The following is a 57,671-nucleotide window of genomic DNA, read 5'->3' as shown; positions in this document are numbered from 1 at the left end:
TGTTTCCAAGCCCCTCTATCAGGCTCGTGAAGGCCGCATATAAGCACCGTTTTTCGGCCTTTGGAACTCCCCGCCTGCCGAACGCAAGGTAAGTAGAAAAAAATTCCAACGTATGCGGTTCCGGTAGTTCAAAACTCGCAATTCTGATATATCACGCGAATGTCAAACCCTGTCTTTTTGCGTGATCGGCAAAAAGAATCCAATCCGGCATCGATCGCTTCCGCCGTCCCGGTCGATCGCGCGGGCAGCGACGCCGGCCCACGAGCCGGTTGCCGCGGCGTCATGGCTTGCACGCTTGCGGATTGTCACCATACATAACAACAAAGCCCGGAAGCCTGCGCGACTGCCCTGATCGGGAATGCCGCTGCCGACGGGCCAAGGGAGGAGCGAGGGTGGCCAAGCACTCGAAGACGACCACGCCGAAAGCCGCTGGAAAGACCGGCGCTGGAAGGACCGGCAAAGCCGCGGCGGCGAAGCCGGGGAAAGCCGGCGCGAAGCCGGAGGCGGCGGAAACGGCGGAGGCGAAGCCGAAGGGCGAGGCGGCGGCGCGCAAGCCAGCCGCCCGGCAGGTCGCACAGGCCGGCAAGACCTCGAAGGACCGGCAACGCGCATCGTCATCCGGCAAGACCGCCGCGATCGGAAAGACGAAGGCAGGCGCAGCGGAAACTGCCCCTTCGCCGAAGAAGGTCGCGCCGAAATCCCTGCCCAAGGCGATCGCCGATCTCGCATCCGGGCAGCCGCAAATGCCCTGGCTTGCCAGCTATCCCGGCAACATGGCGCAAGAGATCGGCCCGCTGCCCAACCAGTCCATCGGCGAGCTTCTGGTTTCATCCTGCCGTCACTATGCGGCCAACCCGGCCTTCACCTGCATGGGCAAGACGCTCAGCTTCGCCGAGGTGGAGCGGCTTTCCGCGATGTTCGGCGCATGGCTTCAGGCACGGGGCCTGAAGAAGGGCGCGCGCGTCGCGCTGATGATGCCGAACGTGCTGCAATATCCGATCGCCATGATGGCCGTGCTTCGGGCCGGCTATGTCGTCGTCAACGTCAACCCGCTCTACACGCCGCGCGAACTCGAGCACCAGCTGACCGATTCCGGCGCGGAAGCGATCGTCATCCTGGAGAATTTCGCCGCCACCCTGCAGGCCGTCGTGGCGCGCACGCAGGTCAGGACCGTCGTCGTCGCCTCGATGGGGGAGATGCTGGGCGGCGCGAAGGGCATGGTCGTCGATTTCGTCGTGCGCCGGGTCAAGAAACTGGTGCCGGCCTGGTCCCTGCCCGGCCATGTGCGGTTTTCCGCCGCCCTGAAGCAGGGCGCGCGGCTGGCGCTCAAGCCTGTCGAGGTCAGGCCCGACGATGTCGCTTTCCTGCAATATACGGGCGGCACGACCGGCATCTCCAAGGGCGCCACGCTGCTGCACCGCAACGTGCTGGCCAATGTCGTACAGCTTGCGCTGTGGGTCGAGGACGCCTTCACCGTCAAGCCGAAGCCGGCGCATCTCACCTATATCTGCGCGCTGCCGCTCTACCATATCTTCGCGCTGACAGTGAACGCGCTGATGGGCATGCAGCAGGGCGCCTGCAACGTCCTCATTCCCAACCCGCGCGATATTCCGGGCTTCGTGAAGGAACTGTCCAAACAGCCGTTCCATGTCCTGCCCGGCCTCAACACGCTGTTCAACGCGCTGCTCAACAATGACGATTTCCGCAAGCTGGACTTTTCCTCCCTGACGCTCAGCCTGGCCGGCGGCATGGCGGTGCAGAAGGCCGTGGCCGACCGCTGGAAGGCAGCGACCGGCAGCCACATCACCGAGGGCTACGGCCTGTCGGAGACTTCTCCGGTGGCGACCGCCAACAAATGCAGCGCCGGCGACTACACCGGCACGATCGGCCTGCCGATCCCCTCGACCGAAATCTCCATCCGCGACGACGACGGCGAGGTCGTGCCGCTCGGCGAGGTCGGCGAAATCTGCATCCGCGGGCCGCAGGTGATGGCCGGTTACTGGAATCGGCCCGACGAGACCGCGAAGGTCATGACCAAGGACGGCTACTTCAAGTCCGGCGACATGGGCTTCATGGACCTCAACGGCTACACCAAGATCGTCGACCGCAAGAAGGACATGATCCTGGTTTCCGGCTTCAACGTCTATCCGAACGAGCTGGAGGACGTGGTGGCGCGCCATCCCGGCGTGCTGGAGGTGGCCGCGATCGGCGTGCCGGACGAACGGTCCGGCGAGGTGCCGAAACTGTTCGTGGTGAAAAAGGACCCGGCGCTGACGGCGGAGATGCTCACCGCCTACTGCAAGGAAAACCTGACCGGCTACAAGCGCCCGAAATATATCGAGTTCCGCACCGAGCTGCCGAAGACCCCGGTGGGGAAGATTCTCAGACGAGAATTGCGGGGATAGGAGCGGCGCGGCCTCCCCTTGAGGTGCGAGCCATCGCCTTCGAAACCTTCAACTGTCGCTCACCGCCATCCTTCGACTGCCGCTCACCCCACCCCTGTCCTTGCCTGGGCGAGCCACGCGTCTCGCCCGTCCTGCGGACCCCCACAAGGGGGAGGGAGACGCCGACATCCTCGTTTCGTGCAAATTGGCAATAACGGCGCATCGTGGAGCCGACACCGAGTCCCCCTCCCCCTTGTGGGGAGGGGTTAGGGGTGGGGGTGCAACCCCATATGCAATTGCCCATATCAGCGGAGGAAGCGCCGATCCCAACGTCCCGTTGATGGCTAAAACCCCGGCTTCGCCAGCCGTCTCGCGTGGTCGCGCAGATCGGCGGGCCAGGCCTCGCTCAGTTCCAGGAAACGGTTACGGTCGCCGGCATAGAGCGCGCGGCTCGCTTCCTCGTAGCCCGGCTGGTTGCCCAGCATCGCTCCCATGAACCGGTCCGCCGCCTCGCGCGCCTTGCGCGCCGTAGCGGCACCGTCGCCCGCACCGCGCGCCGCGTCGACCAGCCTGCGCAGCGTCACCGACGCACCGCCCGGCTGTTCCCCCAGCCACTCCCAATGGCGCGGCAGCAGCGTGATCTCCCGTGCCACGACGCCGAGCTTCGGCCGGCCCGGCGACCGCCTGGCAGAAAGCGTTTCGGGCTCAGGCTTTTCGTCTATGGACGTCAGTCGCCCACGAATATCCGCTTCGCTACCGCTGAGGTCGAAATCGACCTGCCGCCCGGTGCGGTCATCGAAGACGAGCAGCGCGGCATCGCCGTTCATGGCGGCGGCTGCCCTGACGGCCAAAGCGACTTCGATCACCGGACCGGCAGCGAGCAGTCTTTGGCCGGCAAAGGCAGTGACGGTGCATGGTGTGACTGTATTCGACATGAATATATTTTATCCGGGTATTATTGCCGCGTCAACAGCGCCGGATCGACGGCCAGTCGATGCCAACAGAAAGTCCTATACCTCCACGACCTCCACGCCTCCCCGATACCTGGCCTGCTCGAATTCGTCGTCCTCGTACCCACCTCGAGGACCATGCCGGAATGGCTCGGCCGCATGAGGCGGTGCACAGAGGCCGTCATTCCGTGGCCGCGCAGCGGAATGACGCAGATGGAGGAGGTTGCACGATCTCTCCACACCCTCACTACCTCTCCCGATACTTGGCCCGAACAGGAGGACCCCTCGTCATCCTCGGACCTGCCCCGAGGATCCATGCCGGAACGGTTTTCGCGAAATGAGGCGGTGCAGAAGGTGCTTCATTCTACACCGCGCTGGCCCTCACCAATGGTCAGGCATGGATCCCCGGGTCGCGCCCTTCGCTGCGCTCGGGCTTGCCCGAGGATGACGAAGAGCGAGAGCGTCGGCGAAAAAATCTCTCCACACCTCTCCTGCCTCTTCCATACTTGGTCCGCCGAACAGGAGGCCGGAATGGAGGACTGGGGAACAGACGGAGGCTATGATGTGCTGGGGCGCATCGTGGCGCTGCTGTTTTCCCTCGCCGATCTGGCCGACATCGCCGCCGGCCTTCCCGCTCCTCGCCGCCGGTATCTGCTCGGTGTTCTGAGTGTCGCTGAGGCAGCGGCGCATGATTTTCTCATCGGCCCCGGCCCGCCGGTCTCGGCCGGCGGGCAGGACACGGCCGAAGACGCCTTGCGCCTCGCAGCTCGTCTGCGCGCGTTGGCGCTGCTGCTCATGGCCCTGCTGATGCAGGCGGTCACGCTGCCCAACGCGACCCATCCGTTTGTCGTTCGGAAGACGCCTGCCTTGCACGCAGGCCGTCCGGCATCGTCGGCAGCGCTCGATACCTCATAAGGCAGCGCCAGCGATAAACCCGGCGTCATCCCGAAAGCCGATCGAAGCGCAGCGCAGGTCGGCTATCCGGAATCCAGTCCGGAACATCAAAGTCACGGAATGGATCCCGGCCCGCGGTCGCAAGCTCCCTTGGCCGGGATGACGATGGCGCTTTGCGTCCCGACCTTCTCGTCTCTGCGCAGGGGAGACATTCCTTGATCAATGGCCAGGGCGGAATTTCCGCAGCGTGGCGAGGATGAGATGTGGGCGCAAGAGCCCATCTCCGCGCCGACGTCAAGAGGAGGCCACACTCTACGGCCAGGTACCCCTTCGTCAGGCCTGCCGCCTGCCGTCCTCACCGCAAGCTGCAGGGAAACGCTGGCGCCGCTTACTTGCCTTCGAGATAGGCCGGCAGGTCCGCGATGGAGTCCAGAACCACGTCGGCCATCGGCGCCAGCGTGTCGCGGGTGCCGGTGCCGGAAAGAACGCCGACGGCAAGCCCGCAGCCGCCGGCGCGCGCCATTTCGAGGTCGTGGCGATTGTCGCCGACCATGGCGATCTCCGAAGGTTTCAGCCCGGTCAGGTCACAGAAGGCGAGCACCGTGTCGGGCGCGGGCTTGGGATTGGCGACGGCATCGTAGCCGTAGGCGGCGTCGAAAAGCTGCGCCACGCCGAGCGCCAGCAGCGTCTTTTCGCAGCCTGCGGTCGAATCGTTGGTGGCGACGCCGAGGCGGTAAGGCCTTGCGTGGAGCGCGGCCAGCGCCTGCGCCATGCCCGGCAGCGCCACCGCCATCTGCGATCCCTGGATGGCTGTCATCTCGTTGTAATGGCGCAGCGCCTCGAGCCGGTCTTCGGCCGACAAGCCCGGAAACCACAATTCGACGACCTCCCGGTTGGTGCCGGCGGCGAAGACCGAATCGGCCTTGAAGCGCTTCGCCGCGAAATCGTAGCCGGCTATGTCGAGAAAGCGGTCGGCACCGGCGCGGTCGCCCTCGGCCGCTTCCATCGCCATCAGGTCCGCGACCGCGAACCAGGTGGCATTGAAATCGACAAGCGTTCCGTCCTTGTCGAACAGGATTCCCTTGATCGCCAACGAGCCCTACTCCCCGCGCAGCTTGTGGATGTGTTCCACCAGACCGGCGGTCGAGGCATCCCTGCCTGCGGCACTCTCCTTGCCTTCCACGACAGGCAGCAGGCTGGTCGCCAGTTCCTTGCCGAGTTCGACGCCCCACTGGTCGAAGGAGTTGATGTCGTAGAGAACGCCTTCGACGAAGACGCGGTGCTCGTAGAGCGCGATCAGACGGCCGAGCATGCGCGGGTCGAGTTCGCGGTAGACGAGGGTTATCGAAGGCCTGTTGCCGGCAAAGACACGCTGCGGCGCGATGCGGTCGACGAAATCCGGCTTCTGGCCCTTGGCCAGCATCTGCGCGCGGGCCTCCTCCAGCGTGCGGCCCTTCATCAGCGCCTCGGATTGCGCCAGGCAATTGGCCAGCAGCAGGTCGTGATGATGCTTCAGGTCAGGTTCGTGGCCGATCGCGGCGACCATGAACTCGACCGGAATGGTGTCGGTGCCCTGATGGAGAAGCTGGAAGAAGGCGTGCTGGCCGTTGGTGCCGGGCTCGCCCCAGACCAGCGGCCCGGTTGGGGTCGTCACGGGCTTGGAATCCACGGTGACGCTCTTGCCGTTCGATTCCATATCGAGCTGCTGCAGATAGGCCGGCAGGCGCGACAGGCGCTGGTCGTAGGGGATGATCGCGCGGGCCGGATAGGCGCACACGACGCGGTGCCAGAAGCCGACGAGGCCGAGCAGCATCGGCAGGTTCTTTTCCAGCGGCGTGTGCAAAAAATGCTCGTCCATCTCGTGGCCGCCGGCCAGGAATTCGCGGAAATTCTTTGTCCCCACTGCGATCATCACCGGCAGGCCGATCGCGCCCCAGACCGAATAGCGGCCGCCGACCCAATCCCAGAAGCCGAACACCCGGTCCTTCTGGATGCCGAACTTGGCGACGAGGTCGAGCGCTGTGGAGACGGCGGCGAAGTGATGCGCCACCGCGTCCTTGCCGAGCTTCGCCTCGACCCAGCGGCGGGCCGTCTCGGCATTGGTCATGGTCTCGACGGTGGTGAAGGTCTTCGACGCGATGATGAACAGCGTCGTCTCGGGATCGAGCCCCTTCAGCGTGTCGTGCATGTGCGCGCCGTCGATGTTCGACACGTAGTGCGAGCGCGGGCCGTCATGGTAGGGCGCCAGCGCCAGCGTCGCCATGACCGGGCCGAGGTCGGAGCCGCCGATGCCGATATTGACCACGTCGGTGATTGTCTTGCCCGTCGCGCCCGCAGCCTTGCCGGAGCGGACCGCGTCGGCGAAGGCGGCCATCGCGTCGAGGACCGAGCGGACGTCCTTCTGGATGTCCTGCCCGTCGACATGCAGCCCCTTGCCGTCGAGGTTGCGCAGGGCGGTGTGCAGCACCGCGCGGTCCTCGGTGATGTTGATGTGCCTGCCGGCGAACATGGCCGCGCGCTTTTCCTCGACGCCGGCGGCGGCCGCCAGTTCGCCCAGCATGGTCATCGCCTTCTGGTCGACGGCGCATTTCGAATAGTCCAGCAGGAGATCGCCGTCGTTCACCGAGAAGCGGCCGAAGCGGCCCGGATCGGCGGCGAAGACCGCGCGCATGTCGGTGGGCAGCGCATCCCGGTGCGCCTTGAGGGCGGTAAGCTGCTTGGCGAAGGCGGTGCGGTCCACGTCAGGCTCCTGGTGCATTGAACAAACCAGCTTGGCGCCTGCCTTTGGCAGAAGCCGAAGCGCGCGGACTATCGTCCTTAAGCGCGGCCGTTTCAACCGTTCTTCGCGAGCGCCCGGATGGGCGATGGATCACTGGCATAAATCGGATAAATCAGAAAAATTGATTGGCGCAACCCCTTATGCCAGGCTTAGTCTCCGCTGGTCCACAAAGCCGGAAAAGACTGACCGATCCAGGAGGAATTTTATGCCACAGCGCAATGACACGGCCATATGGTCGGGCCTGTTCCGCATTTCTCCGGAGTCCGGGCAGACCCTTCAGGCGCAGATCCGCCAGGCGATCGTCGCCGCGATCCTCGACCGGCAGATCGCCGCCTCGATGCCGCTGCCGTCCTGCCGCATCCTCGCCGAGAAGCTCGGCGTGGCGCGCGGCACGGTGGTTCTCGCCTTCCAGCAGCTCGTGGACCAGGGCTTCCTCATCGCCAAGGAGCGGCGCGGCCACTTCGTCAATCCCGAAGTGCTGACCACGCCGGCCAAGCCGCAGAAGACGCCCGAGCAGTCGAATGAGATCGACTGGAAGAAGCGCCGCCAGATCGTCGCCAGCGACATGCCGCCACCGGCCAAGCACGACAACTGGATCAAGTCGTCCTATCCCTTCGTCTACGGCCAATTCGACCCGGCGCTGTTTCCAACCGCCGAATGGCGCGAGTGCAACCGCATGGCGCTGGCGGTGCTGGAGATCCGCAACTGGGCGTCCGACATGGTCGACCGCGACGACCCGCTGCTGATCGAGCAGATCCAGGCACGGCTGCTGCCGCGGCGCGGCATCTTCGCCAATCCCGACGAGATCATCGTCACGCTCGGCGCGCAGAACGCGCTCTACATGCTCGCCACGCTCTTGATGACCAAGGGTTCGAAGGTGGCAATGGAGGACCCCGGCTATCCGGACGCGCGCTCGATCTTCAAGCTCGCGGGCGCCAACGTCCAGCCGGTGCCGGTGGACCAGTCCGGCATCGTCACGTCGGCGATTTCCAACGACGCCGATTTCGTCTTCGTCACGCCAAGCCACCATTGCCCGACCATGGTGCCGCTGTCGGCCGAGCGGCGGCAGGACCTTTTGTCGCGCGCCAACCAGCACAACCAGATCATCATCGAGGACGGCTACGACAGCCAGTTGCTGGACGAGGCACCGCAGCAGGCGCTCAAGAGCGTCGACCGATCCGGCCGCGTCATCTATGTCGGCTCGATGTCGAAGACGCTGGCTCCGGGCCTGAGGCTCGGCTACATCGTCGCCTCCGCCGACCTGATCGCTGAACTGAGGGCGCTGCGCCGCTTCATGCTGCGGCATCCCCCGGCCAACAACCAGCGCGCGGTGGCGCTGTTCCTGTCGCTCGGCCATCACGAGGCGCTGGTCAGGCGCCTGTCGGCGGCCTTCGAGGAAAGGCGCAAGCGTCTTGTCCACGCGATCGACGCGTTCCTGCCGGAATGGCGCTCGACCGACTCGGCCGGCGGCACCTCGCTGTGGCTGGAAGGTCCGCGCGGCACGGATTCGCGCGAGCTCGCCTCGGTGGCGGCAAGCCGCAGCGTCATCATCGAGCCGGGCGACCGCTTCTTCGACCGCTCGGACAGGCCGACGCGCTTCATGCGGCTCGGCATCTCCTCGATCGCGCTGCAGCATATCGAGCCCGGCATCCGCGAACTGGCGACGGCGGCGGGACGCAGGCCCGCGGCGGCTTGAGCTCCTTCCTTCTCCCGGTTCACGGAGAGAAAGTGGCCTAAGGGCCGGATGAGGGGTGGAGCCAGCCCAGCAAGTTCATGCCGCCCCTCACCTGCCTGCCGGCATCCTCTCCGCGCGGACGGGAGGGTGGTCGCATATGAAAGTTTCATCGAAGGCAGATGGCAGGAACCCCACCCCTAACCCCTCCCCTCAAGGGGAAGGGGGACGCCGACGCGCCCGTTTCCTCCTGGACGTTAGCGGGTTGTGGCGGCACCGCAAAGTTCCCCTCCCTATTGAAGGGAGGGGTTAGGGATGGGGGTACGACGCCATATGCGATGGCCCTGCCTTAAACAGGGCGAGCAAAGCCTTTGTCTGGCCCATCCGCAGTGATTTCGCTGGCTCATGGTCTGTGCCAATGACAGCGTCATAGTCACGTGTCAGGGAACGAAGCGGAACGACGCTGGACCAACCGGCCCGTGACTGGCTTCGCCGCAATGGTGGAGTGCCTGACATGTCGGTTGTCGTTGAATCGCAAGGCGTTGCGGCCGAGGAGCAGCGCTCCCGCCGCTCGGGCGGACGTGAGGCGCGCCGCGCCATGCGGGCTGCGCCTCTGGCCGATGACATAAGGCCAGTGCGCGCCGGGCTCGAAGGCGGGCGCTACGCTCCTTTGAGCCGGAACGACCTCGAACGCATCCACGAGGCGGTGCTGACGCTGCTGGAGACGGTCGGTTTCGCCAACGCCATTCCCTCCTGCATCGAGGCGCTGACAGGGGTCGGCGCGACGCTTGGGCCGGACGGCCGCATCCGTTTTCCACGCAACCTCGTGCTCGACACGATCAAACGGGCCGCGCGCAACTTCACGCTGTGCGGCCAGGACCCCAGGCACGACATGGTGATCCAGGGCAAGCGCGTGCACTACGGCACGGCGGGCGCGGCGGTGCATCTGGTCGACGTCGAGAAGCGCGAATACCGAGAGAGCCTGTTGCAGGACATCTACGACGCCGCCCGCATCGTCGACGGGCTGGACAACATCCATTTCTTCCAGCGGCCGATGGTGCCGCGCGACATTCCCGACCCGCTGGAGATGGATTTCAACACGCTCTACGCCTGCGTGTCGGGCACCTCCAAGCATGTCGGCACCTCCTTCACCGTGCGCGAGAACGTCGCGCCTGCGCTGGAGATGCTCTACGCCATCGCCGGCGGCGAGGAGAATTTCCGGGCGCGCCCCTTCGTTTCCAACTCCAACTGCTTCGTCGTGCCGCCGATGAAGTTCGCCGAGGATGCCTGCGGCGTGCTGGAGGCCTGCGTGGCAGGCGGCATCCCGATCCTGCTGCTCTCGGCCGGCCAGGCCGGCGCGACCGCACCTGCGGCGATCGCCGGCGCGGTGGTACAGGCGGTAGCGGAAGTGCTGGCGGGCCTCGTTTACGTGAACGCCATAAAGCCGGGCCATCCGGCGATCTTCGGCACATGGCCGTTCGTTTCCGACCTCAGGACCGGCGCGATGTCGGGCGGCTCGGCCGAGCAGGCGCTGCTCACGGCGGCTTGCGCGCAGATGGCACAGTTCTACGACCTTCCCGGCGGCTCGGCCGCGGGCATGGCCGATTCCAAGCTGCCCGATATCCAGTCCGGCTTCGAGAAGGGCATCACCGACGTGATGGCGGGCCTGTCGGGCCTGAACCTCGTCTATGAATCGGCCGGCATGCACGCCTCGCTGCTCGGCTTCTGCCTGGAGAGCCTGATCATCGACAACGACATGCTGGGCATGTGCCAGCGCTGCGTGCGCGGCATCGAGGTGACGGACGCGGCGCTGTCGATCGACACGATCGCCGACGTCTGCCTCAACGGGCCGGGCCACTATCTCGGCCACGAGCAGACGCTGAGATTGATGCAGACGGAGTATTTCTATCCCGCCGTCGGCGACCGCTTCTCGCCCAAGGAATGGAACGAGAAGGGCAAGCCCGACATATTGCAGCGGGCCATCGCCGAGAAGAAGCGCGTGCTTGCCGAGCGCTTTCCCCGCCACATATCGCGCCCGGTGGACGACAGGCTGCGCGCCCGCTTTGACGATCTCATCAAGCTGCCGCGCAGCGGCATGGGCGGGTAATTTTCCCTCCTTGAGAAGAGGGTGGCCCGCGCAGCGGGCCGGGAGGGGTAACCTCAACCGTTCCAACGCAAAGAAAAGTCGACGCGTTGCACCGGCACCCCCACCCTGTCCCCTCCCCTCAAGGGGGAGGGAGACGCCGACCTTGCCGTTTCGCCCAAGATCGCCAGCGTTGGCGCGGCGTGGCGCGGTCGCAAAGTTCCCTCCCCCTTGCGGGGAGGGGTTAGGGTGGGGTGCTGCACCCTATGCGATTGCCGGCCCTTGAGGGGGAGCGATGATACTCAGTGATTGTCGCGCGGAACACCCATCGTGTGAGCCACGTCCTGGTATTTCACGGCTGGCTTCAGCACCATGCCTTGGTCGAACTGGTCGACGATGGCGCGCTGGATTTCCTGCCAGGGCGTCTGGTGCTCCGGATACCGATAGCCGCCGGCGGCTTGCAGTTCGGAGCGGCGCCTGGTCAGTTCGTCCTCGGAGATCAGAATGTCGGCGGTGCCCTTGCGCAGGTCGATGCGCACGCGGTCGCCGGTCCTGAGCAGCGCGAGCCCGCCACCGGCCGCGGCTTCCGGCGAGGCGTTGAGGATCGACGGCGTGCCGGACGTGCCGGACTGGCGGCCGTCGCCGATGCAGGGCAGCGAGTGGATGCCTTTCTTGATGAGATAAGCCGGCGGCTGCATGTTGACCACCTCCGCGCCGCCCGGATAGCCGACGGGACCTGCGCCGCGCATGAACAGGATCGTGTGTTCGTCGATCGCCTCGGCCGGATCGTCGATGCGCGCGTGATAATCCTCCGGCCCGTCGAACACGGCGGCCTTGCCTTCGAAGGCGTCGGGATCGTCGGGGTTCGACAAATAGCGGTCACGGAATTCCGGCGAGATGACGCTGGTCTTCATGATGGCGCTGTCGAACAGATTGCCCTTCAGGTTGATGAAGCCGGCCTCCTTCTTGAGCGGGTCGGCGACGGTGCGGATGACGTCTTCGTCCATGATCTGCGCAGCCGCGCAGTTCTCGCCCATGGAGCGTCCATTCGCCGTCACCGCCTCCGGGTGCGGCAGAAGACCCGCCTTCATCAGCTCGGCGACCACGGCCGGCACGCCGCCGGCATGATGATAGTCCTCGCCGAGATATTCGCCGGCCGGCTGGAGGTTGACCAGCAGCGGGATCCTGTGGCCGACGGCCTGCCAGTCGTCGTTGTCGAGTTTTACCCCGAGGTGACGGGCAATGGCGTTCAGATGGATCGGCGCGTTGGTCGAGCCGCCGATGGCCGAGTTGACGACGATGGCGTTCTCGAAGGCTTCGCGCGTCATGATGTCGGAGGGCTTCAGGTCCTCGCGCACCATGTCGACGATGCGCTTGCCGGTGTCGTAGGCGATCTGGCCGCGCTCGCGGTAGGGCGCGGGAATGGCGGCGGAGCCCGGAAGCTGCATGCCGAGCGCTTCGGCCAGCGAATTCATGGTGGTGGCCGTGCCCATCGTGTTGCAATAGCCGGTGGACGGCGCGGAGGACGCCACGATGTCCATGAACTCGTCGTAGTCGATCTCGCCGGCCGACAGGCGCTGGCGCGATTCCCACACGATGGTGCCGGACCCGGTGCGCTTGCCCTTGTGCCAGCCGTTCAGCATCGGGCCGACCGACAGCGCGATCGCCGGAATGTTGACCGTCGCCGCCGCCATCAGCATGGCCGGCGTGGTCTTGTCGCAGCCGATCGTCAGCACCACGCCGTCGAGCGGATAGCCGTAGAGCACCTCCACCAGCGACAGATAGGCGAGATTGCGATCGAGCGAGGCGGTGGGGCGCTTGCCGGTTTCCTGGATGGGATGGCAGGGGAACTCGAAAGGCACGCCGCCGGCCGCCTCGATGCCGGCGCGGATGCGCTTGGCCAGTTCCAGATGATGGCGGTTGCAGGGCGACAGGTCCGAGCCGGTCTGGGCGATGCCGATCAGCGGCTTGCCGGATTGCAGTTCCTCGCGCGTCAGGCCGAAATTCAGGTAGCGCTCCAGATAGAGCGCCGTCATGCCCGGATTGTCCGGATTGTCGAACCACTCCTGCGACCGGAGCTTCTTCGGGGTGGGGGCGCCTGCCATGAAGGAATTCCTTATTTGTATGACAAATGAATATGGCAACGTGTTTCGCCAGACAAGAGGCAAGGCGTCGCATACCCGGACTTTGGTGCGATGGACAGTAGACCGGTCCGTGAGCTACCCGTATCTGCGATAGACGCTTTCCCAGGGAGGGATCAATGGCTTTGGTGATCGAAGGCGAGGAGCGCATCACGGCACCCGTCGAAAAGGTCTGGGCGGCGCTCAACGACCCCGAAATCCTCAAGGACGCCATTCCCGGCTGCCAGAGCCTTGACATGAAGTCGCCGACCGAGATGGCCGCGACCGTGGTGCTCAAGATCGGACCGATCAAGGCCACCTTCAACGGCGAGGTGACCCTGAAAAACCTGAAGCCGCCGCATTCCTACACCATCCAGGGCGAAGGCAAGGGCGGCATCGCCGGCTTCGCCAAGGGCGGCGCCGACGTCACGCTGACGCCGGACGGCGATGACGCGACGATTCTGAAATACGAGGCCAAGGCCGATGTCGGCGGCAAGATCGCCCAGCTCGGCAGCCGGCTGATCACCTCGACCTCGAAGAAGCTGGCCGGACAGTTCTTCTCGACCTTCGGGGAGAAGGTGGGAGGGTAGGACCGGCAATCGGCAATCGGCAATCGGCAATCGGCAATCGGCAATCGGCAATCGGCAATCGGCAATCGGCAATCGGAACCGACGCCCGATTGGATTGCGATGGTCAAGCCATCGCCTCTCCGATTACCGACCTGCCCATTACCGACTGTCTGATTCACTCGAACACGATCGCCGGGTCCGCGCCTTCCGCCGCCACCTTCTCTTCTTCCAGCCGTTCCCAGACCTTCGTGGCTATATCGCGATAGATCTTCGCTTCCGGCCCGTCCGGTTTCGCGGCCACCACCGGCCTGCCGTCGTCCGAGCTTTCGCGGATGCCCATTTCCAGCGGCACCTCGCCGAGGAAGACGACGCCGAGCCGTTCGGCTTCCTTCCTCGCGCCGCCGTGGCCGAAGATGTCGTAGCGCTTGCCGGTGTCGGGGGCGACGAAATAGCTCATGTTCTCGACGATGCCGAGCAGCGGCACATCGACCTTCCTGAACATGTTCAGGCCCTTGCGGGCATCGATCAGGGCCAGGTCCTGCGGCGTCGAGACGATGACGGCGCCGGCCAGCGGCACCTGCTGGGCCATGGTGAGCTGCGCGTCGCCGGTGCCGGGCGGCATGTCGACGACAAGCACGTCGAGCTCACCCCATTCCACCTCGCGCAGCATCTGGGTGAGCGCCGATATGACCATCGGCCCGCGCCAGATCATCGGCGTTTCCTCTTCGACCAGGAAGCCTATGGACATGACCTTGAGGCCGAAGTTCTGCATCGGCTGGAGGATCCGGCCGTCCTTCGTCTCCGGCCGGCCGCGGATGCCGAGAAGCCGGGGCATCGACGGGCCATAGATGTCGGCGTCGAGCACGCCGACCTTTTTTCCCAGCGCGGCGAGTCCGAGAGCAAGATTGATGGCGGTGGTGGACTTGCCGACGCCGCCCTTGCCGCTCGCAACCGCGATGATGGCCTCGACGCCCGGCACGCCGCGTTTGGCGGTGGAATGCGACGGTGCCGCAGGCGCCGGCCTCGCCTGCTGCGCGGCAGGGCGGGCCGGTGGGGAGGGCTGCGCGGCCGCAGGCCGCCGCGGCGGCGCGCCTTCCATGCCGCCGCCCTTCTTCTCGGCGGTCAGCGCCACCATCGCCCCGGCAACGTCCGGCATCGCCTTCACCGCGCGCTCGGCGGCGGCGCGCAGCGGCTCCAGTTCCTGCGCGCGCGCCGCCGGAACGGTGATGGAGAAGAAGACCTTGTTATCGGCGATGAAAATGTCCGACACCAAGCCGAGATCGACTATGTTGCCGGAGAAATCGGGACCGTTGACCGTCTTCAGACGCTCGATGACAGCTTCCTTGGTGACGGGCATGAGCATTCCTCAGGCTGGCCGGCAATTGGCCGGCGGGCGTTCTCGAATTGATGAGTCACATAATCCGCTTTGGCCGGGACGCAAGCGCCAGCAAAGACATTCACCCTGCCAGACGCGTCATCCAATAGGTCAGCGCAGCGATGGCGGCGGTGGCCGGCAGGGTGACGACCCAGGCGACGACGATGTTGCCGGCGATACCCCAGCGCACGGCGGAAACGCGGCGCGCCGCGCCGACGCCGATGATCGCTCCGGTGATGGTGTGGGTGGTGGAGACGGGAATGCCGAGCCAGGTGGCGCCGAACAGCGTCAGCGCGCCGCCGGTCTCGGCGCAAAAACCCTGCATCGGGTTCAGCCGGGTGATCTTCGATCCCATCGTATGCACGATGCGCCAGCCGCCGAGCAGCGTGCCCAGCGCCAGCGCCGACTGGCACGACAGCACCACCCACAGCGGCACGTAGAATTTGTCGCCCAGCATGCCCTGCGAATAGAGCAGCACCGCGATGATGCCCATGGTCTTTTGCGCGTCGTTGCCGCCGTGGCCGAGCGAGTAGAGCGAGGCGGAGAAGAATTGCGCCACCCGGAAGGTGCGATCCACCGCAAACGGCGTCTGCCGCACGAACATCCACGATACGGCGAGGATCAGCAGAAGCGCCAGAAAGAAGCCGGCGGCAGGCGAGAGCACGATGGCCGCCACCGTCTTGGACAGGCCCGCCCAGACGATCGCGCCGGTTCCGGCCTTGGCGACGCCGGCGCCGACGAGGCCGCCGATCAGGGCATGCGAAGACGAGGAGGGAATGCCCGCCCACCACGTCACGATGTTCCAGACAATCGCACCGACGAGGGCCGAGAACACGACGGCAGGCGTCACCGTGTCGGCGTGGATGATGCCGGTGCCCAGCGTGTTGGCGACATGCAGGCCGAAGAACAGGAAGGCGATGAAATTGAAGAAGGCGGCCCAGAACACGGCGTAGTGCGGCCTCAGCACCCGCGTCGAGACGATGGTGGCGATGGAGTTTGCGGCGTCGTGCAGGCCGTTCAGGAAATCGAAGAACAGCGCCACCGCAATCAGGCCGGCGAGCAGCGGAAAGGCGAGCGCGGCGTCCATGCGTCAGACGTTCTCGATGACGATGCCGGAAATCTCGTTGGCGACGTCCTCGAAACGGTCGACCACCTTCTCCAACTGGCCGTAGATTTCGGAACCGATCAGGTAGGCCATCGCGTCGCCGCCGCTGCCGTGCCGCCGGAACAGGTCCTTCAGGCCCTGCTCGTGCAGATCGTCGGAACGCCCCTCGACTTCGGTGACCTTCTCCGCGATGGCTGCGAGCTGCGCCGCGTTGGCGCTCACCTTCGACAGCAGCGGGATCGCCTCGGCGACGAGATGCGCCGCCTCGACGATCGTCGTGCCCATGTCGCGCATCAGCGGATCGAACGCGGTCTTCTCGAACAGCCGGACCGTCTTTACGGTCTTGTGCATCATGTCGATGGCGTCGTCCATCGACTGGATCAGGTCCTTGATGTCGCCGCGATCGAAGGGCGTGATGAAGGAGCGGCGTACAGCCAGCAGCACTTCGGCTGTGATGGCGTCCGCCTCGTCCTCCAGCTCGACGATGCGGCGGCAATTGTTCTCGACGTCGTCGCCGGCCAGCAGCCGCTCCAGCGCCTCGGCCCCGCCGACGACCGTACGGACATGACGGTCGAAGAGATCGAAGAAGCGATCCTCGCGCGGCAAGAGCTTGCGAAACCATCCCAGCATGTCAGCGTCCCCTGCTGTCGATCATGTCCCATAGCGCGGACGCGACCTGCCGAAAACCTTGGCCATCGCGAAAGATGGGGACGAGCACCGGGGAGGTGGCAGAGTGGCGGCCTCAGTCATGATGACGGTGCTTTCCGCCGCGGTGCGAAGCGCTCTACAGTGGGTGGCATGATCGACAAGCTGGAATTCTTCATAGCGCTCGCCCGGGAAGAGCATTTCGGCCGGGCCGCCGAACTGTGCGGCGTCACCCAGCCGACGCTTTCGGCCGGCATCAAGCAACTCGAGGACCAGCTCGGCGTCATGCTGGTCAAACGCGGCTCGCGCTTTCAAGGACTGACGCCGGAAGGCGTGCAGGTGCTGACATGGGCGCGCCGCATCGTCGGCGACACGCGTACGATGAAGGAGGAGATGCGGGCCGCCCGCCACGGCCTGTCGGGGCATATCCGCATCGCCGCGATCCCTACGGCGCTTGCCATGATCGCCCGGTTGACCACCCCGTTCCGCGAGAAGCATCCGGGCGTCACCTTCTCTATACTATCGAGAACCTCTATCGAGGTGCTCACGCTGCTCGGCAATTTCGAGATCGACGCCGGCATCACCTATCTCGACAACGAGCCGCTCGGGCGGGTGACCAGCGTGCCGCTCTATGACGAGCGCTACCAGCTCATCACCGCGCTGGGAACGCCCTATTCCGACCGCGACCATGTGACCTGGGCAGAGGTCAGCCGGCTGCCGCTGTGCCTGCTGACGCCGGACATGCAGAACCGCCGCATCATCGACCAGCACCTTGGAGAAGCCGGCGTGGAAGTGCGGCCGACGCTAGAATCGAACTCCATGATCGTGCTGTTCTCGCACATCAGGACCGGAAAATGGTCCTCGATCATGCCGCTCAACCTCACGGAAACATTCGGCTTTTCCGAGCCGATCCGCGCCATTCCCATCGTCGAGCCCGACGCCAGCCACGCCGTCGGGCTGGTCGCGGCGCCGCGCGTGCCGCACACGCCGCTGGTTTCGGCGCTTCTGGACGAGGCGATGACGCTGGCAAGCGATTTCCGCTCCGGCAAGCTGGTCTAAAAAGGCAAGAACGGCTGTTTGATAGGAAATTTCTATCAAACAACGGAACGGCTTTATTGATTTCGGCGGTTTCCTCTGTTTTCCTAGGCACTTAGCGGAGATACCGCCACGACAGGGAGGGCGCTGCATGGCCATGCAGCCTGCAAGTACCGAGATCGCGACGAGGACGGCCTCGATCGTCGAGGAATTCAGATCGCTCGAAGGACCGCTGCTGCCGATCCTGCACGGCGTCCAGCACGCGTTCGGCCATGTGCCGCAGGAAGCGCTGCCCGTGATCGCCGACGCGCTCAACATCTCGCGCGCCGAGGTCCACGGCGTCGTCACCTTCTACCATGACTACCGCAAGGAACCGGCCGGCCGGCACGTCTTGAAGCTTTGCCAGGCGGAAGCCTGCCAGTCGATGGGCTCGGACGCGATCGCGGCGCGGGTGAAACAGTTGCTCGGCATCGATTTCCACCAGACGACGAAGGACGGCTCGGTGACGCTGGAGCCGGTCTATTGCCTCGGCCTGTGCGCCTGTTCGCCCTCGGCGATGCTGGACGGAGAGGTGATCGGACGGCTGGACGACGAGGCAATCGACGAGATCGTCGAGGCGGTGCGCGCATGATCCCGCGTATCTTCATTCCCGACGATTCAGGCGCCGTCGCGCTCGGCGCGGACAAGGTGGCGAAGGCGATCGCCGCCGAACTCAAGGCGCGCGGCATCGAAGCCAAGATCGTGCGCAACGGCTCGCGCGGCGCCTATTTCCTCGAACCCCTGGTCGAAGTGGCGTGCGACAAGGGGCGCATCGCCTACGGGCCGGTCAAGCCATCCGACGTGAAGGGACTGTTCGACAGCGGCTTCCTGACCGGAGGCCACCACAAGCGCTGGCTGGGCGACCCGGCCAAGATTCCCTTCATCGCAAAGCAGACGCGGCTGACCTTCGCGCGCTGCGGCATCATCGATCCGCTGTCGCTCGAAGCCTATGAGCGGCACGGCGGTCTGAAGGGCCTGCGCAAGGCGGTGACGATGGACCCCGCCGCCATCGTCGGCCAAGTGACCGAATCCGGCCTGCGCGGGCGCGGCGGCGCCGGCTTCCCCACCGGCATCAAGTGGAAGACCGTGCTCGATACGGCGGCCGACCAGAAATACATCGTCTGCAACGCAGACGAGGGCGACTCGGCGACCTTCGCCGACCGCATGATCATGGAAGGCGACCCCTTCGTGCTGATCGAAGGCATGGCGATCGCAGGCATCGCGACGGGTGCCACCAAGGGCTACATCTATATCCGCTCCGAATATCCGCATGCCGTCGCCAAGATGAACAAGGCCGTGGGGATCGCCCGCAAGGCCGGTGTCCTCGGCGCCAAGGTGCTGGGCTCGGCACATGCCTTCGACATGGAGGTGCGCGTCGGCGCCGGCGCCTATGTCTGCGGCGAGGAAACCTCGCTGCTCAACTCGCTGGAAGGCAAGCGCGGCGTGGTGCGCGCCAAGCCGCCGCTGCCGGCGATCCAGGGGTTCCTCGGCCGGCCGACCGTCATCAACAACGTGATTTCGCTGGCGTCCGTGCCGATCATCATGGACAAGGGCGCGGAGTATTACCGCGACTTCGGCATGGGCCGCTCGCGCGGCACGATCCCGATCCAGATCGCCGGCAACGTCAAGCACGGCGGCCTGTTCGAGACCGCCTTCGGCTTGACGCTGGGCGAGATCGTCGACGACATCGGCGGCGGCACGCATAGCGGCCGGCCGGTGAAGGCCGTCCAGGTCGGCGGCCCGCTCGGAGCCTACTTCCCCCGCGGCCTGTTCGACACGCCGTTCGACTACGAGGAATTCGCCAAGCGCGACGGGCTGATCGGCCACGCCGGCATCACCGTCTTCGACGACAGCGCCGACATGCTCAAGCAGGCGCGCTTCGCCATGGAATTCTGCGCCGTCGAAAGCTGCGGCAAGTGCACGCCCTGCCGCCTCGGCTCGCAGCGCGGCATGGAAGTGCTGGACAGGGTGGCCGCCGGCGTCGAGCCGGAGAGCAACCTCGCCCTGGTCGCGGACCTGTGCAATACTATGAAATTCGGGTCGTTGTGCGCATTGGGCGGTTTCACCCCCTATCCGGTGATGAGCGCCCTGACCCACTTCCCCGAAGACTTCAAGCCGGCGCCCATGCGCGTGGCAGCGGAATAGGAGCGGACTGATGAACGTCAAGGCCGACATTTCCTCGCTCATCACCGAAATCGACTACGGCACGCCGCAATCGAAAGCCGAGAAGACAGTGACGCTGACCGTCGACGGCCGTTCGGTAACGGTGCCCGAGGGCACCTCGATCATGCGCGCGGCGATGGAAGGCGGCGTCGAGATCCCGAAGCTGTGCGCCACCGACATGATCGATTCCTTCGGTTCCTGCCGGGTGTGCCTTGTCGAGATCGAGGGCCGCAACGGCACCCCGGCCTCCTGCACCACGCCGGTCGGCGAAGGCATGGTGGTGCACACCACCAGCGACCGGCTCGACGCCATCCGCAAAGGCGTGATGGAACTCTACGTCTCCGACCATCCGACAGGCTGGGGCGAGACGGCAGGCACGGGCGCCAGCGAGTTCGACCATGTGGCGAAGATGGTCGGCCTGACCGAAAACCGCTACGGCGTCGAGGGCCGCAACCATGTGAAGGCCGAAGAGGGCGTCGCGCCGGGCCACGGATCGCTGACCATCGATTACATGGTGCGCGACGATTCCAACCCGTATTTCAGCTACGATCCGGCCCAGTGCATCGTCTGCTCGCGCTGCGTGCGCGCCTGCGAAGAAGTGCAGGGCACCTTCGCGCTGACCATCGAAGGCCGCGGCTTCGAGAGCCGCATGGTCGCCTCGATGAACGAGGCGTTCGTCGAATCCGAATGCGTGTCCTGCGGCGCCTGCGTGCAGGCCTGCCCGACCGACGCGCTGCGCGAGAAGGCAGTGCTTGAAAAAGGCATGCCCGAGCGCTCGGTCGTCACCACCTGCGCCTACTGCGGCGTCGGCTGCAATTTCAAGGCGGAGGTGAAGGGCGACGATATCGTGCGCATGATGCCCTACAAGGGCGGCAAGGCCAATCACGGCCATAGCTGCGTCAAGGGCCGCTTCGCCTATGGCTACGCCACCCATAAGGATCGCATCCTGTCGCCGATGGTACGCGAGAAGATCACCGATCCCTGGCGCGAGGTGACGTGGGAAGAGGCGCTGGCCCATGCGGCCAAGGAATTCCGCCGCATCCAGTACCAGTACGGCCGCGCCTCCATCGGCGGCATCACCTCATCGCGCTGCACCGACGAAGAGACCTATCTGGTGCAGAAGCTGGTGCGGCAGGGTTTTGGCAACAACAACGTCGATACCTGCGCGCGCGTCTGCCATTCGCCGACCGGCTACGGCCTGAACACGACGCTCGGCACCTCCGCCGGCACGCAGGATTTCGACTCGGTCGAGGAGACCGACGTCATGCTGCTGATCGGCGCCAACCCGACCGACGCGCATCCTGTCTTCGCCTCGCGCATGAAGAAGCGCCTGCGCGAAGGCGCCAGGATCATCGTCATCGACCCGCGCCGCATCGACCTGGTGAAGAGCCCGCATGTGAAGGCGGTTCACCACCTGCCGATCAAGCCGGGCACCAACGTCGCCATCCTGACCGGGCTGGCGCATGTCGTCGTCACCGAAAAGCTCTACAATCAGGCTTATATCGACGAGCGCTGCGACGCGGACGCCTTCGCCGACTGGTGCGAATTCGTCTCTGATCCGCGCTACAGCCCGGAAGAGACGGCAAAGGTCTGCGGCGTCGATGCCGAGACGATCCGCCAGGCAGCCCGGCTCTACGCGACCGGCGGCAACGGCGCCATCTATTACGGCCTCGGCGTTACCGAACACAGCCAGGGCTCGACGGCGGTGATGGGCCTGGCCAACCTCGCCATGGCGACCGGCAATCTCGGCCGCCGCGGCGTCGGCGTGAACCCGCTGCGCGGCCAGAACAACGTGCAGGGCTCGTGCGACATGGGTTCCTTCCCGCACGAATTCCCCGGCTACCGCCACATCGCCATCGATTCGGTGCGCAAGATCTACGAGGATCTGTGGGGCGTGACGCTCGACAAGGAACCGGGCCTGCGCATCAACAACATGCTCGACGCCGCCACCGACGGCTCGTTCAAGGGCATCTACATCCAGGGCGAGGACATCCTGCAGTCCGACCCCGACTCCAAGCATGTCGCCGCCGGCCTCGCCGCGATGGAGTGCGTGGTGGTGCACGATCTCTTCCTCAACGAGACGGCGCGCTACGCGCATGTCTTCCTGCCCGGCTCGACCTTCCTGGAGAAGGACGGCACCTTCATCAACGCCGAGCGCCGCATCAACCTGGTGCGCAAGGTGATCGAGCCGAAGGCGCGCTATGCCGACTGGGAGGCAACGCAGGAACTGGCGCGCGCGCTGGGGCTCGACTGGAACTACACCCATCCGTCCGAGATCATGGACGAGATCGCGGCGACGACGCCGACCTTCTCGGGCGTCACCTTCGACCTTCTGGAGCGCGAAGGCTCGATCCAGTGGCCCTGCAACGAGAAGGCGCCGCTCGGCACGCCGATCATGCACATCAACGGCATCGTGCGCGGCAAGGGCAATTTCGTGCGCACCGAATATGTCGCCACCGACGAGAAGGTCGGGCCGCGCTTCCCGTTGCTGCTCACCACGGGGCGCATCCTCAGCCAATACAATGTCGGCGCGCAGACAAGGCGCACCGGCAACACCGCCTGGCACGCGGAGGACCGGCTGGAGATCCATCCGCACGACGCCGAGGATCGCGGCATCCGCGACGGCGACTGGGTGCGGCTGGCCTCGCGCTCGGGCGAGACGACGCTGAGGGCGCTGATCACCGACCGCGTGGCGGTGGGCGTGGTCTACACCACCTTCCACCATCCCGAGACGCAGGCCAACGTCGTCACCACCGAGGCGACCGACTGGGCCACCAACTGCCCCGAATACAAGGTCACCGCCGTGCAGGTCGGGCCGTCCAACGGACCGAGCGAGTGGCAGCGCGACTATGAGGACCTGTCGGAAAAGACCCGGCACATCAAAGGGCATATGGAAGCGGCGGAGTAGGTTTTGCCTCGCCCCGCCATCACGTCCACGTTCCGCCTCGCCCACCGCGCCGACGGCACGGCGAGCGCGCCGCGCAACGTGCCGGAGGAGACGCCGGTGGCGTTCAGCTTCGCCGGCACGACCCATGCGGTGATGATGGCATCGCCCGCCGATTTCGAGGATTTCGCGCTCGGCTTCTCGCTGACCGAGGGCATCGTCGGGGTGCCCGAGGAGATCGAGTCCATCGAGGTGCAGGACCTCGATGCCGGCATCGACATCCAGATCCGGCTGAAAGACAGCGCCAATACGCGCTTCGAGGCGCGCCGGCGCAGGCTGGCTGGGCCGGTGGGCTGCGGGCTGTGCGGGATCGAGTCCATCGAGGAAGCGATGCGCTCGGTCGATCCGGTCGGAGGCTCGAAATTCGAACTCGCGGCCGGGGAGATTGCGGACGCGGTGCGGCTGTTGGCAAAGCAGCAACCGCTGCATGCCGCGACCGGGGCGGTACACGCCGCCGGATTCTACGTGCCGGGCAAGGGCATCGTGGCGGCGCGGGAGGATGTCGGGCGCCACAATGCGCTGGACAAGCTGGCGGGCGCGCTTGCCAGGGCCCGCATCGACGGCGCCTCTGGTGCAGTGGTGGTGACCAGCCGGGTCTCGGTCGAGATGGTGCAGAAGACGGCGGCGATCGGGTCGCCGGTGATCCTCGCGGTCTCGGCGCCGACCGCGCTCGCCATCCGCACCGCCGACGCGGCCGGCATGACGCTGGTCGCGCTGGTGCGCGGCGACGATTTCGACGTTTTTACCCACCCCCGGCGGGTGGACAGGGGAGCAGCCAGGCATGTCGCATGATCACGAGCACGGACCGACCACCAAGGAAAAGCTGATGGTCATGGCGAACCAGATCGCCACCTTCTTCCATTCCAAGCCGCGCGAGGAAGGCATCGCCGGCGTCGCCGACCACATCAACAAATTCTGGGAACCGCGCATGCGGCGGATGTTCTTCGAGATGATCGACGGCGGCCAGCCGGGCTTCGACGAATTCGTCCTGAAAGCCGCACCGAGCATCCGCCGCCCGCCGGCACCGCAGGACGGGCCGCCGCCGCTGCCGGTTAAGGCCAAGGCGGCTGGGTAGAGCGTTCTCGCCGGGCGCGTGGTTTCGGGCATTCGCGACCGTCGGCATACCGACTATGCTGCGCGAACCGTTGCCCTGCCCTCCGCTACGGCTCCGGGCGTTCGTTGCTCGAAAAGCCCATTCAGGGGCTTTTCGTTCGCTGCGCGAACCGTTGCCCTGCCCTCCGCTACGGCTCCGGGCGTTCGTTGCTCGAAAAGCCCATTCAGGGGCTTTTCGTTCGCTGCGCGAACCGCTCCTCACCCATGCGCGATCATCACGTGCCTTACCGCCGTATAATCCTCCAGCGCGTAGAGCGACATGTCCTTGCCGTAGCCGGACTGCTTCAGCCCGCCATGCGGCATCTCGTTGCACAGCATGAAGTGCGTGTTGATCCAGGTGCAACCATATTGCAGGCGCGCGGCCGTCGCCATGGCGCGGGAGATGTCCTTCGTCCACACCGATGACGCCAGGCCGTAATCGCTGTCGTTGGCCCAGGCGACCGCCTCGTCGACATCCGAGAAGCGAGTAACGGAAACGACCGGCCCGAACACCTCGCGGCGTACGATCTCGTCCTCCTGCAAAGCGCCCGCAACCACGGTCGGCTGGTAGAAGAAGCCGGAGCCCTCGCCCGGCTTGCCGCCGGTGGTGATCTCGATGTGCTTCAACTCGGCGGCGCGCTCGACGAAGGAAGCGACGCGGTCGCGCTGGCGCCGCGAGATCAGCGGTCCGATCTCGTTTTGCGTATCGTCGGGGAGGTCGTAGCGGATGGTCGAGACCGCCGAGGTCAGTTCGGCGACGAGCTTGTCGTAGATCTTGCGGCCGGCATAGATGCGGCAGGCGGCCGTGCAGTCCTGCCCGGCATTGTAGTAGCCGAAGGCGCGCAGGCCTGTGACGACCGCGTCGAGATCGGCGTCGTCGAAGACGACGACCGGGGCCTTGCCGCCAAGCTCCAGATGCGTGCGCTTGACCGATTTGGCCGCCGCCTGCAGCACTTTCTTGCCGGTGGCGACGTCGCCGGTGATCGAGATCATGTTGACTTTTGCGTGGTTGATCAGCGGGCTGCCGACGCTGTCGCCGCGGCCGAGCACGACGTTGACGACGCCCTCGGGCAATACGTCAGCCAGCACGCGCGCCAGTTTCAGCGCCGTGAGCGGCGTCTGCTCGGACGGCTTGAAGACGACCGTGTTGCCGCCGGCGATCGCCGGGGCGAGTTTCCAGGCCATCATCATCAGCGGATAATTCCACGGCGCGATGGAGGCGACGACACCTATCGCGTCGCGGCGGACCATCGAAGTGTGGCCGGGCAGATATTCTCCCGCCACCTGTCCCGGCATGGTGCGCACCGCACCGGCGAAGAAGCGCCAGCAGTCCACGATCGCCGGGATCTCGTCGTTGAGCACGGCATTGATCGGCTTGCCGCAGTTCAGCGCCTCCAGCCGGGCGAATTCGGCTGCATCCGCCTCGATGCGGTCGGCGATCTTGAGCAGGCAGGCGGACCGCTCGGCCGGCGTGGTCCGCGACCAGCCGGCGAACGCCTTTTCGGCTGCGGCGACGGCCGCCTCGATCTGCCTCTCGCCGGCTTCCGGCAGATCGAGGATCGCCTCTCCGGTCCTAGGGTTCAGAACCGGCTCGCCGGCCTCGGTGCCCTTCTCGAATTTCGCCCCGATCAGCATTTCGGTGAACATGGAAGCGTCCTTTCAGTCGTTTCAAAGGCAGTCGGCAGGTCGGCAATCGGCAGTCGGAATTTTCAGAAGTCCGACTGCCGATTGCCGATTACCGACCTGCCGTCATTATTTTCCGCTCCCGGCGACCTGGTCGCCGTCGCGAGTGAGATAATAGGCCGCCAGGATCGGCAGCAGCGTCACCAGCACCACGACCATCGCCACGACATTGGTGACGGGGCGCTGGCGCGGGCGGATCAGTTCCTCCAGCATCCAGATCGGCACGGTCTGCTGCTGGCCGGCGGTGAAGGTCGTGACGATGACCTCGTCGAACGACAGCGCGAAGGCGAGCATGCCCCCGGCCAGAAGCGCGGTGGCGATGTTCGGCAGCACACAGTAGCGGAAGGTCTGGAAACCGTCGGCGCCGAGATCGTAGGACGCCTCGATCAGCGAGCCGGAGGTGCGGCGGAAGCGGGCGACGGCGTTGTTGTAGACCACCACCACGCAGAAAGTGGCGTGGCCGAGCACGATCGTCCAGAACGAGAAGGGAATGTCGGCGAGCGAGAAGGCCGACCGCAGCGCGATGCCGGTGATGATGCCAGGCAGCGCGATCGGCAGGATGACCAAGAGCGAGATCGTCTCGCGGCCGAAGAATTTCGAGCGCGAGACTGCCGCCGAACAGAGCGTGCCGAGGACCAGCGCGATCAGCGTCGAGACGGCGGCGACGCGCACCGACAGGGAAAGGGCAGACCACACGTCCGGCCGGTTCCATGTCACCGCGAACCATTTCAGCGTCAGGCCGGGCAGCGGCCACTGGAAGGTCTTTTCCTCCGTGGTGAAGGCATAGGCGAAGATCAGCAGGATCGGCAGGTGCAGGAACAGCAGCCCGCAGGTCGCGGCGATCTTCAGCGGCAGGGGTGCGGATTGGTTGCGGTCAGAGCGCATGGCGGGCTCCATGCGATTTGAACAAATCCGAGCGCCATGTACCCCCACCCCTAACCCCTCCCCGCAAGGGGGAGAGGGACTCGGGCGCAGCAGCTCCCCCTCCCCCTTGCGGGGAGGGGTTAGGGGTGGGGGTCAATAGCCAAAAACTACAGCGCATCGAAGGCTCCCAGTTTCTTGGCGCCCCAGAGATAGAAGCCCATGATGACGATGGGCACGACGGTGAAAGCCGCCGCCAGCGGGATGTTGCCGGCCGTGCCCTGCTGCGCGTAGACGGCCATGCCGATGAACAGGCGCGATGTGCCGATGATCTGCGGGATGATGTAGTCGCCGAGCGTCAGCGAGAAGGTGAAGATCGAGCCCGCCACGATGCCGGGCAGCGCCAGCGGGAAGAGCACGTTGCGGAAGGTCTGGCCGGGCGACGCACCGAGGTCGGACGAGGCTTCGACAAGGTTGCCGGGCACGCGCTCGAGCGCCGCCTGCACGGGCAGGATCATGAAGGGCAGCCAGACATAGACGAAGGCGATGAAGGTGCCGGTGGCCGACACCGACAGCGAGTTGCCGCCGACATAGGGCAGCGAAAGCCAGCCGTCGAGCAGCCAGCCGAGATGCAGCTTGGCGAGCAGCCAGGTCAGTATGCCTTCCTTGGCGAGGATCAGCTTCCAGGCATAGACCTTGACCAGATAGCTCGACCACAGCGGCAGCATGACGGCGAGATAGAACAATGCCTTCCAGCGACCGCGCGCATAGCGCGCCGCATAGTAGGCGATCGGAAAGGCGATGACCGCGGAAGCCAGCGTCACCAGCGCCGCCATGACGACGGTGCGGATGATGATGTCGAGGTTCGCCGCCTGGAACAGGTCGCCATAGGTCCTGAGGGTGAAATGCCGGTCGATCAGACCGGAGAACTCGTCGATCGAGAAGAAACTCTGCGCCAGCAGCGCGAACAGCGAGCCGATATAGACGATGCCGAGCCACAGCACCGGCGGGGCGAGCATGAGGATGAGCAGGAAGCGCGGCCGGCGCCAGAACAGGTCCGACAGCGCGCCGCGCATCCCGCCCGAGGAGGGCAGGATGGCGGGGGAAGAGGTTGGAGTGGCGGTGACGGCGGTCATGGCATGCACCGCCCTCTCCCTCCCCCTTGAGAGGAGAGTGGCCGCGAAGCGGCCGGGAGGGGTGACCTCAACCGCTCCCACGCAAAAGAACCGTCGCGCGCGGCCGCAGCGACCCCTCCCCCCGCCTTCGGCCGGACCCTCCCCTCAAGAGGGAGGGGGAGGACGGCGCGCGCGCTCACGCCCCCTCCTCCATCAGGTGCAGGCTTTCTCGGTTGAAGCTGAGCATGACCTGCTCGCCCTCCTGCGGAATATCCGAACCCGCCGGCATGGTCGCGTGCAGGTGCAGTCCGTCCGCATCGAGCGCCAGCCGTGTCGTCGCGCCGAGGTAGTTGGTGCCGACGAGACGCGCCGGCACGCCCTCGCCCGCCGCGCCGCTCCCCTTGGCGCCGCGCCCTGCACGGCTCACCCGGATCGCTTCCGGCCGCAGCGAGCCCCAGCGCTTCTGCCCGGACCAGCGCTGCACAAAATCCGGCGGCAGCACGTTGGACGAGCCGACGAAGTCGGCGACGAAGCGGGTCGCCGGACGCTGGTAGATATCCTCGGGCGGTCCGACCTGCATGATCCTGCCCGCGTTGAAGACCGCGACCCGGTCGGCCATCGACAGCGCCTCGCCCTGGTCGTGGGTGACGAAGACGAAGGTGATGCCGAGCGTCTTCTGCAGCGCCTTCAGTTCCTCCTGCATGTCCTCGCGAAGCTTGAGATCGAGCGCGCCGAGCGGTTCGTCGAGCAGCAGGACCTTGGGGCGGTTGACCAATGCACGGGCGAGCGCCACGCGCTGGCGCTGGCCGCCTGACAATTGTCCCGGCCGCCGCGCGCCGTAGTCCGGCAGGCGCACCAGCGCCAGCGCTTCCTCGGCCGCCTTGTGGCGTTCGGCCTTCGCCATGCCCTTGACCATCAGGCCGTAGGCGACGTTGTCCAGCACGTTGAGGTGCGGGAACAGCGCATAGTCCTGGAAGACGGTGTTGACGTTGCGCCGGTAGGGCGGAACGCCTTCGGCGCGATCGCCGAAGATCGAGATGGAACCGGCCGTCGGCTGCTCGAAGCCCGCGATCAGCCGCAGGCATGTCGTCTTGCCCGAGCCGGAGGGACCGAGCATGGCGAAGAATTCGCCGGGCGCGATGTCGAGATCGACCGCATCCACCGCCCTGACGGCGCCGAAATGGCGGGAAACTTGTTTGAAGGAGATTGCTGCGGTCATGGGTTCACTCTTTTCGAGAGCCGGCCCTGCCCCTCAGCTCTCTGCTGGCACCTCTCCCCGCAAGAAGCGGAGAGAGAAGGCAGCTTTGACGCCGACGATCCCCACTCCCGTACGGGGAGTGGGTAAGGGTGAGGGCGGCACGGGCTTGGGAGGACGCCCGCTACCTTCCGCCGATGACGCCGATATAGTCCGACACCCAGCGGTAATAGGGCACGCACTGGTCGTTCTGGCTCTCGCATTTTGTGGTCGGCGTCTTCCAGAACTTGATCTTGTCGAAATTGTCGAAGCCGTTGGTCGCGCAGCCCTCGTCACCCAGAAGCTCATTGCCCTTGCAGGCGGCGGGAACGACCGGCACGGAGCCGAACCAGGAGGCGAGATCGCCCTGCACTTTCGGCTTCAGCGAATGCTCGATCCACATATAGGCGCAGTTGGGATGCGCGGCGTCGGCCTCCATCATGGTCGTGTCGGCCCAGCCCGTCGCGCCCTCTTCTGGAATGGTCGAGGCGATCGGCTGCTTGGCGGCCACCAAGGTGTTGACCTGGAAGGGCCAGGACGAGGAAGCGACGACGCCCTCGTTCTGGAAGTCGTCCACCTGGATCGCCGCATCGTGCCAGTAGCGGCCGACCAGCTTGCGCTGCCCACGCAGCAGGTCGAGGGCCGCCTTGTACTGGTCCTCGTTCAGCTCGTAGGGGTTCTTGATGCCGAGATCCAGCTTGTGCGCCATCAGATAGTTGGCAGCGTCGGCGATGTAGATCGGGCCGTCATAGGCCTGCACGCGGCCCTTGTTCGACTTGCCGTCCGACAGGGTCTGCTCCTCGAAGACGACATTCCAGCTCTTCGGCGCTTCCTTGAAGATGTCGGTGTTGTACATCAGCACGTTCGGGCCCCACTGGTAGGGCACGCCGTAGTGGACGCCGTCCACCGTGTACCAGGGCGCGTTCTGCAATCGCTCGTCCACGGTCTTGAAGCTCGGAATCAGGTCGAGATTGATCGGCTGCACCCGCTTGCCGGCCACCAGCCTGAGCGAGGCGTCGCCAGAGGCGGTCACGAGATCGAAGCCGCCCTCGTTCATCAGCGACACCATCTCGTCGGAGGTGTTGGCGGTCTTGACGTTGACCTTGCAGCCGGACTCCTTCTCGAAGTCGGTGACCCAGTCATAGGCCTTGTCGGTCTCGCCGCGCTCGATATAGCCGGGCCAGGCGACGATGTTGAGTTCGCCCTCGCCCTTGCCCAGTTCCTTCATCGCTTCCTGTGCGGCAGCCTGGCCGGCGAAGGTCAGCGCGATCGTCAAAGCTGTGCACGATTTCAGAAATGAATGCATGGTCCTCTCCCGTCAAAGGAGCCGCTTTGGCGGCGGCTCTGCTCCCTGGAGGAAAGGTGTCGTGAAAATCCCGGTTTCGCAAATTCATTTATCAGAACGCCGATATCGGATTTTCCGATAGATATCAGAGCCTGAGACGTGCCGAGCGCTGGGCCTGGGCGATGCCGATGAAATCGCGGGCGGCGCCCGGCAGGCTGGAGCCGCGCCGCCAGACCATGCCGACCTGCACCACCGGCAACGAACCGGACACGTCGCGCTGCTCTATGCGGTCGCCTTCGAGCGACCACGGCCGGTAGACGAGTTCGGGCAGCAGCGCGACGCCCGCGCCGGTCGCGACGAGGCTGCGCACCGCCTCGACGGAACGGGTGCGGAAGGCGACGTTGGGCTTGGCGCCGATCGCCGCCAGAAGCTTGCCGGTGTTCTCCTCGATCTCGTCGACGGTCAACATGATCAACGGTTCGCCGGCAATGTCGTTGACGCCGATGATGTCGGCGCCGGCGAGTGGATGGCCGAGCGGCATCCACAGGCGATAGGCGGACACTTCGAGAATCTCCGACTGCAACGCCGTGCGGTCGCGCAGGTTGGACGTCACCATGACGGCGACGTCCAGCTTGCCGCCGACGAGAAGATGCTCGAGATAGTCGCCATTGTCCTCGATGGCCGAGACCTCGACACCGGGATAGGCGCGCCGGTAGCGGGCCAGCAGGTCGGAGAGCACATAGCCGGCGACAAGTGAGGTGACGCCGAGTTGCAGGCGCCCGCCGCTGGACGCCGCTTCGCCGAAGAAAGCTCTGCGGGCATCGGAGACGTCGGCGAGGATCTTGGTGGCGTGCCGCAGGAACTGATGACCCTTGTGGGTTATGTTCAGTCCGCGCGGATGACGCTCGAAAAGCTCGACGCCGAGATCGCTCTCCAGTTCCTTGACCGCTTCGGTGACCGAAGACTGGGAGATCGACAGGTTCTGCGCGGCGCGCGACACCGAGCCCTGCTCGGCGACGGCGACGAAATACTGGAGCTGGCGAATGGTGAAGGCCATGACCGGAATAAACACGGTCCGGCCGCCGCTGGAAAGGCGGCGGCATCGCCGCGCCTCCCGGCAGGCGCGAAATGGCTAGTCATTCCTCTCGATGTCGCCCTCATCCAAGAGTCGAAACCGGACCGACTTACTCGGCGTCTGCATCGCCACGGGCATGCCCTGCCCCCGCGCGCGCTATCTCGGAGACGTCGGCAAGGCTCTCGATCCCGCGCGCCACGGAAACCAGCCTGTCGGTTGCCGGTGCGCCGATCACGCCGGTGGCGAGCCGACGGAACTTCTGTTCCAGATCGGCGTCGCTCATCGGACGCTCCAGGCTGCCGATCGCGTGTTCGACATGGCGCGTCAGGACCTGACCGGATTTCATCATGATCCGCACGACCACTTCGTCCTCGCGGATATCTGGGTTGGCCGTCGCCGTCACCCGATCGCGCAGGGACACGACATCGGGATCGCGAACGGAAGCGTCGGAATATTCCTCCTCGCCCGCCGCGCCGTGGATGACGGCGACGGCGGCCGAATGATAGACGCTGAACTTGCCTTCGAGCCCGCGCTGAGGCGTCTTCTTTCCCGTCAGTTCGAGGACGAGCGGATGCACGTCGAGCTCGATCTTCTCGATGTCGCCGGCCTTGAGGCCATGCTCGTTGCGCAACTGGATGCAGCCGTCGATGGCGGGATGGATGACGATGCCGCAGGCAAACGGCTTGTAGGTGTTGAGCGCGATCTCGAAGCGCTCGCCCAGACCATCCACGATCTCGCCGAAATCGCGTTCCGTGGACATCACATGCGCGAAACCGCGCGGTGCTTCCAGGACGCGATCCGAGCTGGTGAACCCCTTTTGCGCAAGCAGCGCCGCGGACAGCCCGTTCTGCGCCGCCCGTCCCGGATGGAAGCTCTTGCACATGGTGCCGAACATCTCGCGGAACCCGGAAGACTGCGTGCCGGCGATGCCGAGCGCCCATGTCATCTTCTGCTCGTCCAGGCCCAGAATCTTGCCGACCGCCGCGGCGGCCCCGAATACGCCCGCCGTTCCGGTGATGTGCCAGCCGATATCGTAATGCGCGGGATAGACGGCATTGCCGATCCTGCACTCGACCTCGACGCCAAGGACGAAGGCGTGGAGGAAATCGGCCCCGGAAACCTTCCTGTATTCCGACAGCGCCAGGATGGCCGAAGCCACCGGGCCGGCCGGATGGATGATCGTCTTGAGATGGGTGTCGTCGAAATCGAACACGTGGCTCGAAATGCCGTTGAGCAGCGCGGCGTTGAGGATGTCGATACGCTCGCCGCGCCCGAGCAGAGTGGCCTGTTGCGGGCCGGCGAAGGGCCGCAGCGCGGACAGCGCGCGATCGACCGTCTCGTGGACGGAACCGCCGACGGCGCAGCCCAGCCAGTTGAAGAAGGAGCGGACCGCCTCCTTGCGGACTGCCTCCGGCAAGTCGCCGGCCTTTGCATTCACCAAGTAGCGGGAAAAGGTTTTGGTGACCTCGTTCACTGGATATTCCTTCCTGGATATGATGGAGCGGTTCCCTGGGAGGATGGTTGGCCTTGCCAACGACTGCCGCGCATTGTCATGAAAAATAGGCGCCGCCGTTCGCCTGGATGGTCTGCCCCGTGACGTAGCGTCCATCCGGGCCGGCCAGGAATCGCACGAGAGCGGCGATCTCCTGCGGCTTGCCGCGCCGGCCGGTCAATGTGGAATGGACCGCGTGATGGCTCGGAGAACCCGGCGCGCTGCGCCCGCGCACGGTGTCGATCAGGCCGGGCGACACGCAATTGACGGTTATTCCTCCGCCGGCAAGTTCATGGGCGAGCGCGCGGGTCAGGCCGACAAGCCCCGATTTCGCCGCGACCACATGCGCCCGGTTGGACGCGCCCGTATGCGCCGACAGGCCACCGATGTTGACGATGGAAGCCATGTCCGAGGCCATGAGATGGGGAAGCGCGGCCTTCGCCATCAGGAAGGGCCCGTCGAGAATGATCGCCATCACCTCGCGCCATTCCGCAAGGTCCAGGTCGGCGAGCGGTGTTTCGCGGCGAACGGCCGCATTGTTGACGAGACAGTCGAGCCGGCCGAACGCTTCCACCGCAACGTCGGCCAGCGCCTTTGCCTCGGCGGGGTTCGTCACGTCGGCGAGCCTGGAGACCGCTCTTCCGCCCTGCGCCCTGATCTCCGCGGCGACGGATTCCGCTTCCTCCGACGAACTGCGCGCATTGACCACCACGGCAGCGCCCTCTCGCGCCAGCTCGAGCGCGATCGCGCGACCGATGTTGCGGGATGCGCCGGTGACGACGGCGACCCGGTTCTCCAGGCTGCGTGCGCTCACTTGCGGAACTCCGCCAGACGGCCGAGGTCGTGCGCCTGGAAAATCTCGCGCGAATAGGAAAGGAAGGCTTCGGCTGTCGAGTCATCCCAGCCGCCGTAGCGGGCGTTGTCGCGGAACTTGTCCTCCACCTCCCGCCCCGTCAGCGGCGCATGCCGCCCGCCGCGCATATGGGGCTGCTGAAATTCGCGGACCGAGCCGTCGGCCAGGGTGGCGACAAGCTTGCCGGTGAAATTGTTGGGATATTGGTCGTCGGGATCGACGACGTAGCGGATCTTCGCGGCGAGCTTTCGCACCGCCGGATCGGCGATCCGCTCTTCGGTGAACTGCGCCAGGCCCGCCTTCCGGTCGAAGAATCCCAGCGCCATGCAGATGGGCGTGGAGAACTTCGCCGCATAGGGCGTCTGCGGCGCATGCTTGACCGCGAGCGGCTCCCACAGCCGATGGACGGTGCCTTCCCCGACCGGGCATAGAATATCGACGATCTGGTCGGCCTCGACGCCGCTTTCGGCCAGCTTGACGGCGCAATCGATGAAAGGTTGCGTCATCGTCCCGCATGCATAGGGCTTGAAGGCGATCGTCTCGGTCAGCCAGTTGCTGCCCAGACCGTCCATCAGCGGCGTGAAATCTGGCTCCCTGGAGGGCGCGAAGGCCTTGAAGAAGCCATGGACGCCCTCGAAGACCGTGCGCGGGCCGAGAAAGCCGCCGCGCGCCATCAGCGCCGCCCGGATACCCGACTGTGCGGCGAACCCGGCATGCACGCGTTTCGTCCAGGTGCCCTCAGCCAGATACTCGATGATGCCCGCCGCCATGCTGGCGGCGATACCCAGCGCCGAAGCCGTGGATCGCCTGTCCATGCCAAGCGCCGCCGACACCGCCCCTGCCGCCGCCACGGCGCCGATCACCGCAGTCGGATGGAAGCCCGCCTTGTGGATGGCCTTCGGCGCGACCAGGCTCAGCCGGCACAGCAGTTCGACGCCGGCCGCCATGCCGACAAGCAGCCTCTCGCCGCCCAGGCGCTCGCGTTCACAGACGGCCAGAACGGCCGGCACGATGACGGCGCCGGAGTGCACAGGTCCGCCTTCGAACGTGTCGTCGTAGTCCTCGCCGTGGGCGGCGGTGCCGTTGACCAGCGCGGCGCTGAACGTATCGAGAGCCTGCGCGTGGCCTATGGCGGTGGCCGATCCCGGCTCGCCGGAGCCGAGGGCAGCCGAAACATAGAGTTCCGAGCGTGCCGCCACCGCGAGGCCGGCCACATCGACGATCAGCTTGCGCGACATTTCCACGACGCCCGGCGGCAGATCGTCCGACGACAGTTCGACCAGCCAGTCGGCCAGCCTGGTGGCAATTGCAGGTGTTCCAATGTCCACGATCGTCATGCCTTTTCTTGTTCGGATTTTTGTCGCGTGCGCCCGTGCCTGCGCAGCTCGCCGACATGCCGCAGCAGCGATCCGGCGAGGAACAGGAAGGCGACGCCAAGGAGCCCCGCCGAAATCGGATCCCGCAGGAAGGTCATGTAGTCGCCGTCCGAGAGCACGAGCGCGCGCCGGAAGTTCGATTCGACCAGAAAGCCCAGCACGACACCCAGCACCATGGGCAGGAACGGCAGCCGGAAATAGCGCATGGCATATCCCAGCCCGCCGAATGCCAGCACGATCCCGACCTGGAAAAGGCTGGTCTCGATCGCATAAACGCCGGAGACGACGAGCGCGAAGATGAAGGCCATCAGGTAGGATTTCGGGCGGTTCACCATCCAGATGCAGGGCGGCATGAACAGATACCCCACCAGGATCAGGGCGACGATGCTGACCCCGAGCCCGAAATAGAGATCGCGCACGATATCGGCATGCTGGACGAACAGCATGGGTCCTGGAATGAGGTTCTGGATCAGGAAGCCGCCGAGCAGCACCGCGGTCGAATTCGTGCCGGGGATTCCCAGGCTGAGCATCGGGATCAGCGCCGTTTTCGAAACCGCGGTGTTGGCGGTTTCCGGGGCCGCGATGCCTTCGGGCGAGCCGTGGCCGAACTCCTCCTTGCGCCGCGACCATCGCCGCGCCTCGTTGTAGGACAGGAAGGCGGCGACCGTGCCGCCGGCGCCGGGCGTGCAGCCTTCGATGAGGCCGACGACGGCGCCGATCGCCTGCGCCGGCCAGATGCGCTTCCATGTCGCCGGGCTCGGAAACTTGAGCCGCGCGGTGCCGGCATCGGCCTTCTCCCAGGGCGGCTCGCTGGCGCTGGTCATGAGCTCGCTGACCGCATAAAGGCCGACCAGGACGAGGATCGGCGCTATGCCCGACAGAAGCTCGGGGCTGCCGAAGGTGAAGCGGTTCAGGCCGGTGACGGGATCGGTGCCGATGGCGGCGATCATCAGCCCCAGCACGGCGGCGATCAGGCCCTTGATCAGGCTCTCTCCGGCCAGCGAACCGATGACGCTGAGCCCCAGCATGCCGAGTGCGAAATAGGAGCTCGGTTTGAACGCGAGCGCGATGCGCGACAGCGGTTCCGTCAAAAGAACCAGCATGATCAGCCCGAAGGTTCCGCCGATCACGCCCGAATAGAGGGAAATGCCGAGCGCCTCGCCGGCCTTGCCCTGCTGCTTCATCGCATAGCCGTCGATGACGGTCGCCGCCGCGGCGTTGGTGCCCGGCGTGCGGATCAGGATCGCGGGAATGGAGCCGCCATATTCGGCGCCGAAATAGGTGGACGCGAGCAGGACCACCGCCGAAGACGAATGCATCCCGTAGGTGAACGGAAGAAGCAGCGCCATCGTGATCGAGGGCGAGATGCCCGGCAGCGCGCCGCCGACAATGCCCCAGGCGACTCCGAGGATAGCCGCCGGCACCAGCGGCGTCGTGAACGTCATGTCCCAAAGGGTCTGGAAATCCATCGCGAGCAGCCCCTAGATGAAATGCGGCCAAAGGCCGGCCGGTTCGGCGATTTCGAGGACTTCCACGAAGATGACCCAGAAGCCGAGGGCTCCCGCGATCGCCGTGGGAACGAGCCAGCGCATGAAGGCGCGCTCCTGATACCAGGCGACGGCGACGATCAGCAGGGCGATCGAGACGACATAACCCGCCCAGGGCAGGATGACGACGTAGCCAGCTCCAAGCGCGAGCATTCCGAAAGCACGCCTGGCGTCCTCCCAGTCGCGCCTGCCGGATTTGGCCTGCGGCGCGTCGGCCCCATCGGCATGTTCCTTGCGCCATTTCATCAAGCCGCTGCCGACGAGCAGCAGGGAGAGGATGGCCAAGGCGATGCCATAGGCTTCGGGCAGGCCTTGCGGCCCGACCGCGTCGGCCAGCATGCTTTCGGGAATCGCGGCGGCCGTCAGATAGTAGGCCACCGCGAAGACAAAGGTCCCGCACCCGCAGACGATATCGCGGTTCATGGATTTCCCCGGATTGGACGACCCCGGCCCGGCGAAACCGGGCCGAAGCCGCCGAGCATTAGTGAATGACGCCGGATTCCCTCAGGAAGCTTTCGGTGTCGGCACCGAACTTGGCCATGAACGCCACGTATTCGTCGTGCTTCATGAAGCCTTCCTGGAGATTGTTCTCGGTCCAGATCTTCTTGTATTTCGGGTCTTCGAGCAGCTTCGGTATAGCGGCCTCCCAGGCTGCGATGACTTCCGGCGGCGTATTCTTGGGGCCGGCAAGCCCCCGGAATTTCAACCCCGAAACGTCGATCCCCTCTTCCTTCGCGGTCTTGAGGTCCGGAAACTGGTCGAGGCGCTTGTCGCCCAGCACCGCGAGCATGCGCAGCTTGCCGGCCTCGAGCTGGGCGCGGATTTCCTCGACCTCTCCCACACCGACGTCGAGCGTGTGGTTGAGCACGTTGATCTGCATGTCGCCGCCGCCCTCGAACGTGACGATCGAGGCATTGGCGCCTGTCTTCTGCTTCATCTGCTCAAGCAACTGGCGCTCCAGCGAGGCCGGGTTGGCGGCGCCCCATTTGCCGCGGCCTTCCTTGGCGGCGGCGATCACGTCCGGCAGCGATTTGAAGTCCGAGTCCGCGGCGGTGTAGACGACCTCGGGGTCGTAGAACACGTTCACCAGCGGCTCGAGGTCCTTGTACGTGGCCTCGGGCTGGCTGAGCAGCGAGGTGTAGATAAAGGTCGGCGTGGTGGCATAGAACTCCCCGCCGTCAGGGGTGGAATGCGCCACCTCCGCCATGGCCTTGGCGCCCGAGCCGCCGGTGACGTTCTCGACGACCAGCTTGGGCCCCAGATAGGGCTGGAGATAAGGAACCATCTCGCGCAGGAACACGTCGCTGCCGCCGCCGGGGCTCGAATGGGTTATCAGCTTGACGACAGGCGCGGGATAATTCTCCTCAGCCTGCACGGCCGAAGCCAGCAGCAGGGCCGATATGGCTGCGCCGGCAAAGATGCCTCGAGTGAACATAGTTTTCCTCCCTTTCTTATCCTGTTCTAGGAACTTCCAACCGCGATCCTGGAATGGCCGTCATCCTGCAGCGCGGCAAAGCCCCCGGCTTCATCGACCGCAAGCATGCGCGCCTTGGCATTCTGGACGTGCCGGTAGGCGGCCTCGAAGGAGGCGACCTCGTTTCTTGTCCGCAAAGCATCGACGATGGTGCGATGCTCCGCATTGGAGACGGCGAGACCGCCGCCCTGGAGCAGGCCACGCGCCCGGAACAAATGAAGCTCCTTGATGAGCCCCTTGCACTCGTCAATCAGCCGATCGTTTCCGGACAAAGCCAGAATCTTCTGATGAAACTGCAGGTTCAGCGGGTAATAACGGTCGATAGACTGGCCGGCAGCGACTTCCATCCTCTCCAGGAGGTCGTCCAGGGCGGCGAAATCGTCGTCGCTCACACGCATCGACGCCAGCCGCGCGGCAAGCCCGAACAGTCCCGCGCGAAGATCATAGAGCTGCCCTGCTTCATCGCGGGTGACCGTGCGGACGAAGACCCCGCGATTGGGAATCAGTTCCAGCAGCCCTGTCTCGGCCAAGGCCCGGCAAGCCTCCCGGATCGGTCCCCTGCTGACATTGAAACGGGCGGCCAGCGCATTCTCGTTCAATCTGTCGCCGCTGCGGAACGAGCCCGAAAGAACCAGATGCTCGATCTCCGTGCGAAGCACGCTGGTGATCGACTGAAACCTGAGAATGTCGAGTTCGGGATTTGCCACACGGATCTCGCTGGGCTGATTTTGTCATTCGTAGATCGTAGATCGCAAATTGTCAACGATTTACATTGCAAAATCATCGGAAGGCCGGTTGTCCGGCGCGAACAGGAGAAGGAACGGCTTCCGCAATCCGCGCCCGCCCTTTGATTTCAATGAGTTATCTCGCGCCGCACACCGTTCCTTGCGCGCCCGCTCGCCCGATCGTGTTCAGGCCTTCGCTCGCACAGGTCTCACACGTTTCGGCCAGGTCCGGACGAATGGCTGTCTTGCGAAACCGCTAGCGGCGGTGATCGGACGAGGCCACAATCCTCGTGCCGGTCGTCATCTTGCCGCGACGAAGTCTTGCCAAGCTCGGTCACGAACCATGACGCATATCCGGCGGGACGAGGTGATTTCGGCCGGCTCGCTTCAACTAGCGGGCTCGCTCGGCGATCTCGAGCAGCGATTCAAGAAGCAGATTCTGCTCGGAGCCCGACAGGATGTCGAAGTCGAAAAGGTTCATGCTGCGCAGCCCTTCGATCGCCAGATAGCAGATCAGAACTGAGCGCAGGTCGCCCGTGTCTTCCTTCAGACGAGAGAAAAGCTGTCGATGAAATGCCCTGAGCGGCGACAGGAAGTCCGGATCCTCGGCAATCGCGGAGAAGATCCAGTCGGCCTTGTCCGCCTTCTTGTTCTCGCATTCGTCGAGCGCGCGCTTCACGAATGCCGCGAGGAGTCCTTCGCCATCAGCCTGCGCATCGGTCAAGGACGACTGGAACTCCGCAAGGTAATGTTCCACCAGAGCCTGCATGAGCCTGGCCTTGCTGGGGAAATTGTAGAGAAGACCGCCCTTGGAGACGCCGGCGCGCGCCGCGACGGCATCGAGGGAAAGGTTCCCCGGACCGCTTTCGCGCGCCACATCGGCCGCGGCGGCGAGGATTTTCTCGCGCGAATTGCCTTTTCGAACCTTCAATCACGCCTCCCCTGCGCCCTTCCATAAGCGTAAGCGCAATTGACAAGACCGTCCAGACGGTACAGTAAAGGTTTTGGCATGTGAAGTCAGCAGAGCCCCTGGCATGCGACGACAACACTTCCCACATGCTGCCAGTCAGGCTATCCGACAGCTTGTCGCTCGAGGGGACTTTTTCGTGATTAAGCGCTTTATCATCGCCTTCATCCTGCTTGTGCTTGTCGTCGGCGGAATCGTGGGCTTCAACATTTTCCGCGATAACGCCATCAAGCAGTACTTCGCCACCATGAAGCAGCCGCCGTCGACCGTGTCGACGGTCGAGGTCAAGCCGATGGACTGGGCGCCCGGCATCGAGGCGATCGGCACCGTGAGCGCCGTGCGTGGCGTCGACCTCACTGTCGAGACCACGGGCATCGTCAAGGACATCGCCTTCCATGCCAACCAGAAGGTGGAGGCAGGCTCGCTGCTCTTGCAGCTCGACGACGAGGTGGAGCGCGCCGACCTGGATTCCGCCAAGGCACAGGCCGCGGTCGACCAGCTCGCGCTGAAGCGCGCCCAGGAGTTGCAGAAACGCGGCGTGGGGTCAGACTCCACCCTGGACAATGCCCAGGCCCAGGCGGCAGCCTCCGCCGCGCAGGTCGCCAAGCTCCAGGCCGTGCTCGACCAGAAACAGATCACGGCGCCGTTCGCCGGCACCGCCGGCATCCCCAAGATCGACCTCGGCCAGTATCTGGCGCCGGGAACGGCGGTGGTGACGCTGCAGGACCTCGACACGATGCGCGTCGACTTCACCGTGCCCGAGCAGCAGTTTCCGATGCTCAAGATCGACCAGCCGGTGAAAATCGGCATGAGCGACGACGACCTTCCGTTCACCGGCAAGATCAAGGGCATCAACCCCAAGATCGACCCGACGAGCCGGCTGGTGTCGGTGCGGGCCGAAGTGGCCAACCCCGACGGCAAGCTGACGCCCGGCCAATTCGCGCAGGTGCGGGTGGAGCTTCCCAAGGAAGACGGCGTGCTGGCGGTTCCGCAGACGGCGCTGACATCCAGCCTCTACGGCGATTACGTCTTCGTCGTCGAGCCCGCCAAGTCGAAGGACAAGCCGGCCGCCGCCGATGAAAAGGATGCGGCGAAGCCGGCAGACGACAGCGCCAAGCCGGAGGCCGACGCCGCAAAACCGGCCGAGGGCGATGCAAGCAAGTCCGACCTCGTCCTGTCGCAGGTGTTCGTCACCACGGGCCGCCATGACAAGGACCTGATCGAGATCGTGAAGGGCATCAAGGCCGGCGACCAGGTCGTCACGGCCGGGCAGAACCGGCTGTTCAACGGCATGTCCGTCGTGGTCGACAACACGATCGATCCTTCCAAGCCGCCCAAAGAGCAGGCCGCCCGGCAATGAGCATTTCCGATCTTTTTATCCGTCGCCCGGTCCTGTCGACGGTCTTTGCCTGCCTGCTGCTGCTCGTCGGCTTCCAGGGCATCTTCAACCTGTCGATCCGGCAATATCCGGAGGTCGAGGAAACCGCGATCACGGTCACCACGGCCTATCCCGGCGCCAGCGCGGACCTGATCCAGGGCTTCATCTCGGCCCCGATCGCGCGCGCCGTCGCCTCGACGGAAAACATCGACTACGTCACCTCCAAGAGCAGCCCCTCGACCAGCGTCGTGACCGTGCAGATGAAGCTCGGCTCCGATCCGGACGCGGCGGTGACCGAGGTCCTGTCCAAGGTGCAGGGCGTACGCGGCACGCTGCCTGAAGACGCCAAGGATCCGGTCATCGTCAAGGGCACCGGCCAGTCGTTCGCGATGATGTACATCTCGATGCAGAATCCGAACATGACGAAGGAGCAGCTCACCGAGTACATTGAGCGCGTCGTGCGGCCCCGCATGACCACGGTGGAAGGCGTCGCCGATGTGCAGATCTTCGGCGCCGCCGACTATTCCATGCGCATCTGGATCGACCCGATCAAGCTCGCGGCGCGCGGCATGACCGCCACCGACGTGCTGACGGCGGTGAACAATTCCAACTTCCTGTCGGCGCCCGGCAAGGTGGAGAACGAGTACACCGTCTCTTCGATCACCGTGCGTTCGACGCTGCAGACCCCCGAGGCGTTCGGGCAGCTGCCGCTGCGCACCACCGACGACGGCAGCGTGGTGCGCCTGCGCGACGTGGCCACGATCGAACTGGCGGCCGAGAGCACCGACACAAGGGTGAGCTTCAACGGCAAGCCCGGCACGTTCCTTGCCATCTTCCCGACGCCGGCAGCCAACCCGCTGACGACGGCGGCGGCGATCACCAAGCTGGTGCCGGTGATCCAGGAAACCCTGCCGAAGGGAATGACGATCGAGATCGTCTACGATTCCACCGAGCAGATCAGCGCGTCGATCGACGAAGTGTTCAAGACCATCGGCGAGGCCGTCGCCATCGTCGTGGTGGTCATCCTGCTGTTCCTCGGGTCGTTCCGATCCGTGCTGATGCCGATCGTCACCATCCCGCTGTCGCTGATCGGCGTCTGCTTCATCCTGTTCGCGGTGGGCTATTCGATCAACCTCTTGTCGCTGCTGGCCATGGTGCTCGCCATCGGCCTGGTCGTCGACGACGCCATCGTGGTGGTGGAGAACATCCACCGGCACATGGAAGAGGACCACATGTCGCCCATGCAGGCGGCGTTCAACGGCATGCGCGAAATCTCCTCCGCCATCATCGCCATGACGCTGACGCTGGCGGCGGTGTTCGCGCCGCTGGCCTTCACCGGCGGCCTGACGGGCGCGCTGTTCCGCGAATTCGCCATGACGCTGGCCGGGTCGGTCGTCCTGTCGGGCATCATCGCCATCACGGTCACGCCGATGATGTCGGCGCGCATCCTGAAGGCCGGAGCGCCCGGCCGCTTCCAGCGCATTGTCGACGGCACCTTCAGCCGCGTCGAGCATGTCTACGAGCGGCTGGTTTCGGGATCGCTGAAATATCGTCCCGTCACGCTGATGATCGTGATCGCGCTGATTGCGGTGACCGGCTTCATGTTCACCAAGACGTCCAGCGAGCTGGCGCCCGAGGAAGACCAGGGCTTCCTGCTGTCGCTGGTGACGGCGCCGCGCTACGCGACCTCGGACTACACCGAGACATACGTCAACCAGATCCTCGGGCTGGTGCAGGACATTCCCGAGACGCGCGCCGTATTCTCGGCCACGGCCTTCGGCGCCGACACCAACAGCGCCTTCGTCGGCTTCGCCTTCAAGGACTGGGCTGAACGCACCCGCAACTCGAAGGAGTTGCAGGCCGACATCCAGAACAGGCTGACCCATGTGGCGGGCGTGCAGGCCTTCGTCTTCGCTCCGCCCACCCTGCCGGGTTCCGGCGGCGGTCTGCCGGTCTCGATGGTGGTCCGTTCGACCGGCGATCCGGCCGAGGTCTACGAGGCCGCCGAGGAGATCAAGAACAAGGCACAGGCTTCCGGCCGCTTCATCGTCGTGCAGGATTCGATGGCGTATGACGCGCCGCAGGTGACGGTGACAATCGACCGCGACCGCGCCGCCGCGCTCAACATCCCGATCGCCGATATCGGCCGCACCCTGACCCTGCTGGTCGGCGGCGCCGAGGTCGCGCAGTTCGACCGCGATTCCAACAGCTACGATATCATTCCCCAGGTGCCGAAGAACTTCCGCAACAATCCGGAGAAGCTCGCCCAGTATTTCGTGCGCAGCGCCGCCGGCGACATGGTGCCGCTTTCGGCAGTCGTGAAGGTCTCGACCAACGCCTCGCCGGCGGCGATCGAACAGTTCAACCAGTTGAACTCCGCCACGATCACCGCGCTGCCGGTACCCGGAGTGACGACGGGAACCGGCCTGCAGACGCTCGAGGACATCGCCCACGAGAGTCTGCCGGACACGTTCTTCATCGACTATTCCGGCCAGTCGCGCCAGGAAAAGGAGCAGGGCAACACGATCCTGATCGCCTTCGCGGCCGCCGTGGTGGTCATCTACCTGGTGCTGGCGGCGCAGTTCGAAAGCTTCCGCGATCCGCTCATCATCATGATGGCGGTGCCGCTGTCGATCTTCGGCGCCATCGTGCCGCTGAACCTCGGGCTCGGCACGCTGAACATCTATACGCAGGTGGGTCTCATCACACTGATAGGCCTCATCACCAAGCACGGCATCCTGCTGGTCGAGTTCGCCAACCAGCAACGAGAGATGCACGGGATGCGGCGGCGCGAAGCCATCGTCGCATCCGCCAAGGTGCGCCTGCGGCCGATCCTGATGACCACCGCCGCCATGGCGCTGGGCGTCCTGCCGCTGATCACGTCGAGCGGCGCGGGTGCGGCCGCGCGCTATTCGATGGGCCTGGTCATCTTCACCGGCATCCTGGTCGGCACGATGTTCACCCTGTTCGTGGTGCCGATGTTCTACACCTTCATCGCCTCGAAGGATCTGCCGCAGCACGCGGAGAAGCCGGATCCGACCCTGATGCCGGCGCTGCCGGACTGACGGGCAAACATCAAAAAACGGCGGAGCAGGTCTCCGCCGTTTTTGTTTCAGCCGAGGCCGAAACGATCAGCCCCGAGCGGCTTCCTCGATCTTGGCGACGTCGATCTTGACCATCTTCATCATCGCCTGCATCACCCGCGCGGCTTTTTCCTTGTCGGGATCGTTGAGGAGGCGCGGCAGGATTTCCGGCACGATCTGCCAGGAGACGCCGTAGCGATCGACCAGCCAGGAACAGGCGACGCCCCTGCCCTTGCCGTCGATCAATCTGTCCCAGTATTCGTCCACTTCGGCTTGATCCTTGCATTCGACGGACAGCGATATGGCGTGGTTGAACGGGTCGTCATCGTTGCCGTTGAGCGCCTGGAAGGACTGCCCGAACATCTCGAAGTTCACCATCACGACGCCGCCCTTGGACCTGACGCCGACATCGTCGCTGCGCAGGATCGCTCCCTTCTTGGCGCCGGGGAAGATCGACACATAGAAATCGACGGCCTCCTCGGCTTCTTCCTTGAACCACAGGCACGGGCTGATCTTCTGCATGATTGTCTCCTTGGTATCTCACGGCCGCGCGCTTCGGCGTCCCGGACGGCCGCATCATGCCGCCGTTGCTTCAAGGACGAACGGGCCGCTTTCGTTCCGACACGTCCACGATGCTTTTATTCTCGATACGAACGGCCTGCCGGCATACAGGCAGGCTGGAACAGCACAAAAGCATGGTCACGAGGCCAAGCGGGTTATATAACGCCGTCTCTTCAAGTCAGCCCAGCCGTCCGATGCGGCAAGGCAACAAGGACGATCCGATGCCAGCTTACCGTTCCCGTACAACCACCCACGGCCGCAACATGGCCGGCGCGCGCGGCCTTTGGCGCGCCACAGGCATGAAGGACGGGGACTTCGGCAAGCCGATCATTGCCGTGGTCAACTCCTTCACCCAGTTCGTGCCGGGACACGTGCACCTGAAGGATCTCGGCCAGCTCGTCGCGCGCGAGATCGAGAAGGCGGGCGGCGTCGCCAAGGAATTCAACACCATCGCCGTCGACGACGGCATCGCCATGGGTCATGACGGCATGCTCTATTCGCTGCCGTCGCGCGAGCTGATCGCCGACTCGGTCGAATACATGGTCAACGCCCACTGCGCCGACGCCATGGTCTGCATCTCCAACTGCGACAAGATCACGCCCGGCATGCTGATGGCGGCGATGCGCCTCAACATCCCTGCCGTCTTCGTCTCGGGCGGGCCAATGGAAGCCGGCAAGGTGGTGTGGAAGGACAAGGTCACCGCCGTCGACCTGATCGACGCCATGGTCGCCGCCGCCGACGACAAGGTGTCCGACGAGGAAGTGACGGTGATGGAGCGCTCGGCCTGTCCGACCTGCGGTTCCTGCTCCGGCATGTTCACGGCCAACTCGATGAACTGCCTGACCGAGGCGCTCGGCCTGTCGCTGCCCGGCAACGGCTCGACGCTCGCCACCCATGGCGACCGCAAGCGGCTGTTCGTCGAGGCCGGCCATCTCGTCGTCGACCTCTGCCAGCGCTACTACGAGCAGGACGACGAGAGCGTGCTGCCGCGCAACGTCGCCTCCAAGCCCGCCTTCGAAAACGCCATGAGCCTCGACATCGCCATGGGCGGCTCCACCAACACGGTGCTGCATATCCTGGCCGCCGCAGTCGAGGGCGAGATCGACTTCACGCTGGACGACATCGACCGGCTGTCGCGCCGCGTGCCCTGCCTTGCCAAGGTCGCGCCGGCGAAGTCCGACGTGCATATGGAGGACGTGCATCGCGCCGGCGGCATCTATGCCATCCTCGGCGAACTCGACCGCGCCGGCCTCGTCAACCGCGAGCAGCCGACCGTGCACACGGCCACCATCGGCCAGGCCATCGCGCATTGGGACGTCATGCAGACGAACAGCCAGACCGTGCGCGACTTCTACCTCGCGGCGCCCGGCGGCGTGCCGACGCAGGTCGCCTTCAGCCAGGACCGGCGCTGGGACGAGCTCGACCTCGACCGCGAGAAAGGCGTCATCCGCTCGGCCGAACATCCGTTCTCCAAGGACGGCGGCCTCGCGGTGCTGAAGGGCAACATCGCCATCGACGGCTGCATCGTGAAGACGGCCGGCGTCGATGAATCGATCCTCAAATTCACCGGCCCGGCGGTCGTCTTCGAAAGCCAGGACGCAGCGGTCAAGGGCATCCTCGGCAACGAGGTGAAGGCAGGCGATGTCGTCGTCATCCGCTACGAGGGGCCGAAGGGCGGGCCGGGCATGCAGGAGATGCTCTACCCGACCAGCTACCTGAAGTCGAAGGGCCTGGGCAAAGCCTGCGCGCTGCTGACCGACGGCCGCTTCTCCGGCGGCACGTCCGGCCTTTCCATCGGCCACGTCTCGCCCGAAGCCGCGCTCGGCGGCACGATCGGGCTGGTGCGCAGCGGCGACATGATCGAGATCGACATTCCGAACCGCACCATCCATCTCGCCGTATCGGACAACGAACTGGCCGAACGGCGTGAAGAGCAGGATCGCCTCGGCTGGAAGCCGGCCGAGAAGCGCAAGCGCAACGTGACACAGGCGCTGCGCGCCTACGCCGCCTTCGCCACCAGCGCCGACAAGGGCGCGGTGCGGAAGGTGCCGGAGTAACAACACCTTGCGTCATCCCGGCCAAGGGAGCGATAGCGACCGCGAGCCGGGATCCATTCCGTGACGTTTCGATCGGCCGGAATGGATCCCGGATAGCCGTTTTGCGCTTCGCTTCGAACGCCTTCCGGGATGACGCCGTTGAATGCGAATGGGAGCTTGCATGACCTTCGACATCATCGTGCGCGGCGGGACGCTGCCGGACGGTAAAGTGGCCGACATCGGCATTCGCGGCGAGACGATCACGGCAATCGAACCGCGCCTCGACGCCGAGGCCGGACGGGTGATCGAGGCCGCCGGCAATCTCGTCTCGCCGCCCTTCGTTGATCCGCACTTCCACATGGACGCGACGCTGTCCTACGGCATTCCGCGCATCAACGCGTCCGGCACGCTCCTGGAAGGCATCGCGCTTTGGGGCGAACTGAAGCAGGTCATGACCCTCGAGGAGGTGCGCGACCGCGCGCTCGCCTATTGCGACTGGGCGGTGTCGATGGGCCTGCTTGCCGTCCGCTCCCATGTCGACACATGCGACGACCGCCTGCTCGGCGTCGAGGCGCTTCTGGAGGTGAAGAAGACGGTCGCGCCTTATATCGACCTGCAACTGGTGGCCTTCCCGCAAGACGGTTTCTATCGCTCGCCGAGCGCGCGCGCCAACACGCTCCGCGCGCTCGACATGGGCGTCGACGTGGTCGGCGGCATTCCGCATTTCGAACGCACCATGGCCGATGGCACGCGCTCGGTGACGGAGCTGTGCGAGATCGCCGCGCAGCGCGGCCTTGCCGTGGATATGCATTGCGACGAAACGGACGATCCGCTGTCGCGCCATATCGAGCAGCTTGCCTATGAGACGCAGCGGCTCGGCCTTCAGGGACGCGTGGCAGGTTCGCACTGCACGTCCATGCACTCGATGGACAATTACTACGTCTCCAAATTGCTGCCGCTGATCGCGGAAGCGGATGTCTCGATCATCCCGAACCCGCTCATCAACATCATGCTGCAGGGCCGTCACGACACCTTCCCCAAGCGGCGCGGGCTGACGCGGGTGAAGGAGATGCAGGCGCTGGATATCCGCGTCGGCTGGGGCCAGGATTGCGTGCTCGACCCCTGGTATTCGCTCGGCACCGCCGACATGCTCGACGTCGCGTTCATGGGGCTGCATGTGGCGCAGATGTCCTCGCCCGCCGACATGCGCAGGTGCTTCGACATGGTGACCAACGTCAACGCTGCCATCATGGGCCTCGCCCATCTCGGGCTGGAGATCGGCAAGCGGGCGAGCCTCGTCGTACTCGATGCCGGTAACGCCATCGAGGCGGTACGGCTGAGGCCTGACCGGCTTTGCGTGATTTCACGCGGCAAGGTGGTCGCCGAGCGCGAGAAGCGCGATACGAAGCTGTCGATCGACGGACGCCCTGCAACGATCAACAGGCGGCATCGTTTGCCGGTGTAAAGATGACCTAATTCGTCATCTTTACACAATTGCGCCGCAAACTCGCCTATGTTGGTTGAGCGTCGGATCGAAGCCGGTTTCGGTCCGATGCTCTGGAACGACATGCCTTCGGGAGATTTCGATGATGCGCGTGCCTGTCATCGTCGCCCTTTGTGTCCTGGTCAGCGGCTGCATGACCGCGGAGCAACAGCGCGCGGCCGACGAGGACAGGTGCCGCTCCTACGGGTTCAAACACAGGAACGACGCCTTCGCGGAGTGTCTCCAGCGGCTCGATCTCGACCGCAGGACAGCGCTGCGCCGGGACAGTATCGATCCGTGGTTTGAACCGCGCGTCATATATCGCCCCGTCTTCGTGCCGCGGCCGAAGCCGTAAGTCTGACCCAAGCGATTTCCCTCGCCAGATTCGGAAGGCCGCGCTAAAGGCCGGGTGACCGGACCTGCCGGGAGGACATCGACGGCCATGGCCCGCATCGCCGAGACGCTGACGCTCAGGAACACGCTAGCCGCCGGCATCGTGCTGATGCTGCTCGGCGATTTCATGTTCGCGCTCAACGACGCGCTGGGCAAATGGCTGGTCGTCACCTTCTCGGTCGGGCAGATCCTGTTCGTGCGCTCCATCGGCTCCTTCTTCGTGCTCGCCCCGATGATCGCGCGCAACGGGCCGGGAAAGCTGTTCAGCCGCGAGCGACCGGTGCTGCAGGTGTTGCGAGCCTTCATCACCGCGCTCGAAACCTCGCTGTTCTATGCAGCGGTGGTCTATCTTCCGCTCGCCGACGTGATGAGCTTCTACATGGCGGGACCGATCTACGTGGCGGTGCTGTCGCACTTCTTCCTCGGCGAGCATGTCGGCTGGCGGCGCTGGTCGGCAATCCTGGTCGGTTTCGTCGGGGTGCTGATCATCCTCAAACCCGGCTCGGCGGGGTTGGGCGTAGGCTCGCTGATCGCGCTGGCCGGCTCGCTCGCCTTTGCCATCCTCATCGTCATGACACGCATGCTGCGAGGCGTCAGCGACACCAGCCTCGTCACCTGGCAGACGGTCGCCTCGCTGATCGCCGGCGGCATCATGGCTGTGCGGGCGTGGGCGCCGGCCACAGCGCTCGATATCGGCGCCATGCTGCTGCTCGGCGTCGTCGCCTGCATCGCGCATCTGCTGATCACCCGCGCGCTCAAGCTGGCGCCGGCCTCGATGCTGGCGCCGCTCCACTATACGCTGCTCCTGTGGGCGGCTGTCTTCGGGCTCATCTTCTTCGGCGACGTACCCGGCCCCCGCACGCTCGTCGGCGCGGTGATCGTCGTGCTGGCCGGGCTGTTCATCTTCCATCGGCAGAAGGTGGTCGATACCGTGCCGCCCGAAACCGTGCCGAAAGGTGTCAACTGAGACCCTGCCTCAGGCCCAATCGCTGTCGGCGGCTGCCGGCTTGAGCAAGGCTTGAATTGCGGCCAGAAGAGGCGCCACAATCCATATGACAGCAGCCGCCCCACCGGAGGACCAGATCGTGAAGAACTCCACCCTGTCCGAGCGCAAGAACAAGGCGATCTCGCGCGGCGTCGGCATGACGACGCAGATCTACGCCGACCGGGCCGAAAACGCCGAGATCTGGGATGTCGAGGGGCGCCGCTACATCGACTTCGCGGGCGGCATCGCGGTGGTCAACACCGGCCATCGCCACCCCCGAGTGATGGAAGCGGTGAAGGCGCAGCTCGACCGCTTCACCCACACCTGCCACCAGGTCGTGCCTTACGAGAACTACGTGCACCTGGCCGAGCGGCTGAACGCCATCACGCCGGGTAATTTCGACAAGAAGACCATCTTCGTCACCACCGGTGCCGAAGCGGTCGAGAACGCGATCAAGATCGCGCGCCACGCCACCGGGCGCCAGGCGGTGATCGCCTTCGCCGGCGGCTTCCACGGCCGCACCTTCATGGGCATGGCGCTGACCGGCAAGGTGCAGCCCTACAAGGCCGGCTTCGGGGCGATGCCCGGCGACGTCTTCCATGCGCCCTTTCCGGTCGACCTGCACGGCGTCTCGGTGGCCGACTCGCTGGCCGCGCTTGACCGGCTGTTCAAGGCCGACGTCGACCCGTCGCGCGTGGCCGCCATCATCGTCGAGCCGGTGCAGGGCGAAGGCGGCTTCTACGAGGCGCCGCGCGACTTCGTGTCGGCGCTGCGCAAGATCTGCGACCAGCATGGCATCCTGCTGATCGCCGACGAGGTGCAGACCGGCTTCGCGCGCACCGGCAAGATGTTCGCCATGCAGCATCATGACGTCGCGCCCGACATCACCACCATGGCGAAGAGCCTGGCCGGCGGTTTTCCGCTCTCGGCCGTCACCGGCCGCGCCGAGATCATGGATTCGCCCAATCCCGGCGGGCTCGGCGGCACCTATGCCGGCAACCCGCTCGGCATTGCGGCGGCACACGCCGTGCTCGACGTGATCGAGGACGAGAAGCTCTGCGACCGCGCCGATGCGCTCGGCTCGCGGCTGAAGCAGCGGCTGGACTCGCTGCGCGCCGACGTGCCCGAGATCGTCGACATCCGCGGGCCGGGTTTCATGAACGCGGTGGAGTTCAACGACGTGCGCAAGAAACTGCCGTCGGCCGAGTTCGCCAACGCCGTGCGGCTGAAGGCGCTCGACAAGGGGCTGATCCTGCTTACCTGCGGCGTCCATGCCAACGTCATCCGCTTCCTCGCGCCCATCACCATCCAGGACGAGGTGATGACCGAGGCGCTGGACATTCTGGAGGCGTCGATCCGGGAAGCGCGCGCGTAGGTGCAGGCTTCCCCTCCCCCTTGAGGGGAGGGTGCCGAGCGAAGCGAGGCGGGAGGGTAGCCGGCCGTAGAGTTCGACGATATTTTTTGAACGCCGGCGCGATTTAGGGTACCCCCTCCCGACAGGCCTTCGGCCTGCCACCTTCCCCTCGAGGGGGAGGGGAAATCTGGCTATTCCGCTGCGGTCTTCTCCTGATGCGCGGCCAGCGCCGCCTTCAGGTCGGCACCGGCGGCGACGAGGTCGGGCGCCGGCGAGAAGCCGGCGGCCAGCATCTTGCGGCCCAGCATATGGTCGGCCGGGCGGTTCACCGATTCGATGCCGAGCAGCCGGTCGCCGAGATAATGGTAGATCGAGAAGCGGTTCTCGGCAGGATCGCCCGACACCACGTTGCGGTCGCCGCCTGCGGTCAGCCCGACCATCTGCAGCTTCATGTCGCCGATATCCGACCAGAACCACGGCACGGCCGCGTAGTCCTCCGAATGGCCGAGCACCGTGCGGGCGGCGAGCCTGGCCTGGTCGGTGGCGTTCTGGACCGATTCCAGCCGCACGTCCTGTCCGGTGAACCAGTGGCGGTAGCTGGCGGCGTCGCCGATTGCCAGGATTTCGGGAACCGAGGTGCGCATCGACGCGTCGACCCTGATGCCATTGCCTGTCGCCAGGCCGGCCGCCTCCGCCATGTCCACATTGGGCGCTGCGCCGACGCCGACGACAACCATCTGCGCTGGCAGGCGCTCGCCCGAACCGGTGACGGCGCCGACGACCCGGCCATCGTTACCCTCGAGCCGGAGCACGGTTTGCCCGGTCAGCACGCGCACGCCGGCCTCTTCCAACCGCCGGCGCACATGGGCGGCGACGCCGGGCGCGACGGCGCGGCCGAGCAGCCGATCGGCGGCTTCCACGACTGTGACCCTGCGGCCGCCGGCCGCCAGTGTCGCGGCGATCTCCAGCCCGATGAAGCCGCCGCCGAGGATCACCACATCAGACGCCCCGGCGCTCAATTCGCGAATGAGCCGCGCATCGGCGAGCGAACGCAGCGACACGACGCCCGCAAGCTCCGCTCCCGGCAGCGGCAGGACGCGCGGCCTCGAGCCGGTCGCCAGGATCAGCCGATCGAAAGGCAGCCGCCCGCCATCGGCAAGGTCGAGTTGCCGGCCTGCGACATCGATGCGCGCGACCCGGACGCCGGGCCTGAAATCGATGGCGTTGCCGCTGTAGAAGGTCTCGCCGCGCAGGAGCTGCGGCCTCGCCTCGGCGTCCTTGATGAAGGTCTTCGACAGCGGCGGCTTGTGATAGGGCAGGTCGGCCTCGTCGCCGAGCAGGATCACCGGGGCCGAATACCCCTCCTCGCGCAGGCTGGCCGCGGCCTGGACACCCGCATGACCCGCTCCCACTATGACGACGCCGTTGTTCATCGCGATCTTCCTCTCCCGCCAACCTACCGCCGCCGCGCAGATGGCGATTGTCCGGCGCCGTCGCAAGCAGCCGCCTGCGGTCGCACCCGAGACAGGCTCGTGTCAACACCCTCCCAAGAGCGAGCGCGATAGGGCGGCAAGTAAACTTGACTTCTCCAGTTTAGAATAATTCCAAACTGTTGTTTTAAATATGTTTTCCTCCTGAAATTCATTTGACTTTCCTCTTTTTCTCAACTTTATGAACAGCAGCGCGCTGTGGCGCACCTTTGATGTCTGGGCCTTGAACCCTTTCGATTGGAGGCATTCCGGTGCTTTGTTCCTGCCCTGACCGCCCGCGGCGGCCGGCCGCCGAGACGGCAAGGAACCCCGATGTCATCCAGAAACCAGATGTCTCGTCGCCGCCCCTGGCGATGCGGACCCGTGCTTGAACTCGTTGAGGGAGACGACAATGAAGAGACCGAACCTGATCCGCTACGGGAGCCGGATCGCGGCCATCGGAGCTACCGCAATGCTGACGACGGCGGCCTTCGTGCTTCCGTCCAAGGCCGATACCGACCCGAAAGCGGTCATCAAGACCTATTCCGACATCGCTCTCGCCAAATACGAGGATTCGTTGACCACCGCGCAAGCGCTCGACAAGGCCGTCGACGCTTTCCTCGCCAACCCTTCCGCCGAGACGCAAACTGCCGCGAAGGACGCCTGGAAGGCCGCGCGCATTCCCTACCAGCAGACTGAAGCCTACCGCTTCGGCAACGCCATCGTCGATGACTGGGAAGGCAAGGTGAATGCCTGGCCGCTGGACGAAGGCCTGATCGACTACGTCGACAAGAGCTACGGCACCGAGTCAGACGAGAACGCGCTCTATACGGCCAACGTCATCGCCAACAAGGAAATCGAGATCGACGGCAAGAAGGTCGACGCGTCCAAGCTGACGCCGGAATTCCTGTCGGGCACGCTGCAGGAAGCCGGCGGCATCGAGGCCAACGTCGCCACCGGCTACCATGCGATCGAATTCCTGCTGTGGGGTCAGGACCTGCACGGAACCGGACCGGGCGCGGGCGAGCGTCCCTACACCGATTACGACCTGAAGAACTGCACGCACGGCAATTGCGACCGCCGCGCGGAATACCTCAAGTCGGCGTCCGACCTGCTCGTCTCCGACCTTCAGGACATGGTGAACAACTGGAAGGACGACGGCGCGGCGCGCAAGAACCTCGAAGACGGCACGACCAATGCCGGCATCTCCACCATCCTGACCGGCATGGGCTCGCTTTCCTACGGCGAGTTGGCGGGCGAGCGCATGAAGCTCGGCCTCCTGCTGCACGATCCGGAAGAAGAGCACGACTGCTTCTCCGACAACACCTACATGTCGCATCTCGAAGACGCCGCAGGCATCCGCGAGACCTATCTCGGCAGCTACAAGCGCGTCGACGGCACCGAGGTCTCCGGCCCGTCCGTTTCGGACCTGGTGAAGGCTGCCGATCCGGCGCTCGACACGGAGATCAGGGGCAAGCTGGACACCACCATGGCCAAGATGGAGGCCATCAAGGCGCGCGCCGACAAGGGTGAGGCCTATGACCAGCAGATCGCCGAGGGCAACACGGAAGGCAACGCCACCGTGCAGGCGGCGATCGACGCGCTGGTCGACCAGACCAAGTCGATCGAGCGCGCCGTGTCGGCGCTGAAGCTCGACGCCATCGCCTTCGAGGGGTCGGACAGCCTGGACGCGCCCGACAAGGTCTTCCAGTAAGTCCATCGAGACAGCGAGCGGCGCGCATGAGGCGCGCCGCCAGCCATCAGAGTTAGAACCATGCTGGTCTGTCACTGCAACATCATTACCGAGAAGGACCTGGAGCGGACGATCATCGACCTGCTCGACCAGGACCCCTGGCAGCTTATCGTTCCGGCGAAGGTTTATCATGCCATGGCCAAGCGCGGTCGCTGTTGCGGCTGCTTCCCAAATGTGGTGGAAACGATCATTCGGGTTACCGAGGAGTACCACGCGCGCTCGGAGGCGGGCGTCGTGGATATCGTTTCACACCTGGAACGCGTGAGGGAATTGCGCGTCCAATACGGGAGCAGGACCCATGAAAGGCGACAAACAGGTCATCGAGCGGCTTAACGAGGCACTGTTTCTGGAACTCGGCGCCGTCAACCAGTACTGGGTGCATTTCCGGCTGCTGGAGGACTGGGGCTACACCAAGCTGGCGCGGAAGGAACGGGCCGAATCCATCGAGGAGATGCATCACGCCGACAAGCTCGTGGCGCGCATCATCTTCCTGGAAGGCCATCCCAACCTCCAGTCCGTCGCGCCGCTGCGCATCGGGCAGAATGTGAAGGAAGTGCTGGAATCGGATCTGGCCGGCGAATACGACGCACGCACCGCCTACAAGCGCTCGCGCGAGATCTGCAACGAAGTCGGCGACTATGTGAGCATGAAACTGTTCGAAGAACTGCTGGCGGACGAGGAAGGCCATATCGACTTCCTGGAGACGCAGCTCGACCTGCTGGCCTCGCTCGGCGAGGAGAAGTACGGCCTGCTCAATGCCGATTCCGCCGACAACGCCGAAACCAATTCGGACGCGGACTAAGGGCATGAGGGAATGCGGCGCATAACAGGGGTTTTGCGCCGCGCGGGCCTGCCTTCCCTTTTGTGGGAAGGACGTTCGCATGGGACGTTTCCCGCAATCTCCACTGCCGCGCACCCCCACCCCTGTCCCCTCCCCACAAGGGGGAGGGAGACGCCGATACCACCGTTTCGCCCAAAATTGCCTGCGTCGGCGCATCGTAGCGCTGCCGCAAAGTCCCCCTCCCCCTTGAGGGGAGGGGCTAGGGGTGGGGGTGCGGCGACATACGCCATTACCCTGCCCACAAAGAAGACAAAGAAGCGCGCGTCGATGCTCGTGCTCTTTGTCTTCGCCGCGCTGCAAACGACGGCTCTTGCCGATCCCACCGACATCCCCGCCACCCGCACCGACCTCGCGCCCAAGGATGCCGCGCGCGTCCAGGCGGTTACCGCCCCCGCCACGGACTTTTCCAAGCCGGAAGACTACGAGACGATGCAGGGCGGCGCCGGCACGTCGCGCAAGCGGGTCAACGCCGATTCCTTCTCGCAGTCGTCGGCCAACATCACCTTCGAGGAGGAAGGCACCTTCAAGCTCGGCAACGCGCTGTTCCGCAAGAACTGGGTGTCGTCGCCCTCGTCCACCCAGGCCTCGGACGGGCTTGGGCCGCTGTTCAACGAGCGTGCGTGCCAGAACTGCCATCTGAAGGACGGCCGCGGTCATCCGCCGGAAGGAGCCGAGGGCACGACCTCGATGTTCCTGCGCCTCGCCCGGACGGCGGAAACGGCCGAGGAGAAGGCCGAGATCGCCGATCACAAGGTGCTGAACTTCCCCGATCCGGTCTACGGCACGCAGCTGCAGACCCTCGCCGTACCCGGCCTGCGCGGCGAAGGCCACATGAAGGTGGACTATTCGGGGTTCCCGGTCACCCTGGGCGACGGGACCGTCGTGTCGCTGCGCCGCCCGGCCTATTCCGTGACCGATCTCGGCTACGGCCCGCTCGATCCGGCGACCACGCTGTCGCCGCGCATCAGCCCGCCGATGATCGGCCTCGGCCTCGCCGAGCAGATCGCGCCCGCCGACATCCTCGCCCGAGCCGACCCCGACGACAGGGATGGCGACGGCATCTCGGGCAGGCCCAGCATCGTGCGCGATCCCTCGGGCAAGCTCGAACTCGGCCGCTTCGGCTGGAAGGCGCAGGTGGCCTCGATCCGCGAGCAGTCGGCCGAGGCGCTGGCCGGCGACATCGGCATCTCCTCTCCCGAGGCCCACCAGCACTGGGGCGACTGCACCGAAAAGGAACCGGATTGCCTGAAGATGGCGACCGGCGTGCAGAAGCGGCTCGGCGACACCGAAGCGCCGGCGCCGGTGATAGACCTCATCACCTTCTATGCGCAGAACCTCGCCGTTCCGGCGCGCCGTCACGTCGGCGACCGGCAGGTGCTGGCCGGCAAGCAGGCCTTCTACAAGATGGGCTGCATTGCCTGCCACACGCCGAAATTCGTCACCCGGCGCGATACGCCGAACAAGGCGCAGTCCTTCCAGTTGATCTGGCCCTATTCCGATTTCCTGCTGCACGACATGGGGCCGGACCTCGCCGACGGGCAGCAGGTGGGCGAGGCGACCGGCACGGAATGGCGCACCCCGCCGCTATGGGGTATCGGGCTTACCGGCCGGGTCAACGGCCACAGCTTCTTCCTGCATGACGGGCGCGCACGAAACCTCACCGAGGCCATCCTGTGGCATGGCGGCGAGGCAAAGAAGGCGCGCGACCGTTTCGCGGCGGCCGACAAGGCCGAACGTGACGCACTGATCAAATTCCTGGAGTCGCTTTAGATGAACAAATCTCTGGTTCCGATCCTGATCGCCGCGCTGGCCGCCTGGGCGGCGCCCGCCGATGCAGCCGTCAAGGCGTCCGACGTGATCGATCGCGCGATCGACGGTTTTGTCCGGCCCGCCTACGCGACGTTCCACGAGGAGGCCGCCTCGGCGGACAAGGCGGTCGCGGCCTTATGCAAGGCCCCCTCGCAGGCCAATCTCGACGCCGCCCGCGCCGGATTCGCCGATCTTGTGAAAGCTTGGTCGCAGGCGGAGATCATCCAATTCGGTCCGATCACCGAGGACAACAGGCTGGAACGCATCCTCTACTGGCCGGACCGCAAGTCGATCGGCCTCAAGCAGGTGCAGGCGGCGATCGCCGATGAGGACAAGACCGCTACCGACGCCGCGACGCTTCGCGCCAAGAGCGTAGCCATGCAGGGCCTCGGCGCGCTGGAATACATTCTTCATGGAACCGGCGCGGACGATCTTGCCGGCAAGAGCGGCGCCTATCGCTGCGCCTTCGGCGCGGCGGTCGCCGGCAACATCGACAACATCGCCATGCAAGTGGACGCCGAATGGGCCAAGCCCGACGGTTTCGCGAAGCTGTGGAACAACCCCGGCCCCGACAATCCCGTCTATCGCGACGGCACCGAATCCGTCACCGAGTTGATGGAGGTCTTCATCAACGGGCTGGAGATGGTGCGCGACGTGCGCGTGAAGGGCTTCCTCGGCGACAAGCCCGACGGCGACAAGCCCAAGGGCTCGATCTTCTGGCGATCCGGCCTCACCGGCGCCTCGCTTGCCGGCAATCTCGAGGGCATGGATCGCCTGTTCGAAACCTCGCATGTGGGCGACGCGCTGTCCGGCGACGCGCACTGGATGGCCGATTCCACCCATATACTGCTCGCCAACGGCGTTGCCGACGCCCGCTCGGTGACCGGGCCGATCGACAAGGCGCTGGAGGACCCAGACCAGCGCGCGAAATTCGAGCACTTCCGGCTGGTCACTTCCAGCCTCTCCAGCCTGATCGGTACGCGCATGAGC

The 57,671-nt window shown here is 65.3% G+C and carries 46 protein-coding genes (1 of these 46 only partly in view); 23 read left to right on the top strand and 23 right to left on the bottom strand.

Annotated elements, in window-relative coordinates; all coding sequences use genetic code 11:
- Positions 1-392: 392 nt before the first annotated feature.
- Complete coding sequence (locus ABMA46_RS15610) at positions 393-2,405, top strand: long-chain-fatty-acid--CoA ligase (protein WP_425475758.1); 2,013 nt, start codon at positions 393-395, stop codon at positions 2,403-2,405.
- 323 nt (positions 2,406-2,728) lie between these two features.
- On the opposite strand, the gene ABMA46_RS15605 is transcribed toward ABMA46_RS15610, so the two are convergent.
- Positions 2,729-3,319 carry a DUF2239 family protein gene (locus ABMA46_RS15605; protein WP_349000677.1) on the bottom strand — a complete coding sequence of 197 codons (591 nt, stop codon included), beginning with the start codon at positions 3,317-3,319 and terminating at the stop codon, positions 2,729-2,731.
- Between the two features lie 459 nt (positions 3,320-3,778).
- Here ABMA46_RS15605 and ABMA46_RS15600 point away from each other — a divergent pair, with 459 nt between their 5' ends.
- Entirely contained in the window at positions 3,779-4,249 is a 471-nt protein-coding gene (locus ABMA46_RS15600; protein WP_349000675.1) for a hypothetical protein, read from the top strand.
- Between the two features lie 367 nt (positions 4,250-4,616).
- Here ABMA46_RS15600 and ABMA46_RS15595 read toward each other — a convergent pair whose 3' ends face one another.
- Both ABMA46_RS15595 and pgi read right to left on the bottom strand, forming a co-directional pair.
- Positions 4,617-5,321, bottom strand: a complete 705-nt coding sequence (locus ABMA46_RS15595) for an HAD family hydrolase (RefSeq protein ID WP_349000673.1) — start codon at positions 5,319-5,321, stop codon at positions 4,617-4,619.
- 6 nt (positions 5,322-5,327) lie between these two features.
- Positions 5,328-6,986, bottom strand: a complete 1,659-nt coding sequence (pgi, locus tag ABMA46_RS15590) for a glucose-6-phosphate isomerase (protein WP_349000671.1) — start codon at positions 6,984-6,986, stop codon at positions 5,328-5,330.
- Between the two features lie 226 nt (positions 6,987-7,212).
- On the opposite strand from pgi, the gene pdxR reads away from it, so the two are divergent.
- Together pdxR and ABMA46_RS15580 are read left to right on the top strand one after the other, a co-directional pair.
- A complete protein-coding gene (gene pdxR, locus ABMA46_RS15585) occupies positions 7,213-8,703 on the top strand; it encodes a MocR-like pyridoxine biosynthesis transcription factor PdxR (RefSeq protein WP_349000669.1) in 1,491 nt (496 codons plus the stop codon).
- A 490-nt stretch (positions 8,704-9,193) separates the two neighbouring features.
- On the top strand, positions 9,194-10,786 hold the full coding sequence (locus ABMA46_RS15580; protein WP_349000668.1) for a trimethylamine methyltransferase family protein: 1,593 nt from the start codon (positions 9,194-9,196) through the stop codon (positions 10,784-10,786).
- Positions 10,787-11,064: 278 nt separating this feature from the next.
- On the opposite strand, the gene ABMA46_RS15575 is transcribed toward ABMA46_RS15580, so the two are convergent.
- Positions 11,065-12,867 carry an IlvD/Edd family dehydratase gene (locus ABMA46_RS15575; protein WP_349000666.1) on the bottom strand — a complete coding sequence of 601 codons (1,803 nt, stop codon included), beginning with the start codon at positions 12,865-12,867 and terminating at the stop codon, positions 11,065-11,067.
- A gap of 155 nt (positions 12,868-13,022) precedes the next feature.
- Between ABMA46_RS15575 and ABMA46_RS15570 the strand changes: the two genes are divergently transcribed.
- Positions 13,023-13,472: an SRPBCC family protein gene (locus tag ABMA46_RS15570; RefSeq protein ID WP_349000664.1), complete on the top strand. Its 450-nt coding sequence runs from the start codon at positions 13,023-13,025 to the stop codon at positions 13,470-13,472.
- 154 nt (positions 13,473-13,626) lie between these two features.
- On the opposite strand, the gene ABMA46_RS15565 is transcribed toward ABMA46_RS15570, so the two are convergent.
- The 3 genes from ABMA46_RS15565 to ABMA46_RS15555 all read right to left on the bottom strand — a co-directional run bounded on the left by ABMA46_RS15565 (position 13,627) and on the right by ABMA46_RS15555 (position 16,561).
- The gene (locus ABMA46_RS15565) at positions 13,627-14,808 is read right to left on the bottom strand and encodes an Mrp/NBP35 family ATP-binding protein (protein WP_349000662.1); all 1,182 of its coding nucleotides are present in this window, start codon (positions 14,806-14,808) and stop codon (positions 13,627-13,629) included.
- Positions 14,809-14,908: 100 nt separating this feature from the next.
- Complete coding sequence (locus ABMA46_RS15560; protein WP_349000661.1) at positions 14,909-15,913, bottom strand: inorganic phosphate transporter; 1,005 nt, start codon at positions 15,911-15,913, stop codon at positions 14,909-14,911.
- A gap of 3 nt (positions 15,914-15,916) precedes the next feature.
- Positions 15,917-16,561: a DUF47 domain-containing protein gene (locus ABMA46_RS15555; protein WP_349000659.1), complete on the bottom strand. Its 645-nt coding sequence runs from the start codon at positions 16,559-16,561 to the stop codon at positions 15,917-15,919.
- Between the two features lie 168 nt (positions 16,562-16,729).
- Here ABMA46_RS15555 and ABMA46_RS15550 point away from each other — a divergent pair, with 168 nt between their 5' ends.
- The 6 genes from ABMA46_RS15550 to ABMA46_RS15525 all read left to right on the top strand — a co-directional run bounded on the left by ABMA46_RS15550 (position 16,730) and on the right by ABMA46_RS15525 (position 23,832).
- Entirely contained in the window at positions 16,730-17,635 is a 906-nt protein-coding gene (locus ABMA46_RS15550; protein WP_349000657.1) for a LysR family transcriptional regulator, read from the top strand.
- Positions 17,636-17,762: 127 nt separating this feature from the next.
- On the top strand, positions 17,763-18,242 hold the full coding sequence (locus ABMA46_RS15545) for a formate dehydrogenase subunit gamma (RefSeq protein WP_349000656.1): 480 nt from the start codon (positions 17,763-17,765) through the stop codon (positions 18,240-18,242).
- Complete coding sequence (locus tag ABMA46_RS15540; protein ID WP_349000654.1) at positions 18,239-19,795, top strand: formate dehydrogenase beta subunit; 1,557 nt, start codon at positions 18,239-18,241, stop codon at positions 19,793-19,795. Before ABMA46_RS15545 ends, ABMA46_RS15540 begins: the two co-directional genes overlap by 4 nt.
- A gap of 10 nt (positions 19,796-19,805) precedes the next feature.
- Positions 19,806-22,721: a formate dehydrogenase subunit alpha gene (gene fdhF, locus ABMA46_RS15535; RefSeq protein WP_349000653.1), complete on the top strand. Its 2,916-nt coding sequence runs from the start codon at positions 19,806-19,808 to the stop codon at positions 22,719-22,721.
- A gap of 3 nt (positions 22,722-22,724) precedes the next feature.
- Positions 22,725-23,549, top strand: a complete 825-nt coding sequence (gene fdhD / locus ABMA46_RS15530) for a formate dehydrogenase accessory sulfurtransferase FdhD (protein ID WP_349000651.1) — start codon at positions 22,725-22,727, stop codon at positions 23,547-23,549.
- Complete coding sequence (locus tag ABMA46_RS15525; protein ID WP_349000649.1) at positions 23,539-23,832, top strand: formate dehydrogenase subunit delta; 294 nt, start codon at positions 23,539-23,541, stop codon at positions 23,830-23,832. Before fdhD ends, ABMA46_RS15525 begins: the two co-directional genes overlap by 11 nt.
- A gap of 236 nt (positions 23,833-24,068) precedes the next feature.
- Here the strand turns inward: ABMA46_RS15525 and ABMA46_RS15520 are convergent, their stop codons facing one another.
- The 14 genes from ABMA46_RS15520 to ABMA46_RS15455 all read right to left on the bottom strand — a co-directional run bounded on the left by ABMA46_RS15520 (position 24,069) and on the right by ABMA46_RS15455 (position 39,500).
- Positions 24,069-25,496, bottom strand: coding sequence for a gamma-aminobutyraldehyde dehydrogenase (locus tag ABMA46_RS15520; RefSeq protein WP_349000647.1), 1,428 nt, complete (start codon positions 25,494-25,496; stop codon positions 24,069-24,071).
- A gap of 105 nt (positions 25,497-25,601) precedes the next feature.
- Positions 25,602-26,417, bottom strand: coding sequence for an ABC transporter permease (locus ABMA46_RS15515; protein WP_349000645.1), 816 nt, complete (start codon positions 26,415-26,417; stop codon positions 25,602-25,604).
- Positions 26,418-26,563: 146 nt separating this feature from the next.
- A complete protein-coding gene (locus ABMA46_RS15510; protein ID WP_349000644.1) occupies positions 26,564-27,529 on the bottom strand; it encodes an ABC transporter permease in 966 nt (321 codons plus the stop codon).
- A gap of 175 nt (positions 27,530-27,704) precedes the next feature.
- Positions 27,705-28,727: an ABC transporter ATP-binding protein gene (locus ABMA46_RS15505; protein ID WP_349000642.1), complete on the bottom strand. Its 1,023-nt coding sequence runs from the start codon at positions 28,725-28,727 to the stop codon at positions 27,705-27,707.
- 160 nt (positions 28,728-28,887) lie between these two features.
- Positions 28,888-30,048: an ABC transporter substrate-binding protein gene (locus ABMA46_RS15500; protein WP_349000640.1), complete on the bottom strand. Its 1,161-nt coding sequence runs from the start codon at positions 30,046-30,048 to the stop codon at positions 28,888-28,890.
- Positions 30,049-30,172: 124 nt separating this feature from the next.
- Complete coding sequence (locus tag ABMA46_RS15495) at positions 30,173-31,084, bottom strand: LysR family transcriptional regulator (RefSeq protein WP_349000705.1); 912 nt, start codon at positions 31,082-31,084, stop codon at positions 30,173-30,175.
- A gap of 127 nt (positions 31,085-31,211) precedes the next feature.
- Entirely contained in the window at positions 31,212-32,576 is a 1,365-nt protein-coding gene (locus ABMA46_RS15490; protein ID WP_349000638.1) for an MmgE/PrpD family protein, read from the bottom strand.
- A 76-nt stretch (positions 32,577-32,652) separates the two neighbouring features.
- Entirely contained in the window at positions 32,653-33,408 is a 756-nt protein-coding gene (locus tag ABMA46_RS15485; RefSeq protein WP_349000636.1) for an SDR family NAD(P)-dependent oxidoreductase, read from the bottom strand.
- Positions 33,405-34,784, bottom strand: coding sequence for an MmgE/PrpD family protein (locus ABMA46_RS15480; RefSeq protein WP_349000634.1), 1,380 nt, complete (start codon positions 34,782-34,784; stop codon positions 33,405-33,407). Before ABMA46_RS15480 ends, ABMA46_RS15485 begins: the two co-directional genes overlap by 4 nt.
- Positions 34,781-36,292, bottom strand: coding sequence for a tripartite tricarboxylate transporter permease (locus ABMA46_RS15475; RefSeq protein ID WP_349000633.1), 1,512 nt, complete (start codon positions 36,290-36,292; stop codon positions 34,781-34,783). The genes ABMA46_RS15480 and ABMA46_RS15475 overlap by 4 nt, the downstream gene beginning before the upstream one ends.
- A gap of 12 nt (positions 36,293-36,304) precedes the next feature.
- Complete coding sequence (locus ABMA46_RS15470) at positions 36,305-36,793, bottom strand: tripartite tricarboxylate transporter TctB family protein (RefSeq protein ID WP_349000631.1); 489 nt, start codon at positions 36,791-36,793, stop codon at positions 36,305-36,307.
- A 58-nt stretch (positions 36,794-36,851) separates the two neighbouring features.
- Positions 36,852-37,805: a Bug family tripartite tricarboxylate transporter substrate binding protein gene (locus tag ABMA46_RS15465; RefSeq protein ID WP_349000630.1), complete on the bottom strand. Its 954-nt coding sequence runs from the start codon at positions 37,803-37,805 to the stop codon at positions 36,852-36,854.
- Between the two features lie 26 nt (positions 37,806-37,831).
- Positions 37,832-38,551 carry an FCD domain-containing protein gene (locus ABMA46_RS15460; protein ID WP_349000629.1) on the bottom strand — a complete coding sequence of 240 codons (720 nt, stop codon included), beginning with the start codon at positions 38,549-38,551 and terminating at the stop codon, positions 37,832-37,834.
- 409 nt (positions 38,552-38,960) lie between these two features.
- Entirely contained in the window at positions 38,961-39,500 is a 540-nt protein-coding gene (locus ABMA46_RS15455; protein WP_349000628.1) for a TetR/AcrR family transcriptional regulator, read from the bottom strand.
- Positions 39,501-39,675: 175 nt separating this feature from the next.
- Here ABMA46_RS15455 and ABMA46_RS15450 point away from each other — a divergent pair, with 175 nt between their 5' ends.
- Both ABMA46_RS15450 and ABMA46_RS15445 read left to right on the top strand, forming a co-directional pair.
- Entirely contained in the window at positions 39,676-40,896 is a 1,221-nt protein-coding gene (locus ABMA46_RS15450; RefSeq protein ID WP_349000626.1) for an efflux RND transporter periplasmic adaptor subunit, read from the top strand.
- The gene (locus ABMA46_RS15445; protein WP_349000625.1) at positions 40,893-43,979 is read left to right on the top strand and encodes an efflux RND transporter permease subunit; all 3,087 of its coding nucleotides are present in this window, start codon (positions 40,893-40,895) and stop codon (positions 43,977-43,979) included. Before ABMA46_RS15450 ends, ABMA46_RS15445 begins: the two co-directional genes overlap by 4 nt.
- A gap of 66 nt (positions 43,980-44,045) precedes the next feature.
- Here ABMA46_RS15445 and ABMA46_RS15440 read toward each other — a convergent pair whose 3' ends face one another.
- Positions 44,046-44,519: a VOC family protein gene (locus ABMA46_RS15440; RefSeq protein ID WP_349000623.1), complete on the bottom strand. Its 474-nt coding sequence runs from the start codon at positions 44,517-44,519 to the stop codon at positions 44,046-44,048.
- A gap of 260 nt (positions 44,520-44,779) precedes the next feature.
- On the opposite strand from ABMA46_RS15440, the gene ilvD reads away from it, so the two are divergent.
- The 5 genes from ilvD (at position 44,780) to ABMA46_RS15415 (ending at position 50,830) form a co-directional block, all read left to right on the top strand.
- Positions 44,780-46,615, top strand: coding sequence for a dihydroxy-acid dehydratase (gene ilvD, locus ABMA46_RS15435; protein WP_349000622.1), 1,836 nt, complete (start codon positions 44,780-44,782; stop codon positions 46,613-46,615).
- A 160-nt stretch (positions 46,616-46,775) separates the two neighbouring features.
- The gene (locus ABMA46_RS15430; protein ID WP_349000621.1) at positions 46,776-48,059 is read left to right on the top strand and encodes an amidohydrolase family protein; all 1,284 of its coding nucleotides are present in this window, start codon (positions 46,776-46,778) and stop codon (positions 48,057-48,059) included.
- Positions 48,060-48,180: 121 nt separating this feature from the next.
- A complete protein-coding gene (locus tag ABMA46_RS15425) occupies positions 48,181-48,432 on the top strand; it encodes a hypothetical protein (protein ID WP_425475757.1) in 252 nt (83 codons plus the stop codon).
- A gap of 87 nt (positions 48,433-48,519) precedes the next feature.
- On the top strand, positions 48,520-49,437 hold the full coding sequence (locus tag ABMA46_RS15420) for a DMT family transporter (protein WP_349000619.1): 918 nt from the start codon (positions 48,520-48,522) through the stop codon (positions 49,435-49,437).
- A 118-nt stretch (positions 49,438-49,555) separates the two neighbouring features.
- Positions 49,556-50,830 carry a 4-aminobutyrate--2-oxoglutarate transaminase gene (locus ABMA46_RS15415; protein ID WP_349000701.1) on the top strand — a complete coding sequence of 425 codons (1,275 nt, stop codon included), beginning with the start codon at positions 49,556-49,558 and terminating at the stop codon, positions 50,828-50,830.
- A 170-nt stretch (positions 50,831-51,000) separates the two neighbouring features.
- On the opposite strand, the gene ABMA46_RS15410 is transcribed toward ABMA46_RS15415, so the two are convergent.
- Positions 51,001-52,242 carry an NAD(P)/FAD-dependent oxidoreductase gene (locus ABMA46_RS15410; RefSeq protein ID WP_349000617.1) on the bottom strand — a complete coding sequence of 414 codons (1,242 nt, stop codon included), beginning with the start codon at positions 52,240-52,242 and terminating at the stop codon, positions 51,001-51,003.
- Positions 52,243-52,690: 448 nt separating this feature from the next.
- Here ABMA46_RS15410 and ABMA46_RS15405 point away from each other — a divergent pair, with 448 nt between their 5' ends.
- The 5 genes from ABMA46_RS15405 to ABMA46_RS15385 form a co-directional block, all read left to right on the top strand.
- A complete protein-coding gene (locus ABMA46_RS15405; protein ID WP_425475756.1) occupies positions 52,691-53,992 on the top strand; it encodes an imelysin family protein in 1,302 nt (433 codons plus the stop codon).
- A gap of 60 nt (positions 53,993-54,052) precedes the next feature.
- Positions 54,053-54,364, top strand: coding sequence for a (2Fe-2S)-binding protein (locus tag ABMA46_RS15400; protein WP_349000615.1), 312 nt, complete (start codon positions 54,053-54,055; stop codon positions 54,362-54,364).
- Positions 54,330-54,833, top strand: a complete 504-nt coding sequence (gene bfr / locus ABMA46_RS15395; RefSeq protein ID WP_349000614.1) for a bacterioferritin — start codon at positions 54,330-54,332, stop codon at positions 54,831-54,833. Before ABMA46_RS15400 ends, bfr begins: the two co-directional genes overlap by 35 nt.
- Positions 54,834-55,139: 306 nt before the next feature.
- On the top strand, positions 55,140-56,642 hold the full coding sequence (locus ABMA46_RS15390) for a di-heme oxidoreductase family protein (RefSeq protein WP_349000612.1): 1,503 nt from the start codon (positions 55,140-55,142) through the stop codon (positions 56,640-56,642).
- Positions 56,643-57,671: the 5' portion of an imelysin family protein gene (locus tag ABMA46_RS15385; RefSeq protein WP_349000610.1), read on the top strand. Its footprint extends 48 nt past the window's final position; the window shows 1,029 of its 1,077 coding nt (coding positions 1-1,029); it begins with the start codon at positions 56,643-56,645; the stop codon falls past the right edge of the window.

The organism is Mesorhizobium hunchu (genome assembly GCF_040081975.1).
In the GTDB taxonomy this organism is placed as follows: domain Bacteria; phylum Pseudomonadota; class Alphaproteobacteria; order Rhizobiales; family Rhizobiaceae; genus Mesorhizobium; species Mesorhizobium hunchu.
This window is presented reverse-complemented; position numbering and strand designations above follow the sequence as displayed.

Bases quoted from the DNA above. Each gene is read 5' to 3' on its own strand.
- ABMA46_RS15605 (WP_349000677.1), bottom strand. From the start codon at position 3,319: ATGTCGAATACAGTCACACCATGCACCGTCACTGCCTTTGCCGGCCAA.
- ABMA46_RS15600 (WP_349000675.1), top strand. From the start codon at position 3,779: ATGACGAAGAGCGAGAGCGTCGGCGAAAAAATCTCTCCACACCTCTCC.
- pgi (WP_349000671.1), bottom strand. From the start codon at position 6,986: ATGCACCAGGAGCCTGACGTGGACCGCACCGCCTTCGCCAAGCAGCTT.
- pdxR (WP_349000669.1), top strand. From the start codon at position 7,213: ATGCCACAGCGCAATGACACGGCCATATGGTCGGGCCTGTTCCGCATT.
- ABMA46_RS15580 (WP_349000668.1), top strand. From the start codon at position 9,194: ATGTCGGTTGTCGTTGAATCGCAAGGCGTTGCGGCCGAGGAGCAGCGC.
- ABMA46_RS15575 (WP_349000666.1), bottom strand. From the start codon at position 12,867: ATGGCAGGCGCCCCCACCCCGAAGAAGCTCCGGTCGCAGGAGTGGTTC.
- ABMA46_RS15570 (WP_349000664.1), top strand. From the start codon at position 13,023: ATGGCTTTGGTGATCGAAGGCGAGGAGCGCATCACGGCACCCGTCGAA.
- ABMA46_RS15565 (WP_349000662.1), bottom strand. From the start codon at position 14,808: ATGCCCGTCACCAAGGAAGCTGTCATCGAGCGTCTGAAGACGGTCAAC.
- ABMA46_RS15560 (WP_349000661.1), bottom strand. From the start codon at position 15,913: ATGGACGCCGCGCTCGCCTTTCCGCTGCTCGCCGGCCTGATTGCGGTG.
- ABMA46_RS15555 (WP_349000659.1), bottom strand. From the start codon at position 16,561: ATGCTGGGATGGTTTCGCAAGCTCTTGCCGCGCGAGGATCGCTTCTTC.
- ABMA46_RS15550 (WP_349000657.1), top strand. From the start codon at position 16,730: ATGATCGACAAGCTGGAATTCTTCATAGCGCTCGCCCGGGAAGAGCAT.
- ABMA46_RS15545 (WP_349000656.1), top strand. From the start codon at position 17,763: ATGGCCATGCAGCCTGCAAGTACCGAGATCGCGACGAGGACGGCCTCG.
- ABMA46_RS15540 (WP_349000654.1), top strand. From the start codon at position 18,239: ATGATCCCGCGTATCTTCATTCCCGACGATTCAGGCGCCGTCGCGCTC.
- fdhF (WP_349000653.1), top strand. From the start codon at position 19,806: ATGAACGTCAAGGCCGACATTTCCTCGCTCATCACCGAAATCGACTAC.
- ABMA46_RS15525 (WP_349000649.1), top strand. From the start codon at position 23,539: ATGTCGCATGATCACGAGCACGGACCGACCACCAAGGAAAAGCTGATG.
- ABMA46_RS15520 (WP_349000647.1), bottom strand. From the start codon at position 25,496: ATGTTCACCGAAATGCTGATCGGGGCGAAATTCGAGAAGGGCACCGAG.
- ABMA46_RS15515 (WP_349000645.1), bottom strand. From the start codon at position 26,417: ATGCGCTCTGACCGCAACCAATCCGCACCCCTGCCGCTGAAGATCGCC.
- ABMA46_RS15510 (WP_349000644.1), bottom strand. From the start codon at position 27,529: ATGACCGCCGTCACCGCCACTCCAACCTCTTCCCCCGCCATCCTGCCC.
- ABMA46_RS15505 (WP_349000642.1), bottom strand. From the start codon at position 28,727: ATGACCGCAGCAATCTCCTTCAAACAAGTTTCCCGCCATTTCGGCGCC.
- ABMA46_RS15500 (WP_349000640.1), bottom strand. From the start codon at position 30,048: ATGCATTCATTTCTGAAATCGTGCACAGCTTTGACGATCGCGCTGACC.
- ABMA46_RS15495 (WP_349000705.1), bottom strand. From the start codon at position 31,084: ATGGCCTTCACCATTCGCCAGCTCCAGTATTTCGTCGCCGTCGCCGAG.
- ABMA46_RS15480 (WP_349000634.1), bottom strand. From the start codon at position 34,784: ATGACGATCGTGGACATTGGAACACCTGCAATTGCCACCAGGCTGGCC.
- ABMA46_RS15475 (WP_349000633.1), bottom strand. From the start codon at position 36,292: ATGGATTTCCAGACCCTTTGGGACATGACGTTCACGACGCCGCTGGTG.
- ABMA46_RS15470 (WP_349000631.1), bottom strand. From the start codon at position 36,793: ATGAACCGCGATATCGTCTGCGGGTGCGGGACCTTTGTCTTCGCGGTG.
- ABMA46_RS15465 (WP_349000630.1), bottom strand. From the start codon at position 37,805: ATGTTCACTCGAGGCATCTTTGCCGGCGCAGCCATATCGGCCCTGCTG.
- ABMA46_RS15445 (WP_349000625.1), top strand. From the start codon at position 40,893: ATGAGCATTTCCGATCTTTTTATCCGTCGCCCGGTCCTGTCGACGGTC.
- ABMA46_RS15440 (WP_349000623.1), bottom strand. From the start codon at position 44,519: ATGCAGAAGATCAGCCCGTGCCTGTGGTTCAAGGAAGAAGCCGAGGAG.
- ilvD (WP_349000622.1), top strand. From the start codon at position 44,780: ATGCCAGCTTACCGTTCCCGTACAACCACCCACGGCCGCAACATGGCC.
- ABMA46_RS15430 (WP_349000621.1), top strand. From the start codon at position 46,776: ATGACCTTCGACATCATCGTGCGCGGCGGGACGCTGCCGGACGGTAAA.
- ABMA46_RS15425 (WP_425475757.1), top strand. From the start codon at position 48,181: ATGATGCGCGTGCCTGTCATCGTCGCCCTTTGTGTCCTGGTCAGCGGC.
- ABMA46_RS15420 (WP_349000619.1), top strand. From the start codon at position 48,520: ATGGCCCGCATCGCCGAGACGCTGACGCTCAGGAACACGCTAGCCGCC.
- ABMA46_RS15410 (WP_349000617.1), bottom strand. From the start codon at position 52,242: ATGAACAACGGCGTCGTCATAGTGGGAGCGGGTCATGCGGGTGTCCAG.
- ABMA46_RS15405 (WP_425475756.1), top strand. From the start codon at position 52,691: ATGAAGAGACCGAACCTGATCCGCTACGGGAGCCGGATCGCGGCCATC.
- ABMA46_RS15400 (WP_349000615.1), top strand. From the start codon at position 54,053: ATGCTGGTCTGTCACTGCAACATCATTACCGAGAAGGACCTGGAGCGG.
- bfr (WP_349000614.1), top strand. From the start codon at position 54,330: ATGAAAGGCGACAAACAGGTCATCGAGCGGCTTAACGAGGCACTGTTT.
- ABMA46_RS15390 (WP_349000612.1), top strand. From the start codon at position 55,140: ATGCTCGTGCTCTTTGTCTTCGCCGCGCTGCAAACGACGGCTCTTGCC.